Annotated in this window: 50 protein-coding genes (2 of these 50 cut by a window edge); 22 read left to right on the top strand and 28 right to left on the bottom strand. The window is 58.6% G+C overall.

Going from position 1 to position 57,671, the window contains the following annotated elements:
• The 4 genes from JNM28_04885 to JNM28_04870 all read left to right on the top strand — a co-directional run.
• Positions 1 to 2,533 carry the 3' portion of a hypothetical protein gene (locus JNM28_04885; protein ID MBL8067763.1) on the top strand. It extends 140 nt beyond the left edge of the window, so 2,533 of the gene's 2,673 nt are visible here — the last part of the coding sequence; its start codon lies off the left edge, out of view; the stop codon is at positions 2,531 to 2,533.
• A gap of 142 nt (positions 2,534 to 2,675) precedes the next feature.
• Positions 2,676 to 4,187: a proline--tRNA ligase gene (locus tag JNM28_04880; GenBank protein MBL8067762.1), complete on the top strand. Its 1,512-nt coding sequence runs from the start codon at positions 2,676 to 2,678 to the stop codon at positions 4,185 to 4,187.
• Between the two features lie 114 nt (positions 4,188 to 4,301).
• Positions 4,302 to 5,096, top strand: coding sequence for a hypothetical protein (locus tag JNM28_04875; protein MBL8067761.1), 795 nt, complete (start codon positions 4,302 to 4,304; stop codon positions 5,094 to 5,096).
• Between the two features lie 99 nt (positions 5,097 to 5,195).
• The gene (locus JNM28_04870) at positions 5,196 to 5,894 is read left to right on the top strand and encodes a hypothetical protein (GenBank protein ID MBL8067760.1); all 699 of its coding nucleotides are present in this window, start codon (positions 5,196 to 5,198) and stop codon (positions 5,892 to 5,894) included.
• Here JNM28_04870 and JNM28_04865 read toward each other — a convergent pair.
• The 3 genes from JNM28_04865 to icd all read right to left on the bottom strand — a co-directional run bounded on the left by JNM28_04865 (position 5,891) and on the right by icd (position 11,133).
• Complete coding sequence (locus JNM28_04865; GenBank protein MBL8067759.1) at positions 5,891 to 7,723, bottom strand: hypothetical protein; 1,833 nt, start codon at positions 7,721 to 7,723, stop codon at positions 5,891 to 5,893. The two genes, JNM28_04870 and JNM28_04865, sit on opposite strands and share 4 nt — an antisense overlap.
• Positions 7,724 to 7,873: 150 nt before the next feature.
• Positions 7,874 to 9,700, bottom strand: a complete 1,827-nt coding sequence (locus JNM28_04860) for a Plug domain-containing protein (GenBank protein MBL8067758.1) — start codon at positions 9,698 to 9,700, stop codon at positions 7,874 to 7,876.
• A gap of 134 nt (positions 9,701 to 9,834) precedes the next feature.
• A complete protein-coding gene (gene icd, locus JNM28_04855; protein MBL8067757.1) occupies positions 9,835 to 11,133 on the bottom strand; it encodes an isocitrate dehydrogenase (NADP(+)) in 1,299 nt (432 codons plus the stop codon).
• Between the two features lie 85 nt (positions 11,134 to 11,218).
• On the opposite strand from icd, the gene JNM28_04850 reads away from it, so the two are divergent.
• Together JNM28_04850 and JNM28_04845 are read left to right on the top strand one after the other, a co-directional pair.
• Positions 11,219 to 11,887 (top strand): DNA alkylation repair protein, encoded by a 669-nt coding sequence (locus JNM28_04850; protein MBL8067756.1) that lies wholly within the window; start codon positions 11,219 to 11,221, stop codon positions 11,885 to 11,887.
• A complete protein-coding gene (locus tag JNM28_04845) occupies positions 11,853 to 12,605 on the top strand; it encodes a hypothetical protein (protein ID MBL8067755.1) in 753 nt (250 codons plus the stop codon). Before JNM28_04850 ends, JNM28_04845 begins: the two co-directional genes overlap by 35 nt.
• On the opposite strand, the gene JNM28_04840 is transcribed toward JNM28_04845, so the two are convergent.
• Positions 12,602 to 14,071, bottom strand: a complete 1,470-nt coding sequence (locus JNM28_04840; GenBank protein ID MBL8067754.1) for an L-serine ammonia-lyase — start codon at positions 14,069 to 14,071, stop codon at positions 12,602 to 12,604. The two genes, JNM28_04845 and JNM28_04840, sit on opposite strands and share 4 nt — an antisense overlap.
• Here JNM28_04840 and JNM28_04835 point away from each other — a divergent pair.
• A complete protein-coding gene (locus JNM28_04835) occupies positions 14,053 to 14,415 on the top strand; it encodes a hypothetical protein (GenBank protein ID MBL8067753.1) in 363 nt (120 codons plus the stop codon). The two genes, JNM28_04840 and JNM28_04835, sit on opposite strands and share 19 nt — an antisense overlap.
• A gap of 99 nt (positions 14,416 to 14,514) precedes the next feature.
• Here the strand turns inward: JNM28_04835 and JNM28_04830 are convergent, their stop codons facing one another.
• The 3 genes from JNM28_04830 to JNM28_04820 form a co-directional block, all read right to left on the bottom strand.
• Positions 14,515 to 15,684 (bottom strand): PLP-dependent transferase, encoded by a 1,170-nt coding sequence (locus JNM28_04830; protein ID MBL8067752.1) that lies wholly within the window; start codon positions 15,682 to 15,684, stop codon positions 14,515 to 14,517.
• Positions 15,685 to 15,789: 105 nt separating this feature from the next.
• Positions 15,790 to 16,692 (bottom strand): TIGR01777 family oxidoreductase, encoded by a 903-nt coding sequence (locus JNM28_04825; GenBank protein ID MBL8067751.1) that lies wholly within the window; start codon positions 16,690 to 16,692, stop codon positions 15,790 to 15,792.
• The gene (locus tag JNM28_04820; protein ID MBL8067750.1) at positions 16,689 to 17,288 is read right to left on the bottom strand and encodes a UbiX family flavin prenyltransferase; all 600 of its coding nucleotides are present in this window, start codon (positions 17,286 to 17,288) and stop codon (positions 16,689 to 16,691) included. The genes JNM28_04825 and JNM28_04820 overlap by 4 nt, the downstream gene beginning before the upstream one ends.
• 70 nt (positions 17,289 to 17,358) lie before the next feature.
• Here JNM28_04820 and JNM28_04815 point away from each other — a divergent pair, with 70 nt between their 5' ends.
• The 3 genes from JNM28_04815 to JNM28_04805 all read left to right on the top strand — a co-directional run bounded on the left by JNM28_04815 (position 17,359) and on the right by JNM28_04805 (position 20,267).
• On the top strand, positions 17,359 to 18,861 hold the full coding sequence (locus JNM28_04815; protein ID MBL8067749.1) for a family 20 glycosylhydrolase: 1,503 nt from the start codon (positions 17,359 to 17,361) through the stop codon (positions 18,859 to 18,861).
• 93 nt (positions 18,862 to 18,954) lie between these two features.
• Positions 18,955 to 19,530: a sigma-70 family RNA polymerase sigma factor gene (locus JNM28_04810; protein ID MBL8067748.1), complete on the top strand. Its 576-nt coding sequence runs from the start codon at positions 18,955 to 18,957 to the stop codon at positions 19,528 to 19,530.
• Positions 19,527 to 20,267, top strand: coding sequence for a hypothetical protein (locus tag JNM28_04805; protein MBL8067747.1), 741 nt, complete (start codon positions 19,527 to 19,529; stop codon positions 20,265 to 20,267). The genes JNM28_04810 and JNM28_04805 overlap by 4 nt, the downstream gene beginning before the upstream one ends.
• On the opposite strand, the gene JNM28_04800 is transcribed toward JNM28_04805, so the two are convergent.
• Together JNM28_04800 and JNM28_04795 are read right to left on the bottom strand one after the other, a co-directional pair.
• Positions 20,264 to 21,994, bottom strand: coding sequence for a glycoside hydrolase family 15 protein (locus JNM28_04800; GenBank protein MBL8067746.1), 1,731 nt, complete (start codon positions 21,992 to 21,994; stop codon positions 20,264 to 20,266). The genes JNM28_04805 and JNM28_04800 overlap by 4 nt on opposite strands.
• 3 nt (positions 21,995 to 21,997) lie before the next feature.
• The gene (locus JNM28_04795; GenBank protein MBL8067745.1) at positions 21,998 to 23,383 is read right to left on the bottom strand and encodes an MBL fold metallo-hydrolase; all 1,386 of its coding nucleotides are present in this window, start codon (positions 23,381 to 23,383) and stop codon (positions 21,998 to 22,000) included.
• Positions 23,384 to 23,427: 44 nt separating this feature from the next.
• Between JNM28_04795 and JNM28_04790 the strand changes: the two genes are divergently transcribed.
• Positions 23,428 to 24,153, top strand: coding sequence for an MTAP family purine nucleoside phosphorylase (locus JNM28_04790; protein MBL8067744.1), 726 nt, complete (start codon positions 23,428 to 23,430; stop codon positions 24,151 to 24,153).
• 2 nt (positions 24,154 to 24,155) lie between these two features.
• Complete coding sequence (locus tag JNM28_04785) at positions 24,156 to 25,040, top strand: hypothetical protein (GenBank protein MBL8067743.1); 885 nt, start codon at positions 24,156 to 24,158, stop codon at positions 25,038 to 25,040.
• On the opposite strand, the gene JNM28_04780 is transcribed toward JNM28_04785, so the two are convergent.
• Positions 25,037 to 26,089 (bottom strand): ankyrin repeat domain-containing protein, encoded by a 1,053-nt coding sequence (locus tag JNM28_04780; protein ID MBL8067742.1) that lies wholly within the window; start codon positions 26,087 to 26,089, stop codon positions 25,037 to 25,039. The genes JNM28_04785 and JNM28_04780 overlap by 4 nt on opposite strands.
• Before the next feature lie 197 nt (positions 26,090 to 26,286).
• Between JNM28_04780 and aroC the strand changes: the two genes are divergently transcribed.
• A complete protein-coding gene (gene aroC, locus JNM28_04775) occupies positions 26,287 to 27,369 on the top strand; it encodes a chorismate synthase (protein MBL8067741.1) in 1,083 nt (360 codons plus the stop codon).
• On the opposite strand, the gene JNM28_04770 is transcribed toward aroC, so the two are convergent.
• The 4 genes from JNM28_04770 to JNM28_04755 are packed head-to-tail and all read right to left on the bottom strand — an operon-like array spanning position 27,359 to position 31,896.
• Positions 27,359 to 27,685, bottom strand: a complete 327-nt coding sequence (locus JNM28_04770) for an MGMT family protein (protein ID MBL8067740.1) — start codon at positions 27,683 to 27,685, stop codon at positions 27,359 to 27,361. The genes aroC and JNM28_04770 overlap by 11 nt on opposite strands.
• Positions 27,669 to 28,811, bottom strand: a complete 1,143-nt coding sequence (locus JNM28_04765; protein ID MBL8067739.1) for an amidohydrolase family protein — start codon at positions 28,809 to 28,811, stop codon at positions 27,669 to 27,671. Before JNM28_04765 ends, JNM28_04770 begins: the two co-directional genes overlap by 17 nt.
• A 14-nt stretch (positions 28,812 to 28,825) precedes the next feature.
• On the bottom strand, positions 28,826 to 31,204 hold the full coding sequence (locus tag JNM28_04760) for a glycoside hydrolase family 95 protein (GenBank protein MBL8067738.1): 2,379 nt from the start codon (positions 31,202 to 31,204) through the stop codon (positions 28,826 to 28,828).
• Positions 31,205 to 31,218: 14 nt separating this feature from the next.
• Positions 31,219 to 31,896, bottom strand: coding sequence for a prepilin-type N-terminal cleavage/methylation domain-containing protein (locus tag JNM28_04755; protein ID MBL8067737.1), 678 nt, complete (start codon positions 31,894 to 31,896; stop codon positions 31,219 to 31,221).
• Between the two features lie 116 nt (positions 31,897 to 32,012).
• Here JNM28_04755 and JNM28_04750 point away from each other — a divergent pair, with 116 nt between their 5' ends.
• Positions 32,013 to 33,008: an LCP family protein gene (locus JNM28_04750; protein MBL8067736.1), complete on the top strand. Its 996-nt coding sequence runs from the start codon at positions 32,013 to 32,015 to the stop codon at positions 33,006 to 33,008.
• Positions 33,005 to 33,841, top strand: coding sequence for a hypothetical protein (locus JNM28_04745; protein ID MBL8067735.1), 837 nt, complete (start codon positions 33,005 to 33,007; stop codon positions 33,839 to 33,841). The genes JNM28_04750 and JNM28_04745 overlap by 4 nt, the downstream gene beginning before the upstream one ends.
• A gap of 12 nt (positions 33,842 to 33,853) precedes the next feature.
• Here JNM28_04745 and pckA read toward each other — a convergent pair whose 3' ends face one another.
• The gene (gene pckA, locus JNM28_04740; GenBank protein MBL8067734.1) at positions 33,854 to 35,377 is read right to left on the bottom strand and encodes a phosphoenolpyruvate carboxykinase (ATP); all 1,524 of its coding nucleotides are present in this window, start codon (positions 35,375 to 35,377) and stop codon (positions 33,854 to 33,856) included.
• A gap of 84 nt (positions 35,378 to 35,461) precedes the next feature.
• Between pckA and JNM28_04735 the strand changes: the two genes are divergently transcribed.
• A complete protein-coding gene (locus tag JNM28_04735) occupies positions 35,462 to 36,145 on the top strand; it encodes a copper homeostasis protein CutC (protein MBL8067733.1) in 684 nt (227 codons plus the stop codon).
• Here JNM28_04735 and JNM28_04730 read toward each other — a convergent pair.
• The 4 genes from JNM28_04730 to JNM28_04715 all read right to left on the bottom strand — a co-directional run bounded on the left by JNM28_04730 (position 36,135) and on the right by JNM28_04715 (position 40,680).
• Positions 36,135 to 36,836 (bottom strand): hypothetical protein, encoded by a 702-nt coding sequence (locus JNM28_04730; GenBank protein ID MBL8067732.1) that lies wholly within the window; start codon positions 36,834 to 36,836, stop codon positions 36,135 to 36,137. The two genes, JNM28_04735 and JNM28_04730, sit on opposite strands and share 11 nt — an antisense overlap.
• Positions 36,837 to 36,948: 112 nt before the next feature.
• Entirely contained in the window at positions 36,949 to 37,734 is a 786-nt protein-coding gene (locus JNM28_04725) for a phosphate ABC transporter ATP-binding protein (protein MBL8067731.1), read from the bottom strand.
• Between the two features lie 44 nt (positions 37,735 to 37,778).
• Positions 37,779 to 38,453, bottom strand: a complete 675-nt coding sequence (locus tag JNM28_04720) for an SOS response-associated peptidase (protein ID MBL8067730.1) — start codon at positions 38,451 to 38,453, stop codon at positions 37,779 to 37,781.
• A 1-nt stretch (position 38,454) separates the two neighbouring features.
• Entirely contained in the window at positions 38,455 to 40,680 is a 2,226-nt protein-coding gene (locus JNM28_04715) for a hypothetical protein (GenBank protein MBL8067729.1), read from the bottom strand.
• Between the two features lie 120 nt (positions 40,681 to 40,800).
• On the opposite strand from JNM28_04715, the gene JNM28_04710 reads away from it, so the two are divergent.
• A complete protein-coding gene (locus tag JNM28_04710) occupies positions 40,801 to 41,097 on the top strand; it encodes an antibiotic biosynthesis monooxygenase (protein ID MBL8067728.1) in 297 nt (98 codons plus the stop codon).
• A gap of 192 nt (positions 41,098 to 41,289) precedes the next feature.
• Here JNM28_04710 and JNM28_04705 read toward each other — a convergent pair whose 3' ends face one another.
• The 4 genes from JNM28_04705 to lgt are packed head-to-tail and all read right to left on the bottom strand — an operon-like array spanning position 41,290 to position 44,224.
• Complete coding sequence (locus JNM28_04705) at positions 41,290 to 41,520, bottom strand: hypothetical protein (GenBank protein MBL8067727.1); 231 nt, start codon at positions 41,518 to 41,520, stop codon at positions 41,290 to 41,292.
• A gap of 32 nt (positions 41,521 to 41,552) precedes the next feature.
• Positions 41,553 to 41,936 carry a hypothetical protein gene (locus JNM28_04700; protein MBL8067726.1) on the bottom strand — a complete coding sequence of 128 codons (384 nt, stop codon included), beginning with the start codon at positions 41,934 to 41,936 and terminating at the stop codon, positions 41,553 to 41,555.
• A gap of 34 nt (positions 41,937 to 41,970) precedes the next feature.
• Complete coding sequence (locus JNM28_04695) at positions 41,971 to 43,311, bottom strand: GAF domain-containing sensor histidine kinase (GenBank protein MBL8067725.1); 1,341 nt, start codon at positions 43,309 to 43,311, stop codon at positions 41,971 to 41,973.
• 58 nt (positions 43,312 to 43,369) lie between these two features.
• Positions 43,370 to 44,224, bottom strand: a complete 855-nt coding sequence (gene lgt, locus JNM28_04690) for a prolipoprotein diacylglyceryl transferase (protein MBL8067724.1) — start codon at positions 44,222 to 44,224, stop codon at positions 43,370 to 43,372.
• A gap of 67 nt (positions 44,225 to 44,291) precedes the next feature.
• Here lgt and JNM28_04685 point away from each other — a divergent pair, with 67 nt between their 5' ends.
• Positions 44,292 to 44,741 carry an Hsp20/alpha crystallin family protein gene (locus JNM28_04685; GenBank protein ID MBL8067723.1) on the top strand — a complete coding sequence of 150 codons (450 nt, stop codon included), beginning with the start codon at positions 44,292 to 44,294 and terminating at the stop codon, positions 44,739 to 44,741.
• 47 nt (positions 44,742 to 44,788) lie between these two features.
• Entirely contained in the window at positions 44,789 to 47,191 is a 2,403-nt protein-coding gene (gene lon, locus JNM28_04680; GenBank protein ID MBL8067722.1) for an endopeptidase La, read from the top strand.
• Here the strand turns inward: lon and JNM28_04675 are convergent.
• The 3 genes from JNM28_04675 to tadA form a co-directional block, all read right to left on the bottom strand.
• Positions 47,188 to 48,246: a type IV pilus twitching motility protein PilT gene (locus tag JNM28_04675; protein MBL8067721.1), complete on the bottom strand. Its 1,059-nt coding sequence runs from the start codon at positions 48,244 to 48,246 to the stop codon at positions 47,188 to 47,190. The genes lon and JNM28_04675 overlap by 4 nt on opposite strands.
• 456 nt (positions 48,247 to 48,702) lie before the next feature.
• Positions 48,703 to 49,560: an HDOD domain-containing protein gene (locus JNM28_04670; protein ID MBL8067720.1), complete on the bottom strand. Its 858-nt coding sequence runs from the start codon at positions 49,558 to 49,560 to the stop codon at positions 48,703 to 48,705.
• A gap of 103 nt (positions 49,561 to 49,663) precedes the next feature.
• Positions 49,664 to 51,376, bottom strand: coding sequence for a Flp pilus assembly complex ATPase component TadA (gene tadA, locus JNM28_04665; GenBank protein ID MBL8067719.1), 1,713 nt, complete (start codon positions 51,374 to 51,376; stop codon positions 49,664 to 49,666).
• Between the two features lie 134 nt (positions 51,377 to 51,510).
• On the opposite strand from tadA, the gene JNM28_04660 reads away from it, so the two are divergent.
• On the top strand, positions 51,511 to 52,563 hold the full coding sequence (locus JNM28_04660; protein MBL8067718.1) for a PD40 domain-containing protein: 1,053 nt from the start codon (positions 51,511 to 51,513) through the stop codon (positions 52,561 to 52,563).
• A 99-nt stretch (positions 52,564 to 52,662) separates the two neighbouring features.
• Here the strand turns inward: JNM28_04660 and JNM28_04655 are convergent, their stop codons facing one another.
• A complete protein-coding gene (locus tag JNM28_04655; GenBank protein ID MBL8067717.1) occupies positions 52,663 to 55,800 on the bottom strand; it encodes a PD40 domain-containing protein in 3,138 nt (1,045 codons plus the stop codon).
• Between the two features lie 99 nt (positions 55,801 to 55,899).
• Here JNM28_04655 and JNM28_04650 point away from each other — a divergent pair, with 99 nt between their 5' ends.
• Complete coding sequence (locus JNM28_04650) at positions 55,900 to 56,352, top strand: GNAT family N-acetyltransferase (protein MBL8067716.1); 453 nt, start codon at positions 55,900 to 55,902, stop codon at positions 56,350 to 56,352.
• Between the two features lie 106 nt (positions 56,353 to 56,458).
• The gene (locus JNM28_04645; GenBank protein ID MBL8067715.1) at positions 56,459 to 56,653 is read left to right on the top strand and encodes a hypothetical protein; all 195 of its coding nucleotides are present in this window, start codon (positions 56,459 to 56,461) and stop codon (positions 56,651 to 56,653) included.
• A gap of 33 nt (positions 56,654 to 56,686) precedes the next feature.
• Here the strand turns inward: JNM28_04645 and JNM28_04640 are convergent, their stop codons facing one another.
• Positions 56,687 to 57,671 carry the 3' portion of an adenylosuccinate lyase gene (locus tag JNM28_04640; protein ID MBL8067714.1) on the bottom strand. Its footprint extends 293 nt past the window's final position, so only the last 985 of its 1,278 coding nucleotides appear in the window; its start codon lies beyond the right edge, outside the window; the stop codon is at positions 56,687 to 56,689.

Genomic DNA, 57,671 nt, shown 5'->3' with positions numbered 1-57,671 from the left:
TCTTGGAAAGAGGGTGTACAGCAATTCCGACTTGTGGAACGTCCTCGTCAGCCCCGATGGAACCTATGCCGTTGGATTTGACGACGCCGGTTTGACCATCCACAACTTGAAAACAGGCGAGCGGAAAGTCGTTCTGAAGAAGAACCTCGCCCCGGCCGGATCGTTCCTTCCCAACGGCGATCTCCTCATCTCACTCGGCGACAGTTACCAAATCGAAGTCCTGGCATCGGGCACATGGGTTTCTAAAGGCTACATCAACCTCAAAACCGACGACCACCCTTACCCCTACATCAACGACCTGGTCATCGACGCCCAAAAGGGACTCGCTTACGGCGTGGACATCGCCTACCAGGATGTCGTGACCATTGATTACAAATCGATGAAGGAAATCGCACGCACGCCGGCCGGCCGAGAGCCCTACGCCATCGCGATGGATCGGGCCACCAAGCAGCTGTTCGTGGCAAACATTGGCATCTTTAACTATTCCAGCATTCCCGCCCCACGGCCGGGTGAGGGACGACCCGGAGGTTTGGATGAACCAGCCTTTGCATTTCCGAGCAAAGAATCGGAAATGGGGGTCGACAAAGAAGGCCGACAAATTCCCGGACTGGGCTCCCCCTACGTGGCCGATGCCCACTCCCTTTTTGCCTACACGTTGGCCAATTCCCGGGCTCCCAAGCTCAAGGCTTCGGCAAAAACCGGGCTGCTGATCCACGCCCCAACCAGCGCAGGCAAGGCGGTCGGCGGGAGCTCGCCCAATGCCGTCATCGTCACGGCCTTAGGCATCGTTGTTAGCAACGCCAACAACGACACCGTTCAACTTTTTGACCCCAAGTCGCTTAAATCATTGGCGCAAATCCGGCTGGCACCGGTCGCCGAACTTGCCGGGCTCCGAGGGGCGATCCCCAGTGGCATGGCATTTGACGCTAAGTCGGGGATGCTCTATGTGTGTTGCAGCGGCCTCAACGCCGTGGCGGCGGTCGACCTCAAAGCCCGGCGAGTTAAAGGGTATTTGCCGACCGGCTGGTTCCCAATGCAAGTGCGGCTGACCCCCGACGCCAAAAGCCTCGTCATCGCGACCCAAAAGGGATTGGGCCGCGGCCCCCGCGGCCCCCTGAACCCCCGCCAACCTGGTGACGAACGCCACGGACTGCCGGATATGCCGGGCATGATCAACATCGTCCCGATCCCCGGCGACTACTCCGGCCCGACAAAAGCCGTGTTGCAGAACAATGGGCTCATCAAGCGGCCGAGGCCCGTCAACCCGGTGATCCCCAACCAACCCGGCAAGCCCAGCGAACAAATTAAATATGTGGTCTTCATCACTAAAGAAAACCACACCTTTGATGGCATCTTTGGCAACCTCGCCGGCGCAAAAGGCGAACCGAGCTATGCCGAATTCGGGCAAACCGGTTGGGTTCGCGAACGGGGGAAGGAAGAACGCATCCCCATCATGCCCAACCACATCGTCCTGGCCGAGCAATTTGCCATCAGTGACAACTTTTATATGGAACCCCAAGCCTCGGGAGACGGGCACCGGTGGCTTGTCGGCGTCTATCCCAGCCTGTGGACCAGCCGCGTGTTCTATGCGGGTTGGAACTTCCGCAACGACAACAAGACGCCAGGCCGCATGGTCAGCTTCGGTTCCGACGGCTCCCAAATCCCCGAGGACTACTTGGAAAACGGGTCGATGTTCGAACACCTCGACAGGAACGGCATCACGTTTCGGAACTATGGCGAAGGTTACGAACTCCCTCAGACCGACGAGGCCCACGACGTCTCCAAAACGGGAACCATCTATCCCATGAACATGCCCATGCCCAAGGTGCTGTTCGACCACACGTGCTTTGAATTCCCCGCCTACAACAACAACATCCCCGACATTGCCCGCGCCCAATGGTTCCAAGAAGACCTGCAAAAGATGTACTTTAGCAAGGGCCAGGGATTGCCGCAGTTCATGAACATTGCGATCTGCAACGACCACGGATCCGGTGCCCGACCGAACGAGGGGTATCCCTACGTGGCCAGCTTCATGGCCGATAACGACCTGGCCCTCGGCCGAATTGTCGAGTTCCTATCGCACCGGCCCGAGTGGAAGAACATGGCGATTTTTGTGACCCAAGACGACTCTGGCGGAGACAACGACCACGTGGACCGCCACCGGAGTTTTGTTCAGGTGATCTCGCCGTGGGCCAAACACAACTACGTTAGCCACGACCACACGAGCATCATGAGCATCATCCGGACGATCTATTCGATCTTCGGCCTGGGCCCCAACAACATGTTTGATGCGGTGGCGACCCCGCTGGACGACATGTTCACCGACAAGCCGGACTTCACGCCCTACAAGGCCGTCCCCACCGACCCCCGGGTGTTCGTCCCCGAAAAGACCGCTGATCCGGATGACCCCCGGTTCTTGAAGCGGTACAACCGGCCGGTTCAGGCCATGGATGACCCGGAATTCATCAAATGGCTTCGGAGCCGGCCGACCAAAGGCACTTCCGGGCCTGATGACGACGGCGACGACGATTGAGATGGCCAATGAGGGCCGATCCGGCGGTCAAACTGGCACGCTGGCTTGGGGCCCGACGTGCCATTTCAAACCGCTCAGATGATCCAATCCCCGCCCGGGCAACCGCCCGGGCCGCCTCAACCGAACCTGTCAAAATCCTCCGATGGCCAAGGATTTGGGAGTTACCCCCCGCGACGAGAATTATGCCGAATGGTACAACGACCTCGTCAAAAAAGCCGACCTCGCCGACAACAGCGTCGTCCGGGGATGCATGGTCATCAAGCCCCATGGTTACGCCATTTGGGAGCTCATGCGGGATGCCTTGGATGGCATGTTTAAAGAAACGGGCCATGTCAACGCCTATTTCCCCCTCCTGATCCCTAAATCGTTCCTGAGCAAGGAGGCCGAGCACGTGGACGGGTTTGCCAAAGAGTGCGCCGTCGTCACCCACCACCGGCTGATGAACGACCCCAACGGCAAAGGGGTCGTGGTCGACCCCGATGCCAAGCTCGAAGAAGAACTCATCATCCGACCGACAAGCGAGACCATCATCTGGCACAGCTACAAAAACTGGATCCAGAGCTACCGCGACCTGCCATTGCTGATCAACCAATGGGCCAATGTCATGCGGTGGGAACTCCGCCCGCGCCTGTTCCTCCGGACCGCCGAGTTCTTGTGGCAAGAAGGCCACACCGCCCACGCCACCTACGAAGAAGCCGAACAAGAAGCCGCCACCATGCTCGGTGTCTACAAAAGGTTTTGCGAGGAATGGATGTGCGTGCCGGTTGTTGACGGCGTGAAATCAGACGGCGAGAAATTCGCCGGGGCCGACCACACCTACACCATTGAGGCGATGACCCAAGACCTCAGAGCCATCCAAGCCGGCACCAGCCACCACCTGGGCCAGAATTTTGCCAAGGCGTTCGATGTCACGTTCCAATCGCAAGAAGGGAAACAAGAGTACGTCTATGCCACAAGTTGGGGGGTCAGCACGCGGATGGTCGGGACCATGATCATGGCCCACAGCGACGACAACGGACTGGTCTGCCCACCCCGCCTCGCCCCCATCCAAGTCGTGATCGTGCCGATCGGCCGGGGTGATGACCGCCAAGCCGTGCTCCAAGCCAGCGACAAGATTGCGGCCGAACTTAAATCCAACACCTGGATGGGCCAGCCGATCCGGGTCAAGATCGACGATCGGGAAAAAGAGTCTCCCGGGTTCAAGTTCAACCACTGGGAGATGCGCGGCGTTTGCCTCCGTATTGAACTTGGGCCCCGCGACCTTGCCGAAAACAAAGTCCTGCTCGCCAGCCGGCTGGGCGGCGACAAGCAAGAAGTCGCCCTGGAGGATGTAACCCGCCAAGTCACGGCTCAGCTGGACGCCTTCCAATCAGAGCTCTATGGCCGCGCCTTGCAACTCCGTGAACGCAACACGAAGCGCGTGGATACGTGGGAGGAGTTCCAAGCCGCATTCCCGCAAGAAGGCGGGGGAGGATTCATCGTTGCCCACTGGGACGGCACCCAAGAAACCGAAGACGCCATCAATGCGGCGACAAAGGCCACAATTCGCTGCATCCCCCTTGTGCCGCTCGACCCGGCCGATGCCGAGCCCGGCCAATGTGTCTATTCGGGTAAGCCCAGTATGCAACGGGTCATTTTCGCGCGAGCCTATTGACGTCCCCCGAATAATTGCCAGGTTTTTTTGCAACGAATCGACACCGATGAGGAATCCTGCTAAAATCCGGTTGATTCTCCGCCTCCGTTGAGGTGGGTTTCGAGAGGAGCACAATTGAAAAGAACCATTGCTATCGCTGCGCTCGCGCTTTGCGCGTCTGCCGCCTTCGCCCAATTCAGCGACACCTTTGATTCCATCGACCCAGCGTGGGTAACCGACCGCTACGAACCAAACGGCTTCCAATCGGCGTTCTTTGATGGCGACAACCGGCTGAAGATCACAATTGACCCGGCCGACGCCTACAACAACCGGCCGAGCGGATACAACACTAGCACGTTCTACAACACCCAAGGGCGCCAACGCCCGGGCGGCAATATCGGCCCGGATTGGACGGTGAGCGGGGACGTCTACATCAGCAGCGACATGCTGACCAGCGGATTCAACTGGCGCACCGACTTGTGGACCCGCGACAACAACGCCAACGAAAACAACGCGTTCTACGGGATTTTCGGGGCCAAGCGGTTCGATGACAGCGACCCGTTCAACGAAGGCGCGACCAACAAATCCAACGTGTGGCGCATTTGGGATGCCGATACGGCCAACGGTTGGGTCACATTGGCCGACGCGGTCACCACCGGTTGGCACAATTTGGCCATCACCAGCCATGGATCGACAGCTGATTACTACCTGGACGGGAACCTGGTTTACACCGACGCCGATGCCAGCTTGGCCAGCCCGGAACTCCGGACCGTCTTCGTCCAAGCGTATAACTTTAGCGATGCCACCCACACTCCGGCCAGCGCCTACAGCGTCTATTGGGACAACATCAACGCGGTTCCCGAACCGGCTTCTATGCTTGTGATTGCCGGACTGGCCGCTGTGGCTGCCCGCAAAAAGCGCAAGTCGTAACCGGCTGGCAACCGTTTGCACTCCATCAGCCTCCGTCCCCCCGGATGGGGGCTGATTCCAGTTCGGCACGACAGATACCGATAAGTTTTTTGTCAGACCATGCAGTCCTTGCGCAACATGGTTGTGGATTTCCTCCACGAAAACAACGGGGCAAGCGATGAAGAAATCGCCTACGCCCTCCGTCAATTCGTGCCCAGCACCCAAGCCGTTTCCCTCATTTGTCGCCAATTGGAATCAGAAGGCGTCGTCAAACGTATCAAACGGATCGGCAAGCCCGGCGGCAACTACGTCGTCACCGAAGAATCCCAGGTCGTCCAAAGGGATGTTGCCGAAGAAATGGGGGTCGAGCTCCCCACCGCCGACGAACTCCCCGAAGTGCCCAAGGGGCAAGAGCACATCTTGGAACTCCAACAAACCGGGTTCATCTGGGTCGGCGATTTCACGCTGTCTGGAACCGGGATCAACTTCTTCGTCGGCGACAAAAACGAAATTGCCGACATCCTGATTGCGTTCACCATCGATGGGGCCGTTGTTTACATTGCCAACTCCCCAAGATCTTTGGGCCAAAGCTTGGCAACGCTCACCAGCAATTCTGCCCCAGCCCATTTGCAACGGTACAACCAATATTTGCGGGCCACTTTGCAACGCGGCAAAAGCGTGCAAATCTATATCCTCAAAGATCCGGGGGGCCTGCACTATGTCGGCCACCGGCTCAGCCTTTGCGCCGGAATCTTCCCGACCCTTGTCGAGCATTTCCGCCCGGTCTGGAACGTCAACGTCGGAGAAACGGCTGCTTAAAGGCCGCCCAATATCTCTTTAGCCAATGCCTTGTTGGCATCGCCCGGGCCGTTCACTGCTACAAACTCAAGGGCATCTTTCGCTGGCGTTAAGTACCCGGCTTTGACTAACGCGAGCGCTGGCGCTACCTCTTCGTTCCGGCCCGAGTAAAGGGCTAGCCGACCGCTTCCTAGCTGCCCTTTAAGTCCCGCCAGTTCCTTCTGCGTTGCCAACATGAACTTCAAGGCAGCCTCTCGGTCTTCCGGCGCATTAAACAGGGTCAACCGGCGCAAGGTTTCGGCAAGGTGCTTATTGTCGTCTTGGTCTGCCTGGGGGCCGACCAGTTGCAACATCGACGTCGCGTTTTTGCGGAGCCAGTCGCCAGCTTTTTTTGGATGCAGGTCGTCCAAGACCTCCATTAAATAAGAAGAGGCGTATTCCGGGGCACCGGAGCCCAACATCAGTTCTGGAGTGAAAAACTTGGGGTCTTTCAGCATCTTGTCGCTCAACCCGCCAGCCCATCCGACATCTGCCAAAGCCATGAGATAGGCTGATGTCCCAACCCCGTTGACCAACTTGTGGTTCACCATCTCCATTGTCGCCTTGTCGGTGTAGATCCACATTCGGGCTTGATCCCAGGGGCCCCGGCTACGTGATTCGTCCATCCGTCGGGCGAGCATTGGGATCACCGGGTCGCTGGGGCGGTAGGGATAATACTTCACCCCTTTTGCCGGTTCCCGTTTTTCCATATTCAAGCAAAGCGTGCGCATAGCGAACTTTCCATCTTGAGGAGCCGGGTTCAGGCTTGCATAAAGGTCGAAGCCGAGAATCCTCCGATTGAACCGAACCCCGGTCATCATCGATTGGTAGGCGGGGTCACTTGGAATCCATATCGTGCCTGGAGGGAAATCCATGTCGCTATCACACGGGTCGCCACCCTCCAAAAAGCTCAGACGGTTCATGTCGGTTCCTTCCGGGGCGATCTTGCCAAGGATATCGATCATGCGGGGGATGGTGAAGCCTTCCTTCACCATGAGGTCTACAAGCTCGGAGCCATTTTCTTCAGTAACATCCTTGATGTATTGCACCGGTTTGATGCTGGGGTAGTAAGGGTTCCCTTTGATTTGGGGGAGGAAGATCTGGAACGGGTTTGCAGTTGGCGAAGGCTTCACCGTAACGCCGCCCATCTCCTCCTGGGTCTCTTTTTCCGGCTCTCCATCTGGCCTAAAGCGATCAACAAGCGGATCTCTCTTCGGCGTCCACATATCACCGATTTCAATGGTCCCGCCCTTCTCAACTTTTGACGACTTCTTCCCACCGATTGACCAAACCTTGGTGATTTGGTAAGCGCATACGCACTTTGAGAGGCTATGTCCGTATTCGCGGTGTGTCCAACCGTCGGGCTTGATGCCGCTGTTCGGATCGCAACTCACCGCGTCCTTGCCAACTCCGGCCGAATAGGCGGTGATCGACTTGATTGCCTTCAGAATCTCGGCTCCTATCGACTCGCTCGCCCCGAATTCCCGAAACGTCAGGTACGCCTCCAACATCTCCCCTTCATTCGGATCAACCTTTTCAAAAATGCAGCTCATGTTGAACCGCTCGCCGGGATGTTCTGGTCGGACATCCAAGGTACGGAAAACCCTATTCATCTGTTCGCTAGGGGTCAAACTGTTCGATAGTAGTGAAAACGTGGCGTAATAGGTCACATCGGCTTCCACCTCTTTGCCCCCGTCCATCACCTTTTCGCGGCTGGTTTTGAAAGGGTTTGAGATGATCGATCTCGCCTCTGGGTCTTGAAAAGTCTTTATCCCTCCGATAACGGCAAAGGCGACCACCGATGTCAACATAGGCGTATTCTATCAAATGGCATCGTTCCTATGTTGCAGAATGCCAATGTTTTTACGGGGATTCACCTGATGAGTCAAATCGAAGGCTCTGGCAAGTAATCTCCCACTAAGGCATTTTTCAATGACTCTTGTTCCGTACTCCGAACCGGTTCACCCGCCCGCCAACAGTTGTTTGGCCAGTGCCTTATTGGAATCTCCTGGACCCTTTTCGGCCACATACGCCAAGGCATCGTTTGCCTGGGTTAGGAATCCTTCTTTGACCAAGGCAAGCGCCAAAGCCACTTCAGATTCCCGGCCGGAGTAGAGCGAATCGCTCCCCGATCCCAACTTGCCCTTGAGCATCCCGATCTGGGCCTTGGCCGCGCTCATAAACCGGAGCGCCGCCTCCCGGTCTTCGGGCGCGCTGAACGACGTCATCCGGCGGAGGGTGTCGGCCAGATGTTGGTTGTCATCCTGGTCTGCTTTTGGGCCCACCAGTTGGAGCATCGTCGCCGCATTGCCCTTCAACCATTCGCCAGCCTTCTTGGGGTGGAACGCGTCCAAGGTCTCCATCAACCACGTCCGGGCGTAGGACGGAGCGCCTGAGCCAATCATGAATTCCGGCTTGACGTATTTGGGATCCTTTAACATCTTGTCATCCAACCCTCCCGCAAAGGCGACGTCGGCCAAAGCCATCAAGTAGGCGGATTGCCCGACCCCGTTGACAAGCCGTTCGTTGACCTGCTCATAAGTCGCTTTGTCCGTGTAGATCCACAGCCGCGCTTGATCCCAAGGTCCGCGGAAATTCGCCTGATCCATCAAATTGGCCAGCGAAGAAATGACGGGATCTTTTGGCCGGTAAGGGTAGTACTTCACCCCCGCGGCAGGCTCCTTCTTCTCCATGTTCATGCACAGAACCCTCATCGCACGGGGATCCTGGCCCCCCCGGCCGATCCCGGCGAAGACCTCGGCAAAGGTCAGCCGCGAATATCGCACACCCGTCATCATCGCCTGGTATGCCGGGTTACTGGGGTACCAGATCGTCCCCGGCGGGCAGTCCAAGTCGTAATCGCACGGGTCACCATCCAAAGAAGGAAAGTTCAACCGGTTCATGTCCGTGCCTTCCGGGGCAAGGGTTTGGAGAGCCGCGATCATCTGCGGGAACGAATAGCCCAACTTCTGCATCGACTTGACAACCATCTCACCATTGGCCTTCTCGACATCCGTGACATAACCCTGCGGTGTCTTGCCGCTGGTGATTTGGCCTAAGGTCAAAGGCGGAAAAAATGCTTGGAATCCGAGTTCGGTGTTCTGCGGCTGAACCCAAATCCCCCCCAGGCCGTGTTGCAGGTCCTTGTTTGGTTTCCCGTCGGGGACAAAGCTCGACATTGTCGGCTCTCCCACTGGCATCCAAATCTGACCAAGTCCGATTGACCCCTTATCGACATAATCCTGGTACGACTTCCCCCCATAGGAATAGCTCGCGGAGATCTTATAGTCCAGGCTAAGTTTTTCCTTGTTGAAGCTATATTCCTGCCTGTTCCAGCCCCCTTGCTGGGCAAACTGCAAAGGGTCGACCGAAATCGGTTTGAACATGTTCGTCCCCCGCGGAACCGCCGAATACGTGTCCCGAATCGCCAAGTTCAAAACCGCCCCGCTCGCCGATCCCCCGTAGGTTGAAAGCGCCTGGGTGCCCCGCAAGACCTCGATTTGCTCAAGCAGTGACGAGTCCAACACGGGTCTCATTTCGAACTTCCCTGGCGAATCGTTGTAACGGAAGTTCAGGTTCCGGAATCCCCGCAAGTTGACAGTGCCGGCATCCGGCACCGCTTGAGGGATGAACTCGGCTTTGTAAGTCACATCCAGCAGGCGGGCGACCCCTTCCACCGAACGGTTTTCCTGGATCGTCTCCAACGAGACAACCGCGATGGGGACGGTGTTTTCGGTTCGGACGATCAGGGGCGTGGAAAGCACTAATGCGCTGATGGCCGACAGCATGCAACAACTCTATCAGATAGTTGCCCGCAAAACAACCGGGTTTCCGAAATGGGACATCGACAGGTCAGACCCAGATTTCGATCCCGGCCGATCCAAAACACGGATGGGCCGGGGATCCATGCCAGGTTGCCGGCTCACATGTGCTTGACAACTTCTTTGCCAAACCCAGAGCAGCTCACCTCGATTGCATCCGGCATCATCCGGGCAAAATCATAGGTCACCGTTTTGGCACTGATGGCCCCTTCCACCCCGCTCACAATCAGGTCGGCAGCTTCTGTCCAACCCATGTAGCGGAACATCATTTCGCCGCTCAGGATCACCGAACTCGGGTTGACCTTGTCCAAGTTGGCATATTTGGGTGCCGTCCCGTGGGTGGCCTCGAAAATCGCATGCCCGCTGATGTAATTGATGTTGGCACCGGGTGCAATGCCGATTCCGCCGACTTGGGCCGCCAGGGCATCGCTGATATAGTCCCCATTCAAATTCAACGTGGCGACAACGTCGTAATCTTGCGGACGCAGCAAGATCTGTTGGAGGAAGGCGTCGGCGATCCCATCCTTGATCACCAGGCCGGCACCGCGTTGACCTTCGGGGATCACATGCCATGGCCCTCCATCCAGCGGCACCGCCCCAAAAAAGTTGCGCGCCACGTCGTAACCCCAATCCATAAACGCCCCTTCCGTGAACTTCATAATGTTGCCTTTGTGGATAAAGGTGACGTTCTTCCGGCCTTCTTGGATCGCATATTCGATGGCACTGTGGATGAGCCGCTCGGTGCCGCTGTAGCTGACCGGTTTGATGCCGATCCCCACTTGAACCGGCAAGTCGCGGGCCGGTGCGCCGATCCTTTCGAGTTCGTGGTTCCACCCATCGACCTTGTCTTTGGTGCCGAACCGGATCTTTTTGAACATCGCCGGAAACTCTTTCTCCATGAAATCCAGGAACGCGCCCGACTCCCCGCTCCCGGCAACGAACTCGATCCCCGCATAAATGTCTTCTGTGTTTTCCCGGAAGATCACCATATCGACGAGTTCCGGCTGTTTGACAGGGCTGGGAACCCCGGTGAACCACCGAACCGGCCTCAGACACACGTAGAGGTCCAGCATCTGGCGCAGGGCCACGTTGATGGACCGGATGCCGCCGCCCACCGGGGTCGTTAGCGGCCCCTTGATGCCCACCAAGTACTGGTCGAACTTGTCAAGAGTGTTTTGCGGCAGCCACTCGCCAGTCGTATCGAATGCCTTTTGGCCGGCCAAAACCTCGTGCCATTCGACCTTGCGGGTGCCGCCATAGGCCTTTTCAACGGCGGCATCAAACACAGCCTGGCTTGCCCGCCAGATATCTGGGCCGATCCCGTCGCCTTCGACAAATGGGATGATCGGATCGTTGGGGACATTCAAGCCTTGCGGCGATTTCGTGATGGGGTTTCCCATGGGCGTGTCCGAAGGTTACCTGCGGCCTGTCGGAAGGCGCGCGCTCCGGGGACCCCGAGCCGATCTCCAGTACAATTGAAGGGTTATGAAGTTTGAGGAAATGATGGAGGAACTCGAGCGAAGCGGGTCGCCGAAAAACTGCGAGGTCTATCGCAAGCATGGCATTAAAGACCCGATGTTCGGAGTCAGTTTTGCCAATCTCAAACGGATCGCCAACGAATTCAAGAACTGTAGCCGTCAGGCCAAACTGCTGTGGGACACCGAAAACCACGATGCCCGCATGCTGGCCACAATGGTCGCTTCACCTACGGATCTCAGCATGGACGAGCTCATGCTCTGGGCCGAAGAAGCCGAAAACCACGTGCTCTGTGGGGCTGTCGCCGGTTTGGTCGTCCGCTATCCCAACGCCTGGATCACCGTCCAAGCGTGGATCGAAAGCCCCTCGGAATGGGTTTCGACGATCGGCTGGAACGCAGTCTCCATCTTTGCCGCCAAAGCGGCCCGGCGGGAAGATAGCGAGTTCCGGCCATTGATCGACTACATCGTTAAAAACATCCACAAATCGCCGAACCGAACCAAGTACGCCATGAATTCGGCCCTGATCGCCATCGGCCGGAACCGCAAGTCGTTGGCCGAAATCGCCGTCAAGGCCGCAGAAGTCATCGGCCCGCTCGACATCGACCACGGCGACACCGGACAGACCACGCCCAATGCCGTCGATGCCATCAGGGGAACCGCACACGCCCAAGCTTGAACCCCACGTGGCAAAAGTCGCCGCGTTTTATCGGTTCACCCCAATCGGGGATCCAGAATCTGTTGCCGGCTGGGTTGATAGCCTCGGACTGGCCCACAACCTTTTGGGCACCGTGCTGGTAGCCCCCGAAGGCATCAATTCCACGCTTTGCGGCACACCGGCAGATGTCGCTTCCTTCTTCAAATCCCTGGCAACCGACCCCCGGTTCACCGGGTTGGACATCAAATTCAGCACCGCCTCCGCACCGCCGTTCAAGCGGTGGAAAGTCCGGCTCAAACAGGAGATTGTCACCATGGGCGTGCCGGGGGTAGACCCCAACGCCGGAGTCGGAACCTACGTTCCGCCCCGTAATTGGAATGCTCTGATCTCCCGATCCGATGTCCTCCTGATCGATTGCCGGAACACCTATGAAATTGAACTGGGGACATTCCAAGGCGCAGTTGATCCGGGCACCAATGCCTTCAACGAATTCCCCGAATATGCCCAGCGGCTGGAAAACCGCGACCAACCGGTGGCGATGTTTTGCACTGGGGGGATCCGGTGCGAAAAGGCGACCGCTTATCTTCGCCAACTCGGCCACAGCCAGGTCTTCCACCTCGAAGGCGGGATCTTGCGCTACTTGGAAGAAATCCCCCCTTCTGAAAGCCTATTCCTCGGCGAATGTTTTGTCTTCGACGAGCGGATCGGCGTGGACGGCTCCCTGCAACCCAGCCGCTAGCATTCGGGGACAACCACCGGGATCCTCACCGCCAAGCCCCCTTCGCTCGTTTCCTTGTATCGCGTATTCATGTCTTTGGCCGTTTCCCACATGGTGGCAATCACGTCGTCCAAGCTAACTTTGGCCAGGGCCGGGTCGCTCGCCAAGGCAATATTCGCTGCCGTGATGGCTTTCATCGCCCCCATAGTGTTGCGCTCGATGCAGGGCACCTGGACAAGGCCGCCGACGGGGTCGCACGTCAAGCCAAGGTGGTGCTCCATCGCGATTTCTGCAGCCATCAAAACCCGTTCCGTGTCGCAGCCCAACATGTAGGCGTGTCCGGCCGCCGCCATGGCCGAGCTCACGCCGATTTCCGCCATGCACCCCCCCATCGCAGCACTGATCGTGGCCCCTTTTTTGAAGAGGCAGCCGATTTCCCCGGCGACCAGCAAAAAGTCGTGCAACTGCGAATCGGTGAACCCCAAAAATGTGTACCCGTACATCATCACCGCCGGGATCACCCCAGCAGCCCCGTTAGTCGGGGCCGTCACCACCCGGCCAAAGGCCGCATTTTCTTCGTTCACCGCCAACGCAAACACGCTGATCCAGCGCAGGGTCTGCTGGAAATTTGGGCTGGCGTAGCGCATCGCCGCGACCCACCCGTCGAAGTCCGAATACGTCCTTGTGCCGACCAAGTCGGCATTCTGCTTTTTGGCCCGGCGCACCACGTTCAACCCTCCCGGCAACACCCCATCGGTGTGGCAACCCCGGTAGATGCAATCCTTCATCGCAGACCAAATGTCAGCCAGACCACTTTCGGTTTCGCCAGCCGGGCGCCACCGTGCTTCGTTTTCCCGGCTCACGGCCGGGATATCAAGCCCGTTGGATCGGCAGTGCTCGCTAAGTTCGGCTGCGCTTTCCACGGGGTACGGAAGGATCAGGCACCGGGCCCCGGAAAGCTCTTGGTGTTCCTTAACCACGAAGCCACCCCCGACAGAATAGTAGGTTTCCGAATATTTTGCTCCATCAACGATGGCTGAAAATGTCAAACCATTTGGATGAAAAGGCAAAGTGGTTTGGCGATGGAGAACGATATGCTTGCTGGGTACGAATTCGATCTCGGCATTACGGCACATCAACCGTTTGGTTTCCTGAATAGTTTCTAACATTGAGCCGATTGCGGAAACATCGCAGGTTCGGGGATCCCAACCCATCAAACCGAGTTGGACGGCGATATCGGTTCCGTGACCCTTGCCGGTTTTGGCCAGGCTGCCGAACAAATCAACATGGATCGACTCAATTTGGCCATCGGGGAGCGATCCCACGAATTCCTGGGCCGCGCGCCAGGGCCCAAGAGTGTGGGAGCTGCTGGGGCCGACCCCGATCTTGAAAATGTCGAACACCGAAACCGCTTCCCGCAAAACCGCCACAGGGCGAGTATACGGGCCCGGGCGGTATCCTTGAGGGAATGGTCGAAGCCGTGGCATGGGTCTGCGTCGGGCTGGCAGGGGGGATCGCCCTGGAGGCGATCCGCCATATTGAGTTGCTCCGCAATGTCGGCCGGGCCCAGAAGTACGCCGACGAATCGCTGCGTCTTCAAACCGAAAATAAGGCCCTCATCCGGGAAGTCGAGCACCTGCGGAACCGGCCAGAGCCGGAAACGACGCCGATCCGGGAGGTTGCCGAAGTGGTTGTTGCGCCAGCACTTGGGACAACTCCGGCTGAACTTGTGGAAAACATGCCTTGGGATATGGCAACGGTTGACGTCGCAGAGCCCACGCAAACCGCAGCCCAAACCGGCACAACCGAGAAAATGCCCTGGGATCTATGACCGACCCCCCCCTCCCCGTGATCCGGGATCGCATCCTGCGGTCATTGGTCGAAAAGGTTGCGATGGCCGCGGCGCTGCTGGTCGCCGCCGGTTGGCTGTTCAATTCGCGGTGACGGCCGGCGCAAGATGGTGGGCCGCCGCCGAGATGTCCAATTGCAAATCCGCGATGTCTTCAAGCCCGGCATAAAACCGCACCATCCACCGTTCATCCGGCCAGTCCATCGGTTTGCCAAAAACGGGAACCGCGAGGCTTTCGAACCCGCCCCAGCTGACCCCCATCTGAAACACTTTCAGTGATTCCAAAAACTGCTTGACGGCTGATTCTTCCTGACAAGTCGGGATGAGGGTGACCAGGCTGGTGTGCCCAGTCTGCTGCTGTGAAATGAGACCGGCTTGGGGATGGTCGGGATCCCCGGAATAGAGGACTTCACCCAGCCCGAGACCTTTGACGAAGTCGAAGAGCAACCTTCCCTGCCGCTGCGCTTCGTCCACCCGGAGTTTCAGCGTCCGCAAACCCCTCAGCATCAGCCATGCATCGAACGGGGCCAACCTACCGCCAAACCATTGCCCTTCCCGCAATTCGATGGCCGTTGTCACATCTTTGCGGGCACAAAGCGCCCCCGCCACGACGTCGCTGTGGCCGCAAAGGTATTTGGTGGCCGAATGGACGACGATGTCGATGCCCAGGGAATGTGGTTGTTGGAAGAGAGGTGTCGCATTGGAATTGTCGGCCACGGTCCAAATCCCCCGCTCGCGGGCAAAAGCCGAAACAGCCCGGAAATCTTGGGCACGGAACAAGATGCTGCTCGGCGATTCCAAGTAAACCAGCTTCGTATCCTCGGTGCAAGCATCGAAAATCTCCTGCGAATCGCAGCCGGCCACGAATGTCGTTTCAATGCCGAAATCAGGCAGGTAGTTCGTCAGGAATTCGCGGGTTGGTCCGTAAGCGGTGTCGATACAGACGATGTGGTCCCCGGCACGCACACAATGGAGGATCGCCGCAGAAATCGCCGCCATGCCGCTGGCAAAGACCAAAGCCGACTCTGTGCCTTCTAGCATCGCCAATTTCTTTTCGACAATCGAGAGGTTCGGGTTCCCAACCCGACTGTAAACAAACCGCTCTTCAGACTGGCTCGGATCTTTGAGCTTTCCCCGGAACGTGTCAAAGTCGGGCTGGACGAACAGCGATGTTTGAAAGATTGGCGGCGTCACTGCACCCAGGTGGTGCCGCTCTTCGCCTAGGTGTTGGAGCAGGGTTTCCCGCTTCATGTTGATTTGGCGACGATACCCCCTGGCTAGGTGCAGCGACCGCCCGGCCCGAGGCCAATCCCTCGTTCCGGCAAGCCGGAACTCCGCCCCGGGCGGAAAACAGCCCTACTTCACCAAGTCGGCCAGCATCGATTCCAAAGTCGGGAACTCCCACCGGAACCCGAGCGATTGAGCCAAAGTCGGCACGGCCCGGTGGCTCATTGTCATCAAGGAGCCTTGCATACCAACCAGACCGGTTCCAAACTCCAACAGCGGCTTGGGGACGGGCGGGGAAAACGGACGCCCAACCGCCATCCGGAGCTGCGACATGAACTGTGCATTGGTCACGGGTTCCGGAGCGCAACCGTTGATTGGCCCCGAGTTGACGTGGTCGATGCACCAGATATAGAACCGGGCCAAATCGCGCACATGGATCAGAGGCATCCACTGCCTCCCATCGCCAGCGGCCCCGCCCAAAAATGATTTGGCGAGCTTGAGCATGACCGGCAACAATCCGTCATCCGCCCCGAGGACGTGGCCGTTTCGGACGCAGACCTGCTTGACACCCTCGATAACGGGAGTGAGACAGGCGCGTTCCCAAGCCTGGCACACGTCTGGCAAAAATCCGACCCCGGCCCGGGCGCTCTCGCCCAAAACCTCGTCCCCTCTATCCCCATAAAACCCGACCGCACTGGCGTTGACCCACGCCCGGGGTTTGGAATCGGCAGCACTCACCGCCTGATGCAAAGCGGCTGTCGAATCCACCCGCGAACGGCAGATCACTTGGCGGTACTCCGGAGTCCATTTCTGCTCAACGGGTGCCCCGCTCAAATTGAAAACGGCATCGGCCCCATTGATTTCGGCCGACCATTCGCCCTGGTTCTTGCCATCCCATTGCACCTGTCGAAAACCGGCCCCGCTTTGAACTTTCCGGGTCAAGACAACTGGTTCCCAGCCTTGGTTGGAGAGTTCTTGGCAAAGGTGGCGGCCAACAAACCCGGTTCCCCCGGCAACAATGGCTCTTTTCATTCTTCGACCATCCATTGGGCAAATAGGTTTTGTTCGACTCCGACAGCCTGCAGAATCCGGGCTACCACGGTGTCAGCCAAATCTTCCATCGACTTCGGTTTGCCGTACCATGCCGGGCTCGCCGGCAAAATCGTTGCCCCCGCCTCGGCGAGTTGGGTCATGTTCCGCAAATGGATCAGGTTCCATGGCATCTCGCGAGGGACAAGGATGAGCGGCCGGCGTTCCTTTAGGCAGACATCGGCGGCGCGGGTCACCAAATCGTTGCTCACCCCGTTGGCGATCCGGCCGGCCGTGCCCATGCTGCATGGGCAAATGATCATGCCGTCGTGCCGGAAACTCCCACTGGCCGGTGGAGTGAAGTAATCCTTTTCGTCCAGGAGGTGGATGTTCCGGAAACTCTTGCCAAGCCAGGGCTGGGTTGAAAACTCCTTCCGGTTAATGGCGACACCCAGCTCGGTCAGGGCGACGTCGATGGCCTGCGTGCTGAGCATCAAGTAGATCTCGTCAAAGTTCTGGGCGAGGTGCCGGGCCAGGCGTTGGGCATAGATCGCCCCGCTCGCCCCTGTCACCGCCAATACGATCCGACCGGTTCCCATCACCCCCGATTCTACGCGCACCCGGCCATGCGGACGGCAACCCTAGGGCTGAAACCAGTATCCTGACTCCATGCGCCGCATATGGATGGTCGATTTTGCCCGGGAACAATCGCCAACCCTCGACCATCTTTACCAATTTGCCGCCACCGCCCAGGATGCTGGTTACGATGCCATCGGGCTCTATTTGGAACATCGCTTTGCCTACCAATCGACTCCGTGGAGCCACGGCAAAGGGGCGGTCACACCCGACCAGATCCGGTCGCTTCAAGCAGAATTCCCATCCCTGGAAATCATCCCGTTTATCAACCTTCTCGGCCATTTTGAAGGGTTCTTCAACTGCGAAGAAGGGCGCATCTTCCGCGAAGAGGTCTTTTCCGGACTCCAGGCCTGCCCCAGTTGCCCAGAATTCGTCAATCTGTGCGAGGCCCTGATCGACGAAACCGCCGACGTCTTCAAGTCGGAAATCATCCACATTGGGGGAGACGAAACCGCCCAACTCGGCAAATGTCCCCGTTGTGCCGCCTTGATGGCCGGGAAAGCCGTGGACGAAAAGGCTTGGCTTTACCAGCGCCACTTCGAACCGCTCATCCGGCGGGTGGTCGGGCATGGGCGCCGGCCCGCCCTTTGGGGGGACATGTTCCTGGACCATCCGTCAGCTCTGGAAGGGCTCCCCCGTGAAACCCTGATCTTTGATTGGCAATATGGAGGCGGCGTCCAAAAATCAGCGGCGGCCTTCTCCGGATTCGACGTAGTCGCTTGCCCGGCCACCGCCGTTTACAACGCGGCTTGGATGCACGTGGCCCGGACGGAATCGAATGTCCGCCAGGTGGCCCAAGATGCCCATAGCCTCAAACTTGAAGGGGTCTGCCTAACCACTTGGGAACAGGTGATGTACAACCCCTACGACAGCATCTTCCCAGCCGTGGAATGGGCCGCCCGGATCGCGGCCGATCCGAATTCGGGGGAAAGCCTGGCCGATTCATTTGGAGAAGCGGCGGACTGGGCCAAAACCATGGGGGTCGAATTGGAGCAAATGGGTGGGGTTTGGGCGGCCTCTGGGCACCGCCACAAGCTCAAATCCCGGCTCTTCCTGGCTGGCAACCCCTTTTTGGCCTGGCTCCACCACCGTGACGAAGCAGAGCCCGAGCGTGCCAAGAAGCTAGTCCAACTCAGTGAGAAGGCGATCCGACTCGCCCCGGCCGAACCCTACAAAAATGTCGCCCTTGCCTTGCGTGGGATGGTGGAAGCACTGGTGCTGATGCGGGAAGCCCACGCCAGCTACGCCCAGTGTGAGCCCGATGCCGCCATAGGGAAACTCGCTCCCATGCGGTATCTGTTCGACACATTCGCCCGGATTGCCCGCGACAACCATGTGCGCATCGGCGGATCGTTGGCCGACATCGAGCGCGCCCGAATTGCCAAACACCATGTGGAAACGGTCATCCAACGGGTCCGGGCTTATGGTCACCGCGAGCTGGGCTATCTCCCGGCGTTCGAAATCATCACGAACCACCGGTTCACACCCCACGACCAAGCCTGTTGGTGGCTCGTCAACCGGTGGGCAAACGAATAGTGGGAGTCCGGCCCCGGAGTTCTTAGTGCCGAAGGGCCTGGCCAAAACCGGGCTGGCGGGAACCAAAATGGCCTAAAATCATTGTGGATAGCGATGTCGGCCCCCTTATCGGCCCTCGGCGCGATCCACGATGCCACCCGAATGGGAATATTCACCCAACGCAACCCCCGAGATTTTGAACGGGCCGTCTCTCCGGAACTGCCTGTCCTTTACCGTGTGGCGCGACGCCTGGGATGCAGCCCCGAAGAAGCCGAAGACCTTGTTCAAACTTGCCTCTTAAAGGCTTTCAAAGCCTGGGAGCGCTTTGACGGGTGCAACCTCCGGTCTTGGCTCATTAAAATCCTCCGCAACGAACGGCTGATGGTAATCCGGTCGTACAAAGAGGCCCTCAGTTTGGAAGACCATGCCGAAATCGAACCCGTTCAAGAAGGGTTCTGGGGCGAGTTGGACGGCAAATTGGAGGCTGAACGCATTTTTGCCGCAATGGAAGAACTGACACCCCCTTACCGGATGGCCGTCCAACTTTGCGACGTCGAAGAATTGACTTACGAAGAAGCCGCCGATATCATGGATGTCCCAATCGGGACAGTCCGCTCCAGACTTTCCCGTGCCCGGCAGATGATCCGGGAAGCGATCTTGAAAGAAAACGCCCAAGAGGCCGCACGATGAACCACACCCGCATCGAAGACTATCTCGACAACCGGATGACGGCGGAGGAAAGGGCAGAGTTCCAAGCTGTCCTGAAAGGCAACCAAGCTTTGGCCAAGGATGTTGAATCTGCACAGGCGTTCCGGTCTGCGCTGCGCTCTGTCGCCCTCCAAGAGTCTGTGCCCAACTTGCAACCGCTTTTGGCAGACATCGCTCGGCCAAAGGCCCGGAAGATTTTTGCCAAATGGGCGCCTGCGGCGGCGGCAGCCATCGCGGTCTTCGGCATCGGAATCGCCGCCAACCGGGTCTTCCAAGACCAGGTGAACCCCGTGGTCGCTTCGGCAAAAGCACTCCCGCCCATGGCGCATATCGAAACCAAATCGGCCCAGGTGATGGCCTGGAACGGCAACGACCCGGCAACCGGGGCCGCCAAAATACGGGAAACGTTCTACCGAACCATCCCCGACTTGGACTTGCGGCAGATGGCGCAGCTCCGGGGCACGCGTTGCGGCTCTTGCTGGTTCAACTTCCGGTATGAGTACAAGGGCAGCCTCTACGACATCTATGGGCGGTGCGAAACCGGGAACCTGGACAGCGGACAACAGGGCAAGGTTGCCAACAAGGCCATGTACGTCTTTTCCGACGCCGTCGGGTGGTATGACAAAGACGGCATGACCTACACCGTGCTTGGCGGCAACCCAAACGGCCGGCTGGACATTGCCCGGGCCGCTGCGATGCAAACGGGGCGGCTCCGCTAACCCCGGATCAACCTTGCCGACTCCAAATACTCGGCGTGGCTCCATGTCAACGGGGAGACGCTGAGGGGTTCCCGGGTGTCTGGGTGGTATTGCTCTGCCAGCATCCCACTGGCACTGGCCAGGTCTTCCGCCCAAACCAACAGGTCATCCGCCTCGTCTTTGCGGCCTTGCAACCAATAGGCGCGGGCCAACCACATTGTGCAGATGATCCAGGGATTCCCTGGATACCCCTCGCGGACCCGGCAATAGTAGTCGCCTTCGTACCGGGCGACCCCCCGGCAGTTTGTTGACATCAAAAGATGCTGCTCCACCATTTCCACCGAACGGTCGAGGAATGCCGGACGGAGGTGTTGGCACCAAAGGCAACCGGCCAGGACGCTAGCATCGGCCACATGGTCGTTAACCCGCCGGGGAATGCGCCCTTCCACCGGATGGAAGTGCTCACTCATCGCTCCCACCAATTCTTGCCCCGCTTGGGTTTCACCCGCATCGAAGAAGGCCTGGGCCACGGTTGCCGTCGTCCAGAAATGAACTCCAAAACACTCCTCCCACAGATCCCAACTCGGGCGCGGCATCCCGTCCTCCGAAATGGACTCTCGCAACAAAGCCAGCCAACCCTCAATCCGGCTATCGACCATTTGGTTGTTATGGGCAAAGCTCACCAACAAGGCGGTCTCATCCATTTGGTAAGGGAATGCGCCATCGCCCGCATGTGGGTGCCAGGTGCTTCCGCGGTACCCGGTCGGATGGTACTTCTGCCATAGGAACCGGCCCGTATCGCATTCCGGGACGAACCCCGGCAGGTCGACCCGCTCGCCAAGGGCCGTCGCCGTGAGCACGGCGTCCCGCATCCACACGTAGGCGTAGTTCGAGCGGTTAACCCCCATGATGTCGCTGTCGATTGCTGCGATAACCCGGCCGCCTTCCCCAGTATTGGCACGGACGACCCGCTCGCAGATTGGCGAGAGCCACTCGGGGCCATCCCGGCCCGGAAGCGGTTCCTTCCCCGCAAGGATCCCTTTAGCCACGACACCGGCACGGATCCAATCCTCCCGAACCCTGATCGCATCCTCTTCACCATGCGGGCCGAGCGATTCCAGGCTTTCGGCAACGGAGATCGTCGTTTGCCACTTGCCCTCCACCCGCAGTCCAAAGGTCGAGTCGACACTTCCCTGTTCGATCGGCTTGCCGGCCAAGTGCCCGTCCTCGGCATCGCGCCAAGTGCCCTCATGCTCGGGGATGCCGCTCAGCCCGCAAGCGACCTGGTCGATCTTCTGGCCGACCCCGCGGCCCCCGAACCCAACCCACACACCCATCTTAAAATGCACCATCTGTTCGATATCGGGGGCATAGAAGCAGGTGTCGCCGATATCTGTTTCGTTAATCCGGAGCTCCTGGCTCTGGAAGAAATCCATCTCCTCATCGAGATCAATTTCGTAATCGAGAACCGCCACCTGCCCCCCCATCGCCGCCCGGCGCACGATCGTCAAGCCAAACCCGCGCCAAACGGTGAGGCCGACATCACCGCAATACCATTGATCCACTCGCCAGCCGGGATCATCGAGCCAGCAAAACCAACCGCTTTGCCGCCGGATCGCCAAACGGATCCTCCGGCCCGCCAAATGGTTGGGGGACCCGACCACCGGCCAGCAAAGCTCGCGAATCAGGCCCCGCCGATCCATTGCCAGATAGAAGCGGCCGTTCCCAAAAACCAGGTCGCGCGGCATCGGTTATTCCAACTGGAACGAATCGCCCTGGGCTGGGATCGTCAGGTTTTGCCAACCCAATTCGTCGATGATGTGTTGCTTCATAGCCAGGGCGGCATCGGGTTCGCCGTGGACGATGAATGTGTGTTTCGGAGGTTCCTTGAATCCCCGCAGCCACCGCAACATCTCGGAATAGTCCGCATGGGCGCTCAACATCTCCAATCGTTCCAACCGGGCGGCGACACGCAACTCTTCCCCAAAAATCCGGACATGCTCTGCACCCTCCAAAAGATCCCGGCCCAGTGTCCCCTCGGCTTGGTACCCGGTGAACAAAACCGTGGTGCCGGGTTGGTCGATGTGGGCTTTAAGGTGGTGGAGAATCCGGCCACCCGTGCACATGCCGCTCCCAGCTATCACCATCCACGGGCCTGGCGAACTGTTCAGTTCCTTCGAGAACTGGCGGTCTTGGATCAAGCGGACCATGTCGGGGCGGAACGGGGAATGCCCCTCCCGCATGTCGATCCTCATTTCGTTGTCGTGGTCTTCTTCGCTCTGCAAATACAGTAGCGTGGCCTTGTTGGCCATTGGCGAATCCACGTAGATCGGCAGACCGGGCCATCGGCCCTCCTTTTCAAGCTCGTTACAGAACCAAAGCAGCTCCTGGGTTCGTCCAATGGCAAAGCTCGGCACCAGCACGATCCCCCGATCTCTCATGGCTCGCTCGGCAACCTCCAGCAGCATCTCTTTGGCGTCACCTTTTGGATGGAGCCGGTTGCCATAGGTGCTTTCGATCACCAAGTACTCGGCAAAATCGACCGGCGTCGGATCCTTGATGATCGGCGCATCGTAACGTCCAAGGTCGCCGCCCATCAGGATCCGCTCGCCATCTGGGAAATAGAACTCGATAAATGCCGCTCCCAGGATGTGCCCCGCCGGCAGGTACCGGAATGTCGCCCCGCCCGGCAGTTCTTGCCATTGGTAGTAGTGGAGCTTTTCCATCAGATTCAGCGTTTCGTAGGCGTCCGCTTCGGTGTAAAGCGGGAGGGCCGGACTGTGCCGCGTCGCACCGTGCCTATTCCTGAACTTCGCCTCCTCTTCTTGCAGTCGGCCACTATCGGGAAGGCTCACCCGGCAAAGGCCGACCGTGCCAAGGGTCGCATAGACCTTTTTGCGGTAGCCCATTTTCACAAACTTGGGCAAGAAACCGATGTGGTCGGTGTGGGCATGGGTCAAGACCACCGCGTCCACTTCACGTGGATCGACCGGGAATGGCTCCCAGTTCTTGTCGCGGATTTCGCGGGGGCCTTGGAACAAGCCGCAGTCCACCAACACCTTGTGGCCGCCGTATTCCAGCAAATGTCGCGAACCGGTGACCGTGCCGGCCGCACCGTGGAACGTGATAGAAGGCATCGGCCCAGTATGCCCCCAATCGGGGGCGCGGTATCCTGCCTGGCGTGGTTGAAGTCGACCTGGCATTGATCGGCGGAACGGGCATTGGCCCCCGGTTGGAGGCGTTTGGGGGCCGGGCCCTCGCCGTGCCCACGCCGTTTGGAACCATGCGGGGCCGGGTTTTCCAGAACAACGGGATCCGCTACCTTGCCGTCCAACGCCATTCAGCCGGGCACAAAACACCGCCCCATTTGGTCAATTACAGGGCCATCGCCGCGGGACTCAAGGCCGTCCGGGCAAAGGCGTGTTTTGCTTCCGCCGCGGTCGGTTGCCTCCGCCCGGAATGGGCTGTGGGGTCGTTGGCCCTGTGCACAGGCATGGTGGACTTGTCGGGACGCAACACCACAATGTTCGACCAAAAGGTGGAGCATACGCCCATTACAGACCCGTTCCCCGCCCACGGCTCACTGGCCGCCGCCGCTGAGGAACTTTCGATTCACCTCCACCAACCCGCAGTTTATGTCAACAACCCTGGTCCACGATACGAAACACCCCAAGAAATCCATTTCGCCAGAATCATCGGCGGTGACATCGTCGGGATGACAGCCGGAACCGAAGCCGTCGTGATGCGGGAAGCGGGAGTGCCCTACGGAGTGGTCGCTTTGGTCACAAACCACGCCGCCGGAATGCCGGGCGCCATCTTGGACCACAACGATGTTGTTCATAACATGGAACAGGGCGGCGAACAGGTGGTTACCCTCATGATTGGCGCCGCCCGATATCTGGGGTAGGAATGGCAACCTCCAGGCGGATCCTCACCCTTGCCCTTGCCAACACGCCAGGCATCGGGGCAAAAACCATCGTCCGCATCCTCACAAAAAACGACCTCTACGGCCGTTCACCCGACGAATTCATCGCCTTGGGGCCAGAAGCACTCCGCGAAGAATATCGCGTGAACCGATCGGTTTCCGAATGGTTTTTTAACCATTCGGCAAACCTGGTGGCCCAAGCCAAAGAGCTCGACAAAACCCTGTCGGCGCTCGGAGTTGCCGCCGTCACGGCTGCCGATGCCCACTATCCTCGCCAGCTTGAGATGTTCGACCCCAAGCCACCCGAACTCCTCTACCTTTACGGCAATACCAAGCTTTTGGCGGCCAACACCTTTTGCGCCCTTAGCAGCCGTAACTCCACCGAAGGTGCCCTCGTCGAGATCGAAAGAGCCACCGAGCAGCACGTCCTCAGATCGCGGACTTTGGTCACCGGCCACGATACGCCGGAATACCAGCGGTCGGCGGTCACGGCCCTTCGGTGGGGTGCCCCGCGCATCTTGGTTCTGGATACCGGGCTCTTCAATGCCTTGGGGGACGACTTGCGCGAGGAGCCGTTTGCCGCGGCGAGGCTGTGGCGGTACAAGTTCGACCCCCGGACCGACCTCGCCGTCAGCGCCGTCAACCCATACCGCCCCTTCCACCCCAGCGCGAACCGGATCCGCGACCGGGTGGTCGGCGGCCTCAGCATGCATCTCGACGGCATTCAGATCAAGCCGGGCGGCCAAATGGACAAAGTCCTCCGGCTTGGGTTGCGCGCGGGGCGCGTTGTCCAGATATCTGAACTCACGCCCCACGCTGAAACATTCACCGCCTTGGGGGCGGAGATGCTCCCGATTCTGAACCGCTAAGGCGACCACCCAAGCTCGAGCTCACCGGCCAACTGCGATGCCGTGCGGCCCTGGGAATCCTTGGCTTGCCGGTCGGCTCCGGCAGCAACCAGCGCCTTCGCCACGGCGGGCCGATCCCGCAAGACGGCGAAATGCAACAGGGTTCCGGCTGGGGTCTGGAACGCCGCCGCCGCCGGCTGAGATGCCAAATAGGAGAGGACTTGGCCATCTGGGAACCCCCAACCAACCAAGACAAAGCCCGGGAACTCCGCCGGGGTTGCCTGGAACTCTTCGTCACGAACTGTCCAAGAAGCCCCATTCTCCACCAAAAGGTCAATGCAATCCTTTGAACCGGCAAGCACCGCCCAGTGCAATGGCGTTGCCCCGATAAAGGCCCGCCAATTGACATCTGCCCCCGCTTCCAAAAGCAACCGGGCGGTTTCAGCGTGACCGTTCCGGCAGGCCATGTAAAGGCCGTCCGAAATCTGGTCGCGGCGCGAAATCGGCGGGCCTGGGACACGGTTGCCCTGCGCGTCGTACCGCGAACTCCCAACCCGGCTCAACGAACGCTTGCCCGAGGCCAACATCGCCGCGACCGCTTCCGTCATCCCAAGGCCTGCGGCACAAAAAAGGTCTGGTTCCGAACCGAGTTCGACCAGATGCTGGGCAATGTCGCGCTTCCAACCAGTGACCGCCCAAGAAAGCGGTGTGTGGCCACTGCCCGCCACCTGGCAATCCAACTTGGCCCCCGCTGCCACAAGGCGGCGGATCATCACCGGGTCATCGTGCCAAACCGCCAAATGCAACGGGTATTGGCCATCGTCAAACGGGGTGCGGGCTAAGCGTGGGGTTTGGCTGACTAAATTGTCGAAAGCCGCCAAATCGCCATCCTTAATCGCCGCCCCAAAAAGCCTCTGCCGGACGGCGAAGACAAGTTTGGGCCAACTCGGGAAACCGTACTCCTGGGCAAGTGCGAACTGCGCCTGCGACAGGTTTGGGTAAGGGGCGGCTGCTTTCAACTCCTTGGCTTGTTTGCGGAGTTGCGTCAGATCGGGGTGCTCCGGAAGCACCCGGGCGTGATTTTGATTTTCCATAGAACCTCAGTGTCATTCCCGGCGATCCGCAAGCCGGTGACTCTTCGGTCTTGTTTGTCACGATATTCGGTTCAAGGTGGGCTCGGCCCTTCCCGCGGATCTGGATGCACCCTTGAGTGCAGTGGGATTATGAACCAACCCCACGCCAAAAAGCCATAATCAAGGCTCGAACCATGGCCAGCACCTTCGGGCACCTGTTCCGCATCTCCACTTTCGGCGAATCGCATGGCCCAGCCGTGGGCGTCGTCGTTGATGGGTGCCCCCCCGGACTCGCCATCGATAGGGCCGAAATCCAAGCCGAGCTGGATCGGCGCCGGCCAGGGCAATCCAAAATCACAACGCAGCGGAACGAAGCCGACCAGGTCGCCATTTTGAGCGGGGTCGAATCCGGGATCACCACCGGCACCCCCATCGCGATGGTCGTCCAGAACTCGGACCAACGGTCGCGGGATTATGAAGAGCTGAGGGACAAATACCGCCCCAGCCATGCCGATTTCACTTATGACGCCAAATACGGCCTGCGGTCGGTGGGAGGCGGGGGCCGATCCTCGGCCCGGGAGACCATCGGACGAGTTGCCGCCGGAGCAATTGCCAAAAAACTCCTCAAAGAGAGGTTTGAAACCGAAGTGGTCGCTTGGGTGGATCAAGTGCAGGGCATCAAGGCAGAGGTCGATCCGGCGGATGTGTCAATCCATCAGGTCGAAGCCCACATCACTCGATGCCCGGATCCAACCGCGGCGGCTCAGATGCAATCCCTCATTGAACAGGTCCGCAAGCAAGGGGACACGGTCGGCGGAATTGTGCGGGCCGTGGCCAGGGGAGTCCCACCCGGATGGGGCGAGCCCGTGTTTGACAAACTGGAAGCCGACCTTGCCAAAGCCATGCTCTCGCTGCCAGCAAGCAAGGGGTTTGAAATCGGCTCCGGCTTTGCGGGCACTCTGATGACTGGCTCGGAGCATAACGACGCCTACCGCAGCGACGACGGTCAATCCGTCTACACGCGCACCAACCACAGCGGCGGCATCCAAGGCGGGATTAGCAACGGGATGCCGATCCTGTTCGCCGTTGCCTTCAAGCCTGTCGCAACAATCCTTGCCGAGCAAGACACCGTCACCGCCAGCTTTGAAAACACCACCATCGCCGGGAAGGGGCGCCATGACCCTTGCGTGCTCCCCCGCGCCGTGCCGATGGTAGAAGCTATGGCCGCACTCGTCTTGGCCGACCATGCCCTCCGGCAGGCGGCCCTCACCCGATAAGCGAATCAAGATCCACGAAGAAGGTGGCCATCACGCGGCCCTGGCTGTCAAAATCCACGCCCTCGGATTCCAGCAGGGCCCTCTGAATCATCGCAAGCCCAGCATCACGTCGGGCGGTCAGCAGGTCGCCCTTTGAACCCACCACCCGCCACCAACAGGTTTGGTCTCCCCAATTGTCCAACCATTTGCCGGCAACTAACCCGCTGACCCCCATTTGCCGGCCAACAGATCCGTAACTTGCGACCCGCCCCGCAGGGATGCGGTTACAAACCCGCAAGAGCTCTGCCGAACGGCTCAATTCAAACCCACTGGACACATCCCGGCGACCCGGTCTCGATCAGATCTTCGGCTGTGTGACAACTGTCCACGACGATTTTGATCAGCGGGACGGTCGAGCCTTCCTTGATTTCCCAGCCGGAAAGACCGAGGCTGCGGGCGCCCCCGGCGGTCGACATGTCTAGCACCTGCTCCCCCGTCAACGGCTCCCCGCGCCGGCGCGACGCCGCAAGGGCCGCCCTCATTTCTTCAAACATATCAATTGGACCGCTGCTCGCTGCGCTGTCCATCCCCAGCCCGACCCGGATCCCCGCATCCAACATCCGTCGGACAGGGGCGGTCGGGCACGCCAAACGCTGGTTGGATCGGGGGCAATGGGCCACCGATGCCCGACGCTGCGCGATCCGTTTGATGTCGCTGTCGTCCACATCGCAGCAATGAACCAACTGCGTCGTCGACTTGAGCATGCCGTACCCGTTGAGAACCGCGATCGGCGAGAGTCCGGAGGCCACCACTTTCCAGCCGTGCGCCCGCTGGAACTCCGCAAATTTTCCGCTTCCGTGTACGGTCAGTTCTCGCTCGAAACGGCTTTCTGCGCAATGGATGCTGATCGGTCCGGCCCGGCTGGCGATTTTGGTCAAGCTGGCATCGTCCACGGTGTAGATCGCATGGGGGTTCACGTAAACGGGAAATCCCCCTTCTTTAGCTTGTTGGGCCGCCCGTTCATGGACGGATGCCCACTTTTCTCCCGGATTCTCGTGCTCGTTGAATGTAATGAGCTCTTGGAACAAAATGCCGTCCAGGCCTGCCGCACGCATCGCAGCAGCCGACCCCAGGCGGTCGGTGTGCTCCCAAATGTATCCAACCCCGGTGGCCCGATTCTCATTCGCAGCGATTTGGCAATCCCGCCGGACTTGATCGAGCTCCTGCTGCGACTTCTGCTCCGTGATCTCCCTGATCCAGGCAAAAAAGTCGTCGCCGCCAACCCGGCCCATCAGTCCCCGGTACTCCATGTGCGAATGGGCATTCACAAACGCCGGGCACAAGATGTAATCGTCCGGAACCCCGGATTGGATTCCAACCCGGGTAATGACGCCGTCGATCACTTCGACTTCCACTCCCCAACGGACTTCCCCGTTGAGGACGCATGCATAGGGCCTCAGCAACAATTCCGGATCTCTCAGCGCGACGGCTTCACCGTCACCGTCTTTCCAGACGCAACAAACTCCCGAATGGAACCCTGGCCCCCTTCAATCCCGCCTTCATAGCGGACCCGGACAGATTTGGCCCCCTTATCGGGATGAATTGTGGCCTCCAAAAGCCGACCGTCCCGCCACCGGATGTCCACGATGTGCCCCCCGCGGGCCCGCAACCCCTTGGCTTCGCCGTCTGGCCATTCATTCGGCAAGGCTGGCAACAAATGGATCTCGCCACGGTGGGATTGAATGAGCATTTCCGCAATCCCCGCGGTCGCCCCAAAGTTGCCGTCGATCTGGAACGGCGGGTGGGCGCCAAACAGGTTGGGGTAGACACCGCCCGAACTGGGATTTTCGGGCACACCTGTCAAAACCAGCAACCGCTTGATCATCCCATAGGCCCGTTCAGGCTCTCGCAGCCGCGCCCAAAGGCACAGCCGCCAAGCCATGGCCCAGCCCGTCGATTGGTCGCCCCGGATTTCTAGCGACTTGCGGACCGCTGCCGCCAGTTCCGGGGTGTCGTCCAGGTTGATGCTGCTCCCGGGATAAGCCGCCCATAGGTGGCTGATGTGCCGGTGGTGCGGGTCGGTCTCAACAAGGTCGTCGGACCACTCTTCCAGCTGGCCCCGAGCGCCGATCCGGAACGGGGCGATCGCACCCGCCGCGATGCTGGCTTGGGATCCGGATTCCCTGCCTGCCGGACCGACGGCCGTATTGAGGTCGATGACGTCTTGGTTCAGTTGCCGAATGATGGCCAGATCCATCGTTGCGCCAACCGCAACAGAAGCACTGTTCCCCCTCGCGGTCTTGAACTCGTTTTCCGGCGAAGTGGAAGGGGCTGTGGTCAATTCCCCTGCGTGCCCGGTTCTCGGATCCGGGACCAGCCAGTGGGAAACAAATCCCCAGGCTCCCCGCAGGGCACTGGAATTCTCCCTGAGCCGGACCTTGTCTTGGGTGAACCGGTAATCCTCCATGATGTGGGTGGCAAGCCAGGCGCCGCCCATCGGCCAGTTCGCCCACATCGGTCCGCCCGAACCCTCGCCGACCGGGTTGCTATGCCGCCAAATATCCACATTGTGGTGAGCCACCCAACCGGGCAAGCCGTAATTTGCCTCAGCTGTGCGGCCACCAGAAATCGCAAGCTCGCGGATCATTCGCAACAGAGGCTCGTTGCATTCGGCGAGATTGGTGACCAACGCAGGCCAATAGTTCATTTCGGTGTTGATGTTCACCGTGTAATTCGAGCTCCAGGGGGGCCGGATCGACTCGTTCCAAATGCCTTGCAAGTTTGCGGGCTGGCCGCCGGGCTGGCTAGAACTGGCCAACAAGTACCGGCCATATTGGTATGCCAATGCAACCAAAGAGGGATCTTGGGTCCGGGGGAACTCGGCAATCCGCCGGTCAGTCCGCCACTCCCTGCTTTGCGGGGCCTCAGGATTGGCCAAAGTCAGCGTGTTCCGCTCCATCAAACTTTTGAACCGAGTGGCATGACGGGAAAGAAGGTCACCACGGCGGCCCGCCGCTTCCAGGTCTATAAGGCAGAGCGAGACCGGGTCTGGCCCCAGATGCGGCATCTCGAACGGGGAGGAGAAACTCGTCCTCATCGCCACCAACAACTGCACCTCGCCAGGTGCCGACACAACAACGCCGTTGCCATCAGAGGCCACCGTGGCACCCTTGCCCTTGACTTCCAAAACGGCAGCGAACTTGACTCCTCGGCCCGGTTCGTACCTAACCATCTGGGCATCGTCCCCACCCAAGTAACTGGGTCGAGAGACGACCGGAGCCTGGCCCGAAAGGATCAACTGGCCTTTTTCGAACCGCGATGATGCGCGGAGCGGGCTCTCGAACCGCGCTTTGAATTTCCCTTCCCCTTTGATCTGGATGACCATCACCTGGTCAGGCAAACTGGTGAAGACTTTTCTTTCGCAACGGCCTTGCCCCGAATCGAACTGGGTGGACGCCACCCCCGACATTAAGTCGAGTCCACGGCGGTAATCAGCGGACTCAGAATGGGAAAACTCCAAGTGGAGGTCACCGAGCGGCAGATAGGCATCCGTGTAAGGCCCCTGCATCCCCAGCGCCAAAGAATCGGCCTTTTCATAATCGCCCGCAAACACCGCCTCCCGGATTTGGGGCAACACCGCCCTCGCCGCGGGATTGTTGCCATCTCCTGGGCCACCCGACCACAATGTGCATTCGTTCAAGGCGATCCGTTCGTGCTCGACGCCGCCGAAAACCATACCGGCGATGCGACCGTTGCCCACCGGCAATGCTTCAACCCATTGTTGCGCCGGACGGTCATAGAGCAGTTGGTTCGGTATTAACTCCACAGTCCCGAGCGCGATCATCAAGGGCAACACGCCCCGACTTTACATCAAAGGGTCGTGTTCCAGGCTTGCTGCAATTGGTCGAAATGCAAGCTCTTCACATGCATGTCCCCATAAAGCGTGTTGTAACGGTACTTGGAGAGTTTGTTATCAAGATCGGGGTCGTTCTGCTGCATTTCCCCGCCCCAGCCGTGCCAGTGCCCTGCCGCATCAAAAAGGTAGTTCGTCTCGGCCGGGTGCTCCAAGCCGGTTTGACTGAGCTGCTTGAAGGCAATCTCCGTGCGGAAGAAGTAGCTCGTTTTCCACTTAGCGTGCATGGTTGGCGAATTGACAAAATCTAGGTAGGGGCGGTCGTCTAACACCTTGGTCCCCGAGTCCGACGGGCAGTGAAACAGCTCCAGACTCTTGATGTACGGTTGGAGGGCTTCATGCAAAAACGGCATGGTGGGGATCAAAGCCTGGAATTGCGGTTGCCCCGCCCAAATCCCCGGTTGAGCCGCATCGATCGGATCCACGGCAAACGGGAACCGGTCGTCGTAGTCAGCCATGTACAAAAGCGTCCCCTTGCCGATTTGAGCCAAATTGCTAATGCACTGGGTTTTTTTGGCGGCCGCTTTTGCCTGGGCAAAAACCGGGAACAGGATTGCCGCCAATATGGAGATCACCGCGATCACGACCAAGAGTTCGATTAATGTGAATCCCCGGCTCACCGTCATACCGTCCATCTTATCAGACAATTACCGCACAACCAAGCTCAGAGGTGCCCAGATCGAGGAACACCCGAAGGGCGTGGCGCGTTATAATCCCCAGGGCAGGCAATCATTCCTGCCGACGCCAAATTATGCCCAAGACAACTTCCAAAACCAATGTGGTCAAAGGGGTTTTGTACATCTTCTTTCTTGGCGTCTGCCTGTCGTTTGGTGCCATCGCCGGCTGGATTGGAAATAGTGAAGTCGGCCGGGCCCTTGTCGGCACCGTTTTGGCCCCCAAATCACCACAAAAAGTTTTCCAAGACTCTCACGACAACGGCAAAAGCCTGACGGTGCTGATCTTGGGTTGCGACGAAGACCTCTACTACCGCGGCACCCAGGTTCTAAACGCCCACGCCCGCAGCGACATGATGATGGTCGCCCGGTTGGATTTCGACCGGAACCTCGTCGGGGCGGTCAGCATCCCAAGAGACACTTTGTGCCGGCTCCCCGGCTATGCCAGCCAAAAAATCAACGCCTACAACAAAATCGGTGGGCCCGAACTGGCCAAAGCCGCCGTGGAAGAGATCCTGCCCGGCGTCCATATCGACCGGGTTGTGACACTCAATTTCGAAGCGTTCCAAGAAGTTATCGACATGCTTGGAGGGGTCGATGTCTACGTCCCGAGGGATATGAAATACACCGATACGGCAGCCAAGCTCTATATCGACCTCAAAAAGGGCCGCCAGCACCTGGACGGATACGACGCCATGTGCTTTGTCCGGTGGCGCAAGAACCAGCACGGGGGCGGCGACAGCGATTTTGAACGGCAAAAGCGCCAAAAGGATTTGATGCTGGCCCTTAAGCAGCAAATGGTCAGGAACTGGACACAAGGCATGAATGTGCTGGATAAAACCGTCGAAATATCCGGGAACGCATTCGATGCCCAAGAAGTGGCCACCCTCATGATGTTCATGAAATCCCTGGGGGACAGTAGCGAAAAAATCCGGATGGGTCAAATCCCCGTCAATGACATCGAAGGCACGTACGACCTGGCGGTCGACAATCAAAAACTACAATCCACCCTTGAGCAGTATCTGGTCGTGCCTTCAGATTCGATCCCAAGCATGCCCAAAGAGGATCAGTGAGCAGCCACAACTACGATCCCGACGCTCCAGAAGGGGCCGGCCCAAGCCTGGCCAACCAGCATGTCACAAAGCGGGATGCGATCGTCGTGGCGATCCTCGTCGTCGTCCTCGCCATCGCTTTTGCCCTCATCTTCCCGATCATGAGGCGCAATAGTGATATCGCCGCCTGCAAACAAAACATGGCCAAGATCGGCGAAAGCATCAGGATCTACGTCGAAACAAACGACGGACGGTTTCCGCCGCTCTACGATGTCGGGGCGGACCGCACACCAGAACTCCATAACGGGTTGCCCATCGTTTGGGCCAGCGTGATCCCGGAGTTGCCCAAAGGCTCCAGCTTTGCCTGCCCTTCCGCCAAGAAAATTGAAAACACCAAAATCAACGGCAAAAGCCTGCAAACATCAATGTTCAGCAGTCAAGACAAACTGCTTGACCACATCATCCTCAGTTATGGAATGTTCGCTCCGCTCAGCACCCGGGCGGTCAGCGATGTCGCCTTGCCCGACCAAACGTTCATGCTGGCAGAAACTTGCAACAACGGGGCCCGGGGCGTTTATAACCCCATGCCGTTCCGGCTGGCCAATGGGGAGACTGTGCCGTTCGATGGCTTCGCCATCGGGTTCGATAACTCCTACGTTATGCCAGATCCCCAGTCAAGGAAGGTGACCCGGCTCGCCTTTTACGGCACCGAAAAGGGTGACTTTGACAAAGCCGGGATCGAGGCGCGGCACCAAAAAATGATCTTTGGCATCTATGTCGATGGCCACTTGGGCAAAATCACCCCCGACCAAGCCGTGATGAAATCAAATTCCAACACGTGGATGGTGCGGTGAGCCGGAGCCGGTTCAAACGGTGAACTTCGCGTAGTTGGCGTCGAACATCGCCTTGAGTTCATTAGCCTTGGAATCATAGGCGGCTTTGTCCGCCCAAGTTTCCCGCGGAGCCAAGACCTCCGATGGCACGCCGGGGCAACCCGTTGGAATATGAAGGCCGAAAACAGGGTCCGTCACAAACTCCATGGCATCGAGTCCGCCGCTCAAGGCTGCGGTGATCATGGCCCGTGTGTGGCTCAATTTCATCCGGTTCCCCACGCCATATGGCCCGCCGGTCCAGCCCGTGTTGACAAGCCAAACCCGGGCCCCATGCTTTTCGATCTTGGCTTTCAGCATTTCGGCATAGACTTTTGGCGGCAGCGGCAGGAAGGGCGCCCCGAAACAGGAACTGAAAGTGGCCTGGGGTTCCGTAACCCCGGCCTCTGTCCCGGCAACCTTGGCGGTATAGCCGTTCAAGAAAAAGAACATCGTCTGCTCGGGGGTCAGCCGGGCGATGGGAGGGAGGACGCCAAAGGCATCGGCCGTCAAAAACACCACATTCTGCGGGTGGCCGCCCACGCTGGGGATGACCGACCCTTCCACGTTTTCCAACGGGTAGGCGCACCGGGTGTTTTCAGTGTAGGTCGTATCAGTGTAGTCCGGGATCCTCCGGTCGCCGAGGACGACGTTTTCCAAGACGCCCTGGAACCGGATTGCATTCCAAATTTGAGGTTCTCCTTCCCTGCTTAGATTGATGCATTTTGCATAACATCCGCCTTCAAAGTTGAACACACCGGTATCACTCCACCCGTGCTCGTCGTCGCCGATCAGGGCGCGGCCCGGGTCGGCAGAAAGGGTGGTCTTGCCGGTCCCGCTCAAGCCGAAGAACAGGGCCGTGTCGCCATCGGGCCCGATGTTCGCGGAACAGTGCATGCTCAAAACTCCTTTAAGCGGCAAAATGTAATTGAGGATGGTGAAAACGGACTTTTTCATTTCCCCGGCATATTGGGTGCCCATCACCACAACTTCGTGCGACGAAAAGTTGAGGGCGATCACCGCATCCCCCTTGGTGTTGTCGGTGGCGGGGTCGCATGTTTCCATGCACATGTCCACAACCGTCCAATCTGGTTCGTAGGCGGCCAATTCTTCTACAGAAGGCCGGATCAGCAAGGTCCGGATGAACAAGGCGTGCCAAGCCTTTTCAACAATGAACCGGGCCTTGATGCGGTTTGCCGGGTCGGCCCCGCCATAGGTATCCACAACATAAAGGGTCTTGCCGGCAAACGACTTTTGAGCCTTGTTGGCCAGATACTCGAATTGCTCGGGGCTGATGTCCGCGTTGTTTTCCCACCAAACTTTGTCGGCGGTTTCGGAATCCTTGACCACGCATTTGTCCTTTGGCGTGCGGCCCGTGTACTTGCCTGTGCGGGCAACAAGCGCGCCGTTGGCCGCAAGCTCTCCTTCCCCGTTGCGTATCGCTTGCTCCACAAGCTCGGCGGGGGAAAGGTTCCAATAGACTTTGGCGGCAGAACTGAGGTCGAAGCGGGTTTGCGTCATTGTCAAATCTCACGGCGGGACGGCGTCGGCCCGTCTGGGTGCTTTGCCGAGTAGTCTAACCAATGCCCCCATAATGGCCTTGGGATGATCCTAGAAGTCAGTTGCGGTTCGGTGGAAGAGGCGGTGCTGGCAGCAACGGCTGGGGCAGACCGGCTCGAAATCTGTCATGCCCTGAGCACTGGGGGGGTCACCCCTTCTCTTGGCTTTTTTGAATCCGTCCGCGATTCTGTTTCAATCCCGGTGTTTGTGATGGTTGCCCAGCCCGAAGCCGATTTTGCGGTCAACCCATCGGATTTCGGGGCCATGGCCCGGGATGTGGCCCATTTTTCCAAAGCCGGTGCGGATGGGTTCGTCTTTGGTTGCCTGTTGCCGGATGGACGGCTGGATGGCGAATCAAACCGGCGGCTGGTCGAAATCGCCGACGGTAAGCCGTGCACGTTCCACCGGGCGTTCGACTCCATCGCCGACCCAGTCCGGACGGCAACCCAACTAGCGGAAATCGGCTTCGCCCGGATTCTCACTTCCGGACATGCGCCCAATGCCGGAGAGGGTGCCCCGCTCCTCGCCGAACTGATTGCCCTCGGGCTTATTCGCATCCTTCCGGGCGGGGGCGTGCGACCTGAAAATGCTCTCAGGCTCCAGCAAGCCGGGGCCAACGAACTGCATTTCTCGATTCGCTCGGGAACCAAGGAGGGCGGCTATCTCGGTTACCCGCTGCCAACGTTTGACCCCGAAAGGGTTGCCGCCATCCGCGCGGCTATTCGATGAATCGGCGCAAGGCCATCCCCAAAGCCGGCAACAACGGTTCGACCTCGGGCTGGGCCCCTTCATGGGCAATCAGAGCCGCTACCGACCCATCCACCACCACCGGCAACACCGTGCATCCAGAGCTTTCGACCGGCTCAAAATCGCCCAGGTCAGAACGCAAGCCCGTTCGGAAAGCCCGGGAATCCATTGCTGAAAATCGCAATGGAAACAAAAGCGGAAGGTCGCTTGGCCATGCGGACCAAACCACCATTGTTTCCCCATCGCGCAGGGCCAAGGCGCCCCGCAATCCCTGAGAGCATTCGCCAAAATATTCGGCGAGCCAGGCGGTTAAGCCATCCAAAGTTTCAAAACTCAACAGCGTCTCGACCGCGGCACTGTCGGGCCACAACCGCAGGTCGGCCAAATCGACGCCGTAGTCATCCGACCCTTCTGATTCCGGCCCAAAAACTCCGATCGCCGTGCCGGATTCCACTGGGGCGTCAACCAGCCCCAAGGCGTCTACGTCGGGCACGATCTGATCGAATTCGCGGCCAAGAACTCTTCTCGGGTCGAGATCCAGGAACCGACTGGCCACGGAATCGATGGCCACAATCCGGCGCAAGCCATCCAGCAGAACGATCCCATCTGGATCCCTCCCCCCGATGCGTGCCAATGCCTGCCGCGCGGCGCTAAGACGGTCGCCAATACCCACCGATATCACCCGATACCGAGCCCCCGCACAAGTTTGAGTCCACCGGAACCCCGTTTGGGACTTTCCCGCGCTGTTGCCAGGTAAATCCGGCATTCCTAACAGGTTCGCTTCCCTAACCAAACCGGCCGGAAATATAGTCCTCGGTTTGTTTGTTCTTGGGCCGGAGGAACATATCGCGGGTTGGGGCTTCTTCCACCAACTCGCCTTTGTAGAAAAATGCCGTGATGTCGCTGGCCCGCTGCGCTTGCTGCATGTTGTGGGTTACGATAACGATGGTGTACTGCTGTTTGAGCTCCACCATCAGATCCTCGATCTTGGCCGTCGCCACCGGATCCAGGGCCGAACAGGGTTCGTCCATCAAGATGATTTCGGGGTTGACGGCAATGGTTCGCGCAATGCAGAGCCGCTGCTGTTGGCCACCACTCAGCCCCAGGGCCGACTTGCTCAAATTATCCTTGACCTCGTCCCAGAGATAACTTTTCGCCAGGCATTCCTCCACGATGGCCTGCAATTCCGACCGTTTCCGGATACCATGGATCCGGGGACCGTAAGCAATGTTGTCGAAAATCGACATCGGGAACGGATTCGGCTTTTGAAAAACCATCCCCACCGTCTTGCGCAACTCCACAACGTCAACATCGGGGGCGTAGATGTCGAACCCGTCGATGGTGACCTTGCCTTCCAGCCTTGTGCCGTCGATCAAGTCGTTCATCCGGTTCAGGCATCGCAGGAATGTCGACTTCCCGCAACCAGATGGGCCGATCAACGCCGTCACCTTCTGCGGGTGCATTCTCAAATCGATCTTGTGGAGCGCCTGGAAGTTGCCGTAAAAGAAATCGACGCCGTTGGCCTCGATAATCCCCCGCGCAACAGGTTCAGATTGCGCCGGCTGCTCCATCACCGTGTCCATCCTGATATCAGCATAGCACAGGGTTGCGAGCCTTAAAACAGCGTCCCGCCAGCAACCGGATCCATAAGCTCTGGCCCTTCCGCCCGCGGGTTGCCGACGGCCTTGCCGACGGGATGCATCACCAAGGTCCCATCTGCTGCTGGCTGGAGGACGGATCGGAAGGCCTCGACATCGGTGAGCGACGGATCCAGCCACCGGTCAAAGTCCCGTGGTTCCAAAATCACCGGCATTCGCGTGTGGATGTCGCTCATTTCCCGGTTCGCATCGGTCGTCAAAACGGAGAAGGTTTCGACCGTGCCTTGTGGGCCTTCCCACTCCTCCCAGATTCCCGCCATCGCCATCATCTCGCCATCGGCCCGGTGGATGAAATACGGTTGCTTGTACCCCTTGACCCCCTGCCACTCGTAAAACCCGTCGGCCGGGATCAGGCACCGGCGGTACTTCACCGCCCCCCGGAAACTCGGTTTTTCCGCCACGGTCTCCGCCCGGGCATTGATGCACTTCACCGCACTGGAATCATCTTTGGCCCAACTTGGGATGAGCCCCCACTTCATCGGCCACATCCGGCGCTTCCCATCTGCAATCCGGACGACCAGCGAATAATCGGTCGGCGCAACATTGGTGCTCCCGGGGAATTCCGGGAGCAACTCAGCATCGAACTGGCCTAAGATCGCCTGGATGTTGCGGAAGACAAACCGGGCGCACATATCACGGTTTGATCGGGCCCGATGGGCCGCCCATCGACCCCATCTGCTCGAACATTTTGCCGAAGGGGGAGTTCTGCAGTGCCGCGCCGTCGGCATCCATCTGTTGCTTCATCGCCGGCGGCAGGTTCATCAAGGAATAAACATGAGCCATATCTGGTTCGTGCATGTCCGACAACGTCCCTTTGGTGCCCAGCTTGGGCGCAACCAACACGGCGATGTGGAGGTTGTCCCGTTTGCCGGATCGCATGTAGCTCAACACCTCGCCAAATTGGTCCATTTGGGCCATGAACTCCGGGTTCTTCATCAACAACGAGAAGAACGCCAGCTCGGCGCGGCCAAACGGGGGCAAACCGTTGATCAAACCACCTTCTTTGCCCATGGGCAAAAGGTAGTCGTCCTTATTGACCTTCATCGCCACAATGCCTTCCCTCGGGAGCCCGTTGGGCATCGCCTCGGTTGGTTCGTGCCCGGTCATTCCCCCAAAGGCCATTCCCATCCCAATCGAGCCGCTGATCATTTGGACCAAGTCTTTGTCGCCCAAATCCTTTTCCAGATCAACCGGGTCGAGCGACGCACCCGCACCGAAGAACTTGCGGCTGAGCTCCCGCTGGGTTTCCGACGAAAGCGCCCCCAAGGGGATCGAACCATTTTGCTTCAGACGCTGCCGCTCGCCAAAAGACATGGAGCCGTAAAAGCGCAACAGGGATGGGTCTTGGACACCCGTGAACGATTGGGCCAACTGCGGGGCGACCAACCGCAACCGCGACCCGGAAACCGTGTTGGACAGGGCCATCGGGAATCGGTACACAAAAGTGGCGAGCGTGTCGAGTGAAACAAACGTGCGGGTCAGCGATTCCTTTAGCAACCCTGCCAACGCCGCACGGTCGACCCGCTTGGCCCAGTTCGGGGCGGGGTTGGAGAGTTTGAACTGCCACCACCCGTCTGCCTCCGATTCATCCATTTCGTAATAAGGCAGTTCATCCCGCAAGGCACCCAGGGTTTTGGGCATATCCCGGCTGTCGGTGTCGATTTCGTCGATCATGGCGGCGACGAGCGGCAACCCTCGTTTTTCTGCCGCTTGCATCAGCACTTCGCCGATTTCGTACCGCATCGGTTCATAGCTCACGGGGTCGGCCAGCAATTCCATGGTTCGCCGCGACATTTTCGGCACGCCAGGCATCCCGTTTTCAGGGTTCGTGCTTCCCCAAGCATCCCTCAAGAGCATGGCATCGGAAGAAAACTCGATCGGGATCTCGTCTCCCGGCATGGCTTTCCTCGGCTCACCTTGTCCTTCGTCCGATCCGGCGGCTCTTGCCGGCGCGGCGGTTGTTGTTTGCTGCGCCACAGCATCCCCAACCACCTCATAAGCGCCCATTTCTTCTCCCAGCCAAGCTTCGGTGGTCAACAAAGATTTGGATGACGCCCCCTGGACACGCACCACCACGTGGATCGACACTTCTTCGAACTCAGATTCGTTGTCGCGCTCAAGGATCAGCAAAAGCTTCTGGGGGGCCTCGGTGATCTTCTTCGGCATCGAATCCATGAAAGCTTCGCCCCAAATCTGCATGTACTGCTGGTATTCAGGGTCGTCCCTCATCTGCTGCATCTCTTCTTCCGATTGGTCGAATTGCTTGTTGGTGTCGGCAATCCAATCCATGACCCTCTTGGAGTCGAATCGGCCGAGGGGACGTTGCATGGCCGTGGGCCGTGAACTCAAAACAAGCCGTTGGCCCGGTGCCAGGCTGATAAGGGTTTGCTCCGGCACATTGCGCAATAGGTCTCCGATCAAATACTGCTCGTTCGGCGCGTCATATTCGTACTCTTTGCCATCTTCGTCCTTGTATTTCTTTGGTTGCAAATTATCGAAAAAGGCCTTCCTCGCCTTCAGGATCGCTTCCGTGTTCTTGGCGCGGACTTTGGCAAACTCTCGGTTGCGGGCCTCCATGTCGGGTGTCACGGTCAACACATCGCCCGCAAGGGTCCATTTTGTGGCGGTCACCTCCCCGATTTTGGCCAGGACTTCGGAAGCCGGCTTTCCTTTAAGCCACACCACCGCCAAGTCGTTTGCCACAGAGGGATCCAAAATCACCCGTGCCCCCAACTGGGCACCGACTTCTTGGCTAATGGCCGAAAGGGTTGCGCCGGGGACGGCCAAATCCAATTTCGCGTCCTGGGCCGGGGCAAAGCGGGTGCCGATCAAAGCGGCGGCGAGCAGTGAGAGTGTCATATGGGTCGCTCTTTCCCCTAACAACGGATCAGCCGGGCCAAGGGTTCTCGTACCACTGATTTTGGCCCGATTTTCCCCCGCCCGCCACTTCTGGCTGTTTCAGTGGAGATAATGGCTGCCATGGTCGCCCTGATTGCCCACGTCTCCATCAAACCCGAATGCGTTGCCGAATTCTTCGAATTGGCAAACGGCATGCTCGCCCCATCGCGGGAGGAAGACGCATGCATCGCCTATGACTTTTTCTGCAAGCCCGAAAATCCATCGACCTTGGTCTTTGTCGAAGAATGGGCAGATCGCGACGGATTGGAGGCCCATTTCCAAACACCGCATTTCCAAGAATTCAGCAAGAAGACCGGCGCCCTGACAAACAAGGTCGACATCAGCATCTACCACGTCGACCACACCGAAAAACTGTGATGTCTTCCCCGGCATTCGTGCCGGAATGACTCGCTATTCCTACCAGGATTGCCGGAAAACCGCACGACTGGCACACCCAGACGGAATACAATCCGGAACGGAGATAAACGCCGGGTGGCTGGACAAACACAGCTAGTCATTGCAGTTTTTGGAGAGGACGAAGCGCCGTCCCCACCCGGCACCCCACCTCAGCTAGGCTGATTGGCGGCGCGAAACCACAACATACATCCCATCGCCGAGGGCCATGCTCCGCCGGATGAAGAATTCAGCCGTTTCCCGGTTGTTCTTGGCATAATAGGCGTCCGCGTCGTCAAAGAGAAGCTTTCCAAGGCCAGGCAACTCGATTTCCCCAGGCACGGTCGGGCTCCCCAGTTGCGCCCATGTGTAAAGGTACTTGTCACCGACCGCCGGTTTGATCGCCATCGCCCAAAATCATACCGGATCGTGCCCGGGCATCAAGATGACTTGCCGAATGCGATCACGAGTGGCGAAACATAAATAAAGCAGGGCACAAGGGTCAGCCAACCCCAAACCGCTTTACCGCGGGACTCGCCGACCTTGGCCCAAAGCCAAGCATAAACCACAAAGTTCACGCATGGCACAAACAGCAAAAGCAGCAGAAAGGGGTTGACCTTCCCCAGTTTGCACATCAGCAACAGGTTCAAGAAAGGGATAAAAGCCAGCCAACCGAAATCTTCGCGCTCTTGCTGGGCGATCGCAAACAGGCTGACCGCCAAAACTAAATAGGCAAGGATTCCTGCGCTGAATCCGGGGCCGGTTGTGAGCAAATCGGTAAACCGCGCGAACGTAGAGCCATCTGAAAAAGGCTGATTCCCCATACCAATCGTTACGGGGAAGACGGCCACCCGGGTTTCAGTGCCGGGCCTTAGCGAGGCTCGGTTTGTCCTCCGGGCATCCCTTGGGGTCGCCGCAACCGAAATCGACCTCAAAGGTCGACCCTTCACCCAGTTTGCTCCGTATGGATAGCTTCGCGCCGTGGGCCGCAACCAGATCCGTGATCACCTTTGTCCCCAGGCCGCTGCCCGTGCTCTGTTCCCAATTTGAACGGGCGCTGCCCCCCAAAATCGCGCGGATCGTGCCGGGAGACATGCCCGCCCCATCATCGGCGACGATGAGGACATGGTTCCCGCCGGCAAACCGGTATTGGATCCGGACAGAACCGAAAGTCGAATCGTCATCCCCCCCGTGTTCGCTCAGCCAGGCGTCGGGGATCACCTCGTTCACCGCCTTGATCCCGTTGCCAACTAAATTTTCCACGACGCGGATAACATAGAGGTCATCGAAGGCAAACTCGGGGGCGTCCGTTTGCAAGTCGTAAACAATTTTGACATGCGAGCGCCGGGCATTGGCTTCCATGTATTGGGCCGCTTCCCGAACAACGGTCGCAAAATTCCTGACCCTCTTTTGCGGGATCAACGGTTTGCCGGCGGCAAGGTCGTTGATTAACTTGGCATAGCGGTAAACCCTCTCACTGTAAGGAGCAAATACATCTTCATAAGTGCCTTGCAGCATCTCCAGATAGAACAAGGCTTCGCCGCCAATTTCCTGATCGGCAAGCGCCTTGCGCAACCCGACGAGGTTCCGGTCGAAATCTGGGAGGAACGTGACCAAAACGCCGGCTTTGTTCGCCAAATCGTGGGCGGCTTGCCCCATCCCTTCCAAGGCCGCGACCTTGGTACTCCGCTGCAGCATCCGCGAATTCATGATTGCCAGCGTTGCGACGTCACTGATGGTATCCAGAACGGCCTCGTCGGTATCGTCGAACGGTCCGCCCTTCTTGTTGACCAGTTGAACCACGCCTATCGGTTTGAGCCCCGTGATTTGCAAGGGAACCGTGATCATGTTCTGCACCGTGACACCGGTGCGGCGAACAATGGCCCGGCGGTGCGGATCGCCATCGTCGCCATAAACACTGACGACCGACTTCCCGGATTGGAACACGTCCCCGGCCACCCCGTAATCATCCGGGATGTCCAAACGCTCTAATTTGCGTTCGATCTCGTCGGGGAGCACGTGCAAGAACTTGAGGGTTTTGTTCGACGGGTCATGGATGTAGATCGAACCGCCTTGGGCCCCGGTTGCCTGGACGCAGATTTCCAGCACCTCGCGCAGGACGCCTTTGGTCTCTGCGGTCGAAGCGAGCTTTTCCGCAGCCATGTGGACAGCGTCAAGGAGTCGGGCTAGTTCGGCCATGTCGAAAACGGCTTGAAATACAAGCGGGGAGGGACTTTAGTCCCTTCATTCTAACGTATTAGTCGGCGGAACCGTTTCCGTCTTCACCGTTTTTTTCCAGGTTTTCCCCGATTTCCGCCGCTAATGGCGGCTTTTGCTTGAAGAGCATCGCTAGGGCCGCAGCCCCCAGCGCGGCAATCACCAGGCTGGCCGCCTGGCCGTTGGTCAACGGCCCCACATAGGTGTCGGCTTCCCGGAATGCCTCGGTCACCACCCGCAACAAACCGTAGACTAACACGAACAGGGCACTCAAAACCCCCGCGCGGCGGTTCGCCCAAGGTTGGCGACCAGCCCAAATCAACACCCCGGCCAAAACAAAATGGGTGGCCATCTCATACAGGACGCTGGGGTGCCGCGGATGCCCGGGGTCGATGTTCGGGAAGATCACGCCCCAACTCCCGTCCGTCCGGTTGCCCGGGAGTTCCCCATTAATAAAATTGGCAATGCGCCCGATCCCCAAACCCAACGCCGCCGGGACCGAGCAAACGTCACCCAACGTCAAGAAGCTGACTCCCCGCTTGCGGCTGAACCAAACCAAAACCAGGGCGACGCCGACCAAACCACCGAAAAACGCCATTCCCCCTTGGTTGAAGTGGAAAAAATAGAACGGATCCTTGGCCCATTCGCCCATATTTTGAACGCAATAGCCAAGCCGGCCGCCAAAAACCACGCCGCCGACAATCCACAGCATCAGGTTTTCAATTTCGTTTTCGGCAAGGCCCGGGAACCGACCAGCCCGCCACGCCTTTTTAAGGGCCCCGTAGCCCAGGATGAAACCGATGACATAGGCAAGCCCATACCAACGGGGGCCGATATCCACCCCGTTGATATGCACCCGGAAAATAAAGGGCGATAGGTTGTGGGTCCAAATCATCGGCTCTGCAGTTTAGCAACACCAAAGAAATCAGGGCCGAGCCCCACTCGCAGTAAAATCTACCCCTATGCCCGGGCGCGATATCGAAGAGTGGATCTTGGAACTCGAACCGGCACACATTGCTTCCGAAGTCGGCCGGACAAAATTCGCCCGGCAACGGGGGTGGATGCCAAAAGTGGATGTCTTGGAATCGGACTCGCACCTCCTGATCCGGGCCGAATTGGCCGGCGTCACCAACGAGCAGATCCAAATCACGCTCAACCGGATCCGGAACACGCTTTCGCTGCGAGGACACCGGCCAGACGACCTGGCAGCGCGGGAGGATACTTACCAAGCTCATCTCCTGGAAATCGAAGAAGGTGCCTTTTTCCGGGAGATCCTGCTCCCCCAAGGCGACTTTGACTTTGCCCACATGGGCGCAAAACTCAAAAATGGGATCCTTGCCATCGCTATCCCCAAATCCGGGCTGGACAACCCCGTGATCGTCGTAGAAAGGGTGACGATCACCCGCATCTGATGGAAAAACCAGAACTCAAAACAGACCCTTCGGTGGAAGAAGCCCTGATGGAAGCCGCCGTCGAGTCGGTGGCCATCCAGGCCGAACAAGGTGACGACTCTGAGCAATTGCCGGAAATCCCCGCCGAGCTCAATATCCTGCCTTTGCGAGACAGCGTCATCTTCCCCATGCTCATCGCCCCGCTCAGCGTCGGCCGGCCCGTCGGGATCCGCCTGATCGACGACAGCGTCGTCAGCAGCCAGCGCATGATCGGCACAATTGCCCAGCGCGAACCAGATACCGAAGACCCGACCTTTGACCAGGTCTATCCCATCGGGTGCGTCGTCATCATCCGCACCCTTATGAAGGGCACCGACGCCGTCCGGATGATCGTCCAAGGGACGGCCAGGTTCAAGATCGTCGAGAGGCTCCAAACAACTCCCTACCTCCGGGCAAAAGTCGAAGTCTTGGAGGATCTGCCCATAGACCCCGACCATATCGAAGAAACTGAAGCCCTCCGCAGATCCGTGGCTGCCCTCTTCGAGCAAGCGGTTCGCCTATCGCCCAACCTTCCGGAAGAACTCGCTTCCCTCACCCAATCGGTCACCGAACCCAACACGATGGCCGACCTCATTGCCGCCCACACACCGTTTTCTGTTCAAGACAAGCAAACAATCTTGGAAGAATCCGACGTGACAAACCGGCTCCGAAAACTTCTGGCCATCCTGGGACGGGAGGTTCGGGTTTTGGAGCTCACCACTAAAGTCCAAAGCGAAGTCACCCAAGAGCTCAGCCGTAACCAGCGCGAATACTATCTGCGGGAACAACTCAAAGCTATCCAGCGGGAACTCGGTGAAACCGACGACTACAGCGAAGACCTGGATGAACTCAGGCAGTCCATTGAAGCGGCAGCAATGCCTGAAGAAGCCCAAAGGGCCGCTTACAAGGAACTCGACCGCCTCCAACGCATCAACCCCGGGTCGCCTGAATACACCGTTGCCCGGACTTATGTCGAAACGATGGCTTCCATTCCGTGGAACATCGCCACAGAAGACGACCTGGACTTGGACAACGCCCGGAAAGTGTTGGATCGCGAACATGCCGGGCTCGATAAAATTAAGGATCGAATCATAGAGTTTTTGGCCGTGAGGTTGGTCAAAACAGATGCGCCGCCCCGACAACCGATCCTTTGCTTTTATGGTCCGCCTGGCGTGGGAAAGACTAGCCTCGGCAAGTCGATTGCCGACGCAATGGGGCGCAACTTCGTCCGGCTCAGCTTAGGCGGCGTTCGAGACGAGGCCGAAATCCGCGGCCACCGCCGAACCTATATCGGCTCCCTCCCCGGGCAGATCGTCCAAAGCCTGCGGCGCGCCGGTTCCAACAATCCCGTGTTTGTGCTGGATGAAATCGACAAACTCGGCAACGATTTCAGAGGGGATCCCGCTTCGGCCATGCTCGAAGTGTTGGATCCCCAGCAGAACAATGCCTTCCGCGATCATTACCTCGATGTCCCTGTCGACCTCAGCCGGGTGTTCTTCATCACCACCGCCAACCGGCTCGACACAATCCCACCGGCCCTCCGGGATCGCATGGAGATTATCGAACTCGGCGGATACACCGAAGACGAAAAGTTCGCCATTGCCGAGCAACACCTGGTGCCCCGGCAACTGGCTGAACACGGCCTCACCGACAAGAAGCTCGTCTTTAAACCCGATGCCCTGAGGTTCCTGATCCGCCATTACACGCGAGAAGCCGGAGTCCGCAACTTGGAGCGAGAGATCGGCAGCGTCATCCGAAAGGCGACCGTCGAGTTCGCCAAAGGGCGCAAAGCCAAAGTCACGGCAACCAAAAGCTGGGTGCAAAAAGCTCTGGGTGCCCCGCGGTACACCAACGACGAAGTCGCCGAACGCAAGCTCCTGCCGGGAGTTGCGGTCGGGCTCGCATGGACTCCAGTCGGTGGGGACATCCTGTTCATCGAGTCCAGCATCTACCCCGGCAAGGGACTCACCGTGACTGGCCAACTCGGCGACGTCATGAAGGAATCGGTCACCGCCGCCCTCAGCTATATCCGCGCCCACGCCAAGTCATTGAAAATCGACAACCGGGTTTTTGAAGAGAACCAAATCCACGTGCACGTGCCCGCCGGCGCTGTCCCCAAAGATGGGCCGAGCGCAGGGATCACCATGCTCACCGCATTGGTCAGCCTGCTCACGGGCAGAAAAGTGGTGGATCGGCTCGCCATGACCGGGGAAATCACCCTCACCGGGCAAGTCCTCCCTATCGGTGGAGTCAAAGAAAAAGTTCTCGCCGCATTCCGGTCGGGCGTGAATACCCTGATCCTGCCCCAGGAAAACCGGAAGGACTACATGGAAGACGTGCCCGAAGACATCCGTGCCCAACTCACCGCCCACTTCGTCACCGAAGCACGGCAAGTGCTCCGATTGGCTCTGGAGACGGCAACCGCCCCCTAAGCGACGCCTTTGGCCAACCGGCTAAAGCTGTCTTTGTCAACTGAACGCGCCAAACACTCTTCGTAGGCCACCATCCCCGATTTGAAGTGGTCGGCCAACGAACGGTCCATGGTCACCATGCCGATATTCGAGTTGGTTTCCAGAACCGAATACATCTGGTGGGTCTTCCCTTCCCGGATCAAGTTCCGGATTGCCGGAATCCCCAACATGATTTCCAGGGCTGCCACACGGCCGCCGCCCAATTTGGGGAGCAGTTGCTGGCTGATGACGGCTTCCAATGTGTTGCCGAGCAAAACCCGGATCTGATCTTGGGCGTCGCTCGGGAACACATCGATGATCCGGTCGATGGTGCTGGGCGCGTTGCGGGTGTGCAAGGTTCCAAACACCAAGTGCCCGGTTTCAGCAAGGGTCAAGGCGGCTTCAATCGTTTCCAAGTCGCGCATTTCACCAACCAAGATGATGTCTGGGTCTTCGCGCAATACGGCCCGCAGGGCGTTGTGAAAACTATAGGTGTCTTCGTGCATTTCCCGCTGGTTGACCATGCACTTCTTGTGTTTGTGCAAGTACTCGATCGGGTCTTCGATCGTCATGATGTGGCCCTGGCGGTACTCGTTGATGTCGTCGATCATCGCGGCAATCGAGGTGGATTTACCGCTCCCAGTCGGGCCGGTTACCAAAACCAAGCCGCTGTGGCGCTTTGAAATCTCCCTGATGACCGAAGGAAGCCGGAGTTCTTCGAACGTCGGGATCCGGTTGGGGATGACCCGCAGAGCGGCGGCCGTGGCCTGTCGCTGTTGGTAGACGTTGACCCGGAAGCGGCTCAACCCCTTCACCGTGTAGCCGCAGTCCAGCTCACGGGTGGATTCAAACTTAGTGATCTGGTCGTCGGTCAGGATTTCGTAAAGAAGGCGTTGCGTCTCTTCCGGCTTGAGGGTGGTGAAAGGCAAGGGCACAATCTCACCATCAAGCCGCATCATCGGCGGCAATCCAGCCGTGATGTGAATATCGCTGGCTTTGCGTTCGAACGCGATCCGCAAGATCTCGTCCAAGTGGATCCCGGCCGTCGAGGCAATCTGCTCTTCCGAATCGAATCGGGGCAGGGTTTCATCTTCGGCGACAAAGAACTTGCCCCGGAACTTCTCGGGTGTCCTGGCCTCAATCGGGACGTGGGCGGGGACATGGTGTTCGGATCCATCGACTCCGAGGGGGGACTGGGTGAAACTGATCGGCTCAAGGTCGTGCGGAGGAGCCGGGGCCGACGGGCCCGATTGGACTGGGGGCTCGGTGAAGGCCGGATGCGGGGGTTCAACCGGTTGCGGTTGCGCCGGCATCGACGGTTGCGGGGGATTCGGGTCGCCGAATGGGTTGGAGTTCGTCACCGGCGGCATCACGGATGGGGGCTCGGCCGCTTGCAGCGGCGGGGCGGTTTCCCCACCCGGTTCGTCGCCTTGCTTGTTGAGGTGCTTTTCCCAGCTGAATTCTTCCGGCATTTCGTCGGCGCCCCCTGAGCGCTAGAAGTGGAGCTGGGATCCCGCCGTGATGGCCGCAAGCCCGCGCTCAATGATCCTTTCGGTCATTTCGGCCGGTATCCGCAGGGCTTCGCCCGCCCAGGCCGCCCAATTCGAATCTTTGCCGCGCCCGTTGCAGGCGTAGTCGGCGATTTGCGATGAGACCGCGACCACGGCCGCCAGTTCGCCCGATATTTTGGCGTCGTCGGGCCGGGTGAAGTATTTGAGCCCGCCGACCAAGCCAACCGGGAAACCCCAATTGCTGGCACAAGCCAAAGCAATGTCTCGGTGGTCGCACCCGAATACAGCGCTCTCTGCCTGCCACACGGCGACCCCCTTATCGACAAGCTGTATGACTTTGTCATACTCCCCAGGCGCAGATTTATCCAAAACCGTCTTACCACACCAGTGGAGGAGACCCGCCGTGTAGGCTTCGTTGGGATCCGCCCAACCAAATTCAGAGGCAAGGGCCCGAGCAGCCGTCGCGGTATCAACAGAATGCCGCCACCAAGCCCGCCGCCGTTTGCTTTCTGCATCGGTTTTGCCCAAAAACATATCGAAAACACCGACAGCCATCGCCGTTTGCCGCACTTGACGTACACCGATGTACATCACCGCCTCCTTGATGGAGGTCACCTGCTTGGGCAGGGAGAATGTCGCCGAATTAGCGATCGTCAGCAGCTTGGCCGAAAAACCTGGGTCGATCACGATCGCCCGCTCCAACTCAGCCGAACTGCCGTGGTCCGTTCCTGTGATCTCCATGACTTTGAAGACCACTTGGGGTAGCGCGGCCAGCTCCTTTTGGCTCTGGATGACCAGGGCGACGGCGGCGGCCCGATCCAATTGCGGCTGTGCAGCCATTTCAGTTCACTCCCCTTGTTCGGCTCATATTAGGATTCTTGGTGGTGTCACGTCGGATGCGCATTGGCGAAATTGCGGTTATCTCAAGATTTTCCTTTGGCTTTTAGGAATAAATCACCCGGATGATCTCGTCGATGTCGGTGACGCCATTCAGAATCTTGGCGACGGCGTCTTCTTGCAAAGTCTTCATGCCATTTTCAATTGCCATTTTGCGGACCTCGTGCGCGGGGGCGTGGTTGAGGATTGCGTCCCGCATCTTGTCGTTCATGGACAGCAACTCGTGCACCCCGGATCGGCCCTTGTAGCCTGTGCCTTTGCATTTTTCGCACCCTCGGGCCTTGAACAGGGTCAGCTCGCCGTGGGTGTCGGCGCCGACCTCCTCGGGAACCGGCAGTCCAGCCCGGAGCATGCTTTCGCGGGTGGCGGTGTATTGCTCTTTGCAGTTGGGGCATAGCACCCGCACTAGGCGCTGCGCCAGGATCCCCACGATCGAAGAGCTGATCAAAAACGGCTCCACCCCCATATCCACTAGCCGCCCCGGGGCCGAAGGGGCATCGTTCGTATGGAGCGTACTAAAAACCAAGTGGCCGGTCATGGCGGCTTCCATGGCGATGGTTGCCGTTTCTTCATCCCGCATTTCACCAACCATGATGACGTCGGGGTCTTGACGGAGCATTGACCGCAATCCGGCGGCAAACGTCATGCCCGCCTTGTTGTTGACCGCGCACTGGTTGATGCTGTCCAATTCGTACTCAACGGGATCTTCGATGGTGATGATGTTCTTCAACCCGTCGTTGCTGGCGTTTAACAGCGAATACAGAGTCGTGGACTTTCCCGAACCCGTCGGCCCCGTCACCAGCACAATGCCATAGCTCCGGGTGGCCATATCTTCAAGCATCTTCAGGTTGTGCGGCAAAAATCCGAGCTTGGTCAGGCCGACGTTGATGCCGCCTTTATCCAAAACCCGCATAACAATTTTTTCACCATTAATGACCGGCAACGTGGAAACCCGGAAGTCGAACGGCTTGCCATTGATGACAGCACTGATGCGGTTATCTTGAGGAGCCCGCTTTTCCGCGATGTCCATGTTCGCGATGATCTTGAACCGGCTCGTGAGCGCGTTGCTGATCTTCCGCGGGAGGCGCATCACTTCCACCATGATCCCGTCGATCCGGTAGCGCACGACCACTTCTTCCTTCCGTGGCTCGATGTGGATGTCGCTGGCCTTGTCGGCGACCGCTTGGTTCACAATCAAGTTGGCCAACCGGATGACTGGTGCCTCGTCGGCCTCGTCCACCGTTTCATCCTCTTCTTTGGATGAGGAGAACGCATCGCCCAAGTCGGCGTCAAAGTCCTTCATCACGCCATCCAGCTCGTGGCTGACGCTGACGTCCGAGGAATAGTATTCCGAGAGGGCTTGCGAGATTTCCGATTCGACCGCGATGTAGGGCTGGATCTCCATGCCCGTGTTCATCGATAGCTCGTCGATCACGAACACGTCGAGCGGATTGGACATCGCGACGTGAAATGTCCCGTCTTCGATTCGGAGGGGCAAGACGTTGAACCGCTTGGCAAACTGAGGGGTCAGCGCTTGGAGGGCATCTTGGGATGGGGCTTCGACGGTCAAGTCAGCAAAGGGGATGTCCCAAGCCCGGCCAGTACACCGGACTTTGTCCTTTTCGGTGATCAAGCCGAGGTCGACCATGACCTTGGCGATCTGGTCGTTACCCCCCAACTCCACCTGCTTGTTGACCGCAAGCTGAAGCTGGTAAGGGGTGATCAACCCCTCTTCCACAAAAACGTCGCCCGTGAGCATCCCGATACTTTCGTTCCATATGCACCGGTGGGCGGCCCAGTCACTATTGCGGGGGTCTGGGTTCAGTCAGAACCGTCATCACTCCGTCACCGAGTGCAATAGGCACCCCTTCCCAAGTCCCCCATAATCCAGGGATGCTCGTTGCGATCTGTGCGGCTGCCCTTGCCGCCCAACAACCGATGCCGATGTCGAAATGGCCGAAATCAAAATCTTGGCCCGCAGAACCCGGCGAGATCCATCTCAAGAACATCAAGCAGCTCACTTTTGGCGGCCAAAACGCCGAGGCCTACCTGGATGCCAACGGCACCAAGCTCATTTTCCAATCGTCCCAACCTGGTTACCCGGATGAGCAAGTCTTCACCATGAACCTCGACGGGTCGGATCGGAAGTTGGTCAGCACCGGCAAAGGGCGGTGCACTTGCAGCTACTTCAGCCCCGATGGCAAGCACATCTTTTTCAGCAGCACCCACGCCACCGATGCCGGGCCGCAAGCCAAAACCGACATGTCAAAAGGGTATGTCTGGATGGTCAACCCGGCCTATGTGCTTTATCGGGCCGACCTAAACGGCAAAAACCTCAAGCCGGTCATCAAAAAGCCTGGCTACGTGGCCGAAACCACTATTGCCCCGAACGGCCAATTCATGACGTTCACCGGCGGCTGGGAAGGCGATTTGGATATCTACCGGGCCAACTTGGACGGCACGGGAATCAAGCGGCTGACCGACGCAGTCGGCTATGACGGCGGGCCGTTCATCAGTTGGGACAGCAAATCCATCGTCTACCGGCGAACTGCGCCATTTGCCAACCAAGCCGAAATCGACGAATACAAGGCCCTTCTCAAACAAAACCTCGTCCGGCCCAGCAAAATGGACATCTGGATCATGGATGCCAATGGGAACTACAAACGCCAAGTGACGCACCTGAACGCGGCCAGCTTTGCCCCGTTCCTGCACCCCAATGGCCACACGATCTTGTTCGCGAGCAACCACACGGATCCGCAAGGCCGGGAGTTCGATATTTTTGCCATCGAAAAGGACGGCACCAACCTGCGCCAAATCACATTTTCTGCGCAGTTCGACGGCTTCCCCATGTTCACGCGCGACGGCAAAAAGCTCGTCTTTGCCAGCAACCGGCACGGTTCTGTCCCCGGCGAGACTAATATTTTTGTCGCTGATTGGGTGGACTGAAATCCGTTTCCCCGATTCACAGCCGGGATAGTCGGATTAATAACCGAACCCCCGACCTTTGGTCGGGGGTTCGGTTTTTTTGTTTACTCGGACTCTTTATCAGCCGCGAGCGCCGATCTGCCTGAGGACTTCTTCCACCGCCCGCTTGAGCTGCGGATCCTCGTTCCGGAAGTATTGGTCGGGGTCGATGTCAACCTTGATGTCCGGTTCGACCCCCCAGTTTTCCAGCGGCGTGCCATCCACCCGGTAGACACCGGTGGACGGGAGCCGGATCGAAGTCCCATCGACCAACCGGCCGCCATACGTGTAGATCACGTAGCCCGGCGTCGGCATGCCAACGAGTTTGGCAAGGCCGAGGGTTTTGACGGTCTGCGGGAACATTTCCGCGTTGGAAAAGCTGGTTTCCGCCGCCATCACCACCATCGGCTTGTCCCACATCATGCCTGGGCCGGGGATTTCATCTCCGTCGCGAGGGATGTACCGCATGTGGAGCTTGCGCTCCAGCATGTCGATCAACAGGTCGGCAATGTTGCCGCCACCGTTTTCGCGGACGTCGACAATCACCCCTTCTTTGCCTTGGACATACTCCCACATTTCAGCATTGAAGCGGTTGAGGTTCGCGTCTCCCATCCCAGCAATGTGCACATAGGTCACTTTGCCACCGCTCAGCTCTTCCACATATTTGCGGCGCCATTCGATTCGGTTTTCATAAAGGATCTGCCCAAATTGGCCCCCGTTCATCGCGCGATAGGTGACCTCACGGGCTCCATCGGTCGAAGGTTTGCTGTTCACGGTGAAGGTCATGTCGCGGCCGGTTTGGTTGTTCAGGACCTTGAACAGGTTTTGATCGGGCCAAACCGTGACCCCATTGATCTTCATGACGTATTCGCCCGGTTTGATCTGGGTTTTGGCAAAACTGCCCGGTGTGTTTTCCGGAACGTCCTTTACCTTCAAGCCCGGGCCTTGGTAGCTGTAATCAATGGTGAACCCCGGATGGGAGCTTTGGTCTCCGCCCCGCGGCCCGCCAAATGCCGGGCTGACTTCGGAGTGGGAAGATTCCAACTCGCCCACCATCTGGTTCAGAACCTCGCTCATATCCCGACGGTGGCCCACAGAATCCAAGAGCGGCTCGTAATGGTCGCGGATCGCGGCCCAGTCGCGGCGGTGGAAATACTCGTCGTAAAACTGGTTGTTGTAAATCCGCCAGAACTCGTGGAACGCCGCCCGGTGCTCTGCCGTCACGTCGCGGATCCATTCGGCCCGCAATTCAACCTTTGCCATCGGGAATCCGGGCCGGCGCAAGTTCACCAGAACCGGATTTCCTTCCATGATCGTGAAGATCTGGTTGCTATCGGAACTGAACTCGTAGCCGCCGCGCACTCCGCCTCGGGTCACTTGGGTTGCGCCTTCGCCGTTGTATCCGGCTTTCCAAACTTCCCCACCTTGGGTGTAGAACACGTCGCCGTTCGTCGGATCGCTCTTGATCGGCCCGCCACCGGCCAAAAAGAACCGGATGCGGTCGTCGGGTCGATCCATGTCGAAATCGACCTTGGGTGTCCCTTCGGGCTTTTCAAATTTCAGATCCAGTTCGGTGGCCCGGGCTTCTTCCTTCTGGCTGGGCACCACAAAAATCCCCGCCGGCCCCCGGTCGCTGGTGAAGTAGAGGTACTTCCCGTCGGCCGACCAAGCAGGATTTGAATCTTGAGCGTTGAGCTTGGTGACGTTGACTTCCTTGCCGGTCGCAATGTCTTTTACCCACACGTTGTTGCCGTTTTCCCAAGGCTTGAACCCAGAACCGATCAGCGGCTTGGTGTAGGCCAGGTACTTCATGTCGGGCGATATCGCCGTCGGCAACACGTAGGGCTTATCAAGCAACCGCTTGGCCGCGCCGCCGCCCAACGGGATCATCATGAAGCCGCCTTGGCGGCCATTCTCCCAGAAAGTCAGGTTCTTTTTGTCGGGAGTGACTTCCAAGCCGGCGACTTCATTGGGAGCCTTGTAGAACGGCTTGATTTCGCCCGTTGCCACATCCATCGTGTAGATGCTGTTGGCGCCATCGCGGTCGCTGGTGAAGTAAAGCGTCTTTCCATCCGGCGAATAGACCGGCGAACCGTCCGAACCGGCATAGTTCGTCAGTTGCTTGGCATCGGCACCGTTGGGGCCTTTACCCTTGGTCACCGGAACACTGAACAATTCCCTTTGGATCCCAAAAGCAACCGTCTTCATATCTGGGGAAAGAGCCGCTTCCTCCACCCCCGTCGTGATCACTTGCCGCTCAAAGTTCTGACCTTTGGGATCCACGGCGCCGGTGATCGTCACCATGGCCGGTTTGCCACCCGGTTGCATCACATAGACTTCGCCGGCATCCTCAAACGCCAACGTGCCAGATTCAGCGGCTACCGTCAGGAACCTTGTGCCCGCAAAACCGACGAAATCGGTGAGGCGGCGCGCCTTGCCTGCCATGTCAATCTCGTAAACGTTGGGTGTGCGCTCCGCATTGTCCACGTTCATTGGAGGCTTCTCGCCGATGCGGTGCGAACTCGGCGTTTTTTCGCTGACCGTCACTGCGTAAAGCTTTGACCCGTCGGGCGACCATTGCGGCCACAGGTGCTGGAAGCCCGTCGACCGGATGGGCTTGCGTCCGGAGCCGTCGGAGTTGATCATCCACAGTTGGGCCGCCCCAGAACCTTCGTAGCGAGGACGGAAATACGGGAACATCGCCTTGTGGGTGAACGCGATCTTGCTCCCATCAGGCGAAAACATCGGGGAATCCAAACGGAAGTTGGTCAGCCAGACTTCCCCCATTTTCAAAGTCTTGGGATCCAATGTGTAGATGCCGCCGACGCCCTTGTCGAACCCGGCATCCATCGTGATCTTGTCCCCAACCCAGCTCGAAGGGATCTCGGTTTGGCTGCTGTAAGTCAGCCTTGCCGTCTCGCCGCCTTCGACGGGCACGGCAAAAATGTCCCAGCTGCCTTCCCGGTCGCTGGCAAATGCAATCCACTTGCCATCCGGGCTCCAGACCGGCTTATCATCTTCTTCGACATTGGTCGTGAGGGCGATTGCACGGCCCCCGCCGCTCGGGACAACCCAAATATCCCCGCGGTACGAAAACGCCAAATTTGACCCATCGGGGCTAAGGGCCAACGAACGCATCCCAACGAATTTGTGCGGGGCGGCAGTCGGCAATTGCCCAGGTGAATAGGCGGTGATGATCAGAATCGGGATGAGGCTCATAATGATTCCTGTGTCCCGAAGGTTAACGGATTCAACCTCCCAATGTCACGCCCAATCGGAAGGAATATGCCGATCAAGCCCAAAATAGCCCTGGTTCCGATGGACGTAAGCCACTTCGACCGGTTCTTTGAATTCGAATCGGACAAAGAGGCGGTGTGGATGGCTGCCTTTGCCACCGTGGCCAACGACCGTGAAGAATTTATGCAAATGTGGCGACGACGGATCGAAAACCCGGGTGTCACCCATCTGACGGTTTTGGTGGATGGGGAAGTCGCCGGCGGGATCCTCGCCTATGGGGAGCCAGGTAGCCGCCACATTGGCTACTGGATCGGGCGGGAGTATTGGGGCCAGGGAGTGGCCACCGCCGCCGTTGCCGGTTTGCTGGAACTAATGCCGGAGCGGCCGGTTTTTGCCACCTGTGCCGCCGATAACACCGGTTCGCGGCGGGTTCTGGAACGAAACGGATTCCGCTTCACCCACATGGAAACCCACCACGCCAAGGCCCGTAACGCCCCCGTTGAAGAAGCCTTCTATCGCTTGGATCCCTCATAAATGCCGGGAAACCGGGATTTTCTTGTCCAAAAGCTGGAACATAACCGCCGGATTTCCGTCATAATCAGTGTCGAGCCGGGATCGGCTTGACAGGAGCTCAACAAGGATGAACAACCAAGAACGGTTGGAGCTCTCGGAAGATGAGGCGTTTGCGCTCCTCGCTCTGGCTATGACCAGCGAGATCACACTCGACCCCACTTCTGAAAAGGCAGTCCGGAAACTGGTCGAATACTGCAAAAAGCATCAGCGCAATCATTCAATACGGCCAGAATCCAACTGTGAGCTTGTCGGGGCGGGTTAATCCCGCCCCCAACCATTTTTCCAACTCAATTTTTTATGGGACGTTGTGCGCCGCATTGCGCAAGTGGTGCTCCAAACTGAAGACCTCGTCCAGCTCCAGCTCTGATAACTGTCCCCGGACTTCTGGATCAGCATACACCGCCGATTTGAAATCAACTCCGTCCCACGCCGCAGCTGCGTGGCGTTGGGCGATTTTATAAGCATCTTTTCGCATCAAACCTTTACGGATCAAAGAGGTCATGAGGTGTTCGCTAAACACGAGGTCGCCCATCAGCCGCAGGTTTTTGGCCATGTTCTCCGGCATGACCACCAAGCCTTCAAGAATCGAACGCACCCGGTTGAGCATGAAATCGCAGAGCTGGCAGCTATCGGGCAAAACAACCCGCTCTAAGGAAGAATTCGTCAAATCGCGTTCATGCCAGGTGGCAACGCTTTCCAACATCGCCCCCGCATGCCCCCGCAAGATCCGGCTGAGCCCAACGACCGTTTCGCTGTTCCACGGGTTGCGTTTGTGGGGCATTGCCGAACTGCCCGTTTGGCCCGCCTTGAATGCCTCTTGCACTTCCAAGATCTCCGTCCGCTGAAGGTTGCGAAGTTCGGTGGCGATTCGTTCCAGCCCGGCTCCGATCAAGGCCAGGAGGTTCAAAAACTCCGCATGACGGTCGCGGTTGATAATTTGCGTGCTGATCGGTTCAGGTTTTAGCCCAAGTCTTTCGCAAATCATCAACTCCATTTTGGGATCCACATGGGCGTGGATCCCGACGGCCCCGCTGATCTTGCCATAGGCCACCGATTCGCGGGTCGATTCAAGCCGAGCGATGTTCCGCTCCAATTCCCAAACCCAGCTGGCGCACTTGAACCCGAATGTGATCGGCTCGGCATGGATGGCGTGCGTCCGCCCGATCATGGGGGTGGATCGGTGTTCGTGGGCCAAGCGCTTGGTCTCGGCAAGCAGTTTCTGGGCAGATTCGATCAGCACGGTGCAACTGTCGCGCAACATCAACCCCAAAGCGGTGTCG

The organism is Armatimonadota bacterium (assembly GCA_016789105.1).
Lineage (GTDB): Bacteria > Armatimonadota > Fimbriimonadia > Fimbriimonadales > Fimbriimonadaceae > UphvI-Ar2.
Note: the sequence above shows the minus strand (reverse complement) of the source record. Positions and strands in the feature narration are given on the sequence as shown.

Coding starts and splice junctions, on each gene's coding strand:
- JNM28_04880 (MBL8067762.1), top strand. CDS start 2,676: ATGGCCAAGGATTTGGGAGTTACCCCCCGCGACGAGAATTATGCCGAA.
- JNM28_04870 (MBL8067760.1), top strand. CDS start 5,196: ATGCAGTCCTTGCGCAACATGGTTGTGGATTTCCTCCACGAAAACAAC.
- JNM28_04865 (MBL8067759.1), bottom strand. CDS start 7,723: ATGTTGACATCGGTGGTCGCCTTTGCCGTTATCGGAGGGATAAAGACT.
- JNM28_04860 (MBL8067758.1), bottom strand. CDS start 9,700: ATGCTGTCGGCCATCAGCGCATTAGTGCTTTCCACGCCCCTGATCGTC.
- icd (MBL8067757.1), bottom strand. CDS start 11,133: ATGGGAAACCCCATCACGAAATCGCCGCAAGGCTTGAATGTCCCCAAC.
- JNM28_04850 (MBL8067756.1), top strand. CDS start 11,219: ATGAAGTTTGAGGAAATGATGGAGGAACTCGAGCGAAGCGGGTCGCCG.
- JNM28_04845 (MBL8067755.1), top strand. CDS start 11,853: ATGCCATCAGGGGAACCGCACACGCCCAAGCTTGAACCCCACGTGGCA.
- JNM28_04835 (MBL8067753.1), top strand. CDS start 14,053: ATGGTCGAAGCCGTGGCATGGGTCTGCGTCGGGCTGGCAGGGGGGATC.
- JNM28_04840 (MBL8067754.1), bottom strand. CDS start 14,071: ATGCCACGGCTTCGACCATTCCCTCAAGGATACCGCCCGGGCCCGTAT.
- JNM28_04830 (MBL8067752.1), bottom strand. CDS start 15,684: ATGAAGCGGGAAACCCTGCTCCAACACCTAGGCGAAGAGCGGCACCAC.
- JNM28_04825 (MBL8067751.1), bottom strand. CDS start 16,692: ATGAAAAGAGCCATTGTTGCCGGGGGAACCGGGTTTGTTGGCCGCCAC.
- JNM28_04820 (MBL8067750.1), bottom strand. CDS start 17,288: ATGGGAACCGGTCGGATCGTATTGGCGGTGACAGGGGCGAGCGGGGCG.
- JNM28_04815 (MBL8067749.1), top strand. CDS start 17,359: ATGCGCCGCATATGGATGGTCGATTTTGCCCGGGAACAATCGCCAACC.
- JNM28_04810 (MBL8067748.1), top strand. CDS start 18,955: ATGTCGGCCCCCTTATCGGCCCTCGGCGCGATCCACGATGCCACCCGA.
- JNM28_04805 (MBL8067747.1), top strand. CDS start 19,527: ATGAACCACACCCGCATCGAAGACTATCTCGACAACCGGATGACGGCG.
- JNM28_04800 (MBL8067746.1), bottom strand. CDS start 21,994: ATGCCGCGCGACCTGGTTTTTGGGAACGGCCGCTTCTATCTGGCAATG.
- JNM28_04795 (MBL8067745.1), bottom strand. CDS start 23,383: ATGCCTTCTATCACGTTCCACGGTGCGGCCGGCACGGTCACCGGTTCG.
- JNM28_04785 (MBL8067743.1), top strand. CDS start 24,156: ATGGCAACCTCCAGGCGGATCCTCACCCTTGCCCTTGCCAACACGCCA.
- aroC (MBL8067741.1), top strand. CDS start 26,287: ATGGCCAGCACCTTCGGGCACCTGTTCCGCATCTCCACTTTCGGCGAA.
- JNM28_04755 (MBL8067737.1), bottom strand. CDS start 31,896: ATGGACGGTATGACGGTGAGCCGGGGATTCACATTAATCGAACTCTTG.
- JNM28_04750 (MBL8067736.1), top strand. CDS start 32,013: ATGCCCAAGACAACTTCCAAAACCAATGTGGTCAAAGGGGTTTTGTAC.
- pckA (MBL8067734.1), bottom strand. CDS start 35,377: ATGACGCAAACCCGCTTCGACCTCAGTTCTGCCGCCAAAGTCTATTGG.
- JNM28_04735 (MBL8067733.1), top strand. CDS start 35,462: ATGATCCTAGAAGTCAGTTGCGGTTCGGTGGAAGAGGCGGTGCTGGCA.
- JNM28_04725 (MBL8067731.1), bottom strand. CDS start 37,734: ATGGAGCAGCCGGCGCAATCTGAACCTGTTGCGCGGGGGATTATCGAG.
- JNM28_04720 (MBL8067730.1), bottom strand. CDS start 38,453: ATGTGCGCCCGGTTTGTCTTCCGCAACATCCAGGCGATCTTAGGCCAG.
- JNM28_04715 (MBL8067729.1), bottom strand. CDS start 40,680: ATGACACTCTCACTGCTCGCCGCCGCTTTGATCGGCACCCGCTTTGCC.
- JNM28_04710 (MBL8067728.1), top strand. CDS start 40,801: ATGGTCGCCCTGATTGCCCACGTCTCCATCAAACCCGAATGCGTTGCC.
- JNM28_04705 (MBL8067727.1), bottom strand. CDS start 41,520: ATGGCGATCAAACCGGCGGTCGGTGACAAGTACCTTTACACATGGGCG.
- JNM28_04700 (MBL8067726.1), bottom strand. CDS start 41,936: ATGGGGAATCAGCCTTTTTCAGATGGCTCTACGTTCGCGCGGTTTACC.
- JNM28_04695 (MBL8067725.1), bottom strand. CDS start 43,311: ATGGCCGAACTAGCCCGACTCCTTGACGCTGTCCACATGGCTGCGGAA.
- lgt (MBL8067724.1), bottom strand. CDS start 44,224: ATGATTTGGACCCACAACCTATCGCCCTTTATTTTCCGGGTGCATATC.
- JNM28_04685 (MBL8067723.1), top strand. CDS start 44,292: ATGCCCGGGCGCGATATCGAAGAGTGGATCTTGGAACTCGAACCGGCA.
- lon (MBL8067722.1), top strand. CDS start 44,789: ATGGAAGCCGCCGTCGAGTCGGTGGCCATCCAGGCCGAACAAGGTGAC.
- JNM28_04670 (MBL8067720.1), bottom strand. CDS start 49,560: ATGGCTGCACAGCCGCAATTGGATCGGGCCGCCGCCGTCGCCCTGGTC.
- tadA (MBL8067719.1), bottom strand. CDS start 51,376: ATGCTCACGGGCGACGTTTTTGTGGAAGAGGGGTTGATCACCCCTTAC.
- JNM28_04660 (MBL8067718.1), top strand. CDS start 51,511: ATGCTCGTTGCGATCTGTGCGGCTGCCCTTGCCGCCCAACAACCGATG.
- JNM28_04655 (MBL8067717.1), bottom strand. CDS start 55,800: ATGAGCCTCATCCCGATTCTGATCATCACCGCCTATTCACCTGGGCAA.
- JNM28_04650 (MBL8067716.1), top strand. CDS start 55,900: ATGGACGTAAGCCACTTCGACCGGTTCTTTGAATTCGAATCGGACAAA.
- JNM28_04645 (MBL8067715.1), top strand. CDS start 56,459: ATGAACAACCAAGAACGGTTGGAGCTCTCGGAAGATGAGGCGTTTGCG.